This window comes from Photobacterium frigidiphilum, assembly GCF_003025615.1.
Lineage (GTDB): Bacteria > Pseudomonadota > Gammaproteobacteria > Enterobacterales > Vibrionaceae > Photobacterium > Photobacterium frigidiphilum.
Genome location: NZ_PYMJ01000017.1, coordinates 57,672 through 111,443, shown reverse-complemented (window position 1 = coordinate 111,443; position 53,772 = coordinate 57,672). Strand labels below are relative to the sequence as shown.

General features: G+C 43.6%; 51 protein-coding genes, 1 other RNA gene and 2 pseudogenes. 17 read left to right on the top strand and 37 right to left on the bottom strand.

What is annotated here, in order from left to right:
* Positions 1–2: 2 nt before the first annotated feature.
* A pseudogene (locus C9J12_RS31620) lies at positions 3–50 on the top strand (hypothetical protein); the annotation flags it as partial.
* Positions 51–96: 46 nt separating this feature from the next.
* Here C9J12_RS31620 and C9J12_RS16720 read toward each other — a convergent pair.
* The 4 genes and pseudogenes from C9J12_RS16720 to ampD all read right to left on the bottom strand — a co-directional run.
* A pseudogene (locus C9J12_RS16720) lies at positions 97–352 on the bottom strand (biotin/lipoyl-containing protein); the annotation flags it as partial.
* 13 nt (positions 353–365) lie between these two features.
* The gene (aceE, locus tag C9J12_RS16715) at positions 366–3,032 is read right to left on the bottom strand and encodes a pyruvate dehydrogenase (acetyl-transferring), homodimeric type (RefSeq protein WP_107243750.1); all 2,667 of its coding nucleotides are present in this window, start codon (positions 3,030–3,032) and stop codon (positions 366–368) included.
* Positions 3,033–3,112: 80 nt separating this feature from the next.
* Positions 3,113–3,886: a pyruvate dehydrogenase complex transcriptional repressor PdhR gene (gene pdhR / locus C9J12_RS16710; protein WP_107243749.1), complete on the bottom strand. Its 774-nt coding sequence runs from the start codon at positions 3,884–3,886 to the stop codon at positions 3,113–3,115.
* Between the two features lie 331 nt (positions 3,887–4,217).
* Complete coding sequence (gene ampD, locus C9J12_RS16705; protein ID WP_107243748.1) at positions 4,218–4,778, bottom strand: 1,6-anhydro-N-acetylmuramyl-L-alanine amidase AmpD; 561 nt, start codon at positions 4,776–4,778, stop codon at positions 4,218–4,220.
* Positions 4,779–4,986: 208 nt separating this feature from the next.
* On the opposite strand from ampD, the gene nadC reads away from it, so the two are divergent.
* The 8 genes from nadC to yacG all read left to right on the top strand — a co-directional run bounded on the left by nadC (position 4,987) and on the right by yacG (position 12,292).
* Positions 4,987–5,874 carry a carboxylating nicotinate-nucleotide diphosphorylase gene (gene nadC / locus C9J12_RS16700; protein WP_107243752.1) on the top strand — a complete coding sequence of 296 codons (888 nt, stop codon included), beginning with the start codon at positions 4,987–4,989 and terminating at the stop codon, positions 5,872–5,874.
* A gap of 357 nt (positions 5,875–6,231) precedes the next feature.
* Positions 6,232–6,678 (top strand): pilin, encoded by a 447-nt coding sequence (locus C9J12_RS16695; protein ID WP_107243747.1) that lies wholly within the window; start codon positions 6,232–6,234, stop codon positions 6,676–6,678.
* Entirely contained in the window at positions 6,678–8,363 is a 1,686-nt protein-coding gene (gene pilB, locus C9J12_RS16690; RefSeq protein WP_107243746.1) for a type IV-A pilus assembly ATPase PilB, read from the top strand. The genes C9J12_RS16695 and pilB overlap by 1 nt, the downstream gene beginning before the upstream one ends.
* Before the next feature lie 40 nt (positions 8,364–8,403).
* Positions 8,404–9,624, top strand: a complete 1,221-nt coding sequence (locus C9J12_RS16685) for a type II secretion system F family protein (RefSeq protein WP_107243745.1) — start codon at positions 8,404–8,406, stop codon at positions 9,622–9,624.
* Positions 9,625–9,771: 147 nt separating this feature from the next.
* Complete coding sequence (locus C9J12_RS16680; RefSeq protein ID WP_107243744.1) at positions 9,772–10,671, top strand: prepilin peptidase; 900 nt, start codon at positions 9,772–9,774, stop codon at positions 10,669–10,671.
* A gap of 2 nt (positions 10,672–10,673) precedes the next feature.
* The gene (gene coaE, locus C9J12_RS16675; RefSeq protein ID WP_107243743.1) at positions 10,674–11,276 is read left to right on the top strand and encodes a dephospho-CoA kinase; all 603 of its coding nucleotides are present in this window, start codon (positions 10,674–10,676) and stop codon (positions 11,274–11,276) included.
* A 54-nt stretch (positions 11,277–11,330) separates the two neighbouring features.
* Positions 11,331–12,068, top strand: a complete 738-nt coding sequence (gene zapD, locus C9J12_RS16670) for a cell division protein ZapD (RefSeq protein ID WP_011219765.1) — start codon at positions 11,331–11,333, stop codon at positions 12,066–12,068.
* An 8-nt stretch (positions 12,069–12,076) separates the two neighbouring features.
* Positions 12,077–12,292, top strand: coding sequence for a DNA gyrase inhibitor YacG (yacG, locus tag C9J12_RS16665; RefSeq protein WP_107243742.1), 216 nt, complete (start codon positions 12,077–12,079; stop codon positions 12,290–12,292).
* Positions 12,293–12,399: 107 nt separating this feature from the next.
* Here yacG and mutT read toward each other — a convergent pair whose 3' ends face one another.
* Together mutT and secA are read right to left on the bottom strand one after the other, a co-directional pair.
* Positions 12,400–12,798 (bottom strand): 8-oxo-dGTP diphosphatase MutT, encoded by a 399-nt coding sequence (gene mutT, locus C9J12_RS16660; RefSeq protein ID WP_107243741.1) that lies wholly within the window; start codon positions 12,796–12,798, stop codon positions 12,400–12,402.
* Positions 12,799–12,988: 190 nt separating this feature from the next.
* The gene (secA, locus tag C9J12_RS16655; protein WP_107243740.1) at positions 12,989–15,721 is read right to left on the bottom strand and encodes a preprotein translocase subunit SecA; all 2,733 of its coding nucleotides are present in this window, start codon (positions 15,719–15,721) and stop codon (positions 12,989–12,991) included.
* A gap of 355 nt (positions 15,722–16,076) precedes the next feature.
* Between secA and C9J12_RS16650 the strand changes: the two genes are divergently transcribed.
* On the top strand, positions 16,077–16,550 hold the full coding sequence (locus C9J12_RS16650; protein WP_107243739.1) for a DUF721 domain-containing protein: 474 nt from the start codon (positions 16,077–16,079) through the stop codon (positions 16,548–16,550).
* 84 nt (positions 16,551–16,634) lie between these two features.
* Here C9J12_RS16650 and lpxC read toward each other — a convergent pair whose 3' ends face one another.
* The 16 genes from lpxC to rsmI form a co-directional block, all read right to left on the bottom strand.
* Entirely contained in the window at positions 16,635–17,549 is a 915-nt protein-coding gene (gene lpxC, locus C9J12_RS16645) for a UDP-3-O-acyl-N-acetylglucosamine deacetylase (RefSeq protein ID WP_107243738.1), read from the bottom strand.
* Positions 17,550–17,735: 186 nt separating this feature from the next.
* Positions 17,736–18,920 (bottom strand): cell division protein FtsZ, encoded by a 1,185-nt coding sequence (ftsZ, locus tag C9J12_RS16640; RefSeq protein WP_107243737.1) that lies wholly within the window; start codon positions 18,918–18,920, stop codon positions 17,736–17,738.
* A 33-nt stretch (positions 18,921–18,953) separates the two neighbouring features.
* Entirely contained in the window at positions 18,954–20,210 is a 1,257-nt protein-coding gene (gene ftsA, locus C9J12_RS16635; RefSeq protein ID WP_011219772.1) for a cell division protein FtsA, read from the bottom strand.
* Between the two features lie 15 nt (positions 20,211–20,225).
* Entirely contained in the window at positions 20,226–20,987 is a 762-nt protein-coding gene (locus C9J12_RS16630; RefSeq protein ID WP_107243736.1) for a cell division protein FtsQ/DivIB, read from the bottom strand.
* A gap of 265 nt (positions 20,988–21,252) precedes the next feature.
* A complete protein-coding gene (gene murC, locus C9J12_RS16625) occupies positions 21,253–22,713 on the bottom strand; it encodes a UDP-N-acetylmuramate--L-alanine ligase (protein WP_107243735.1) in 1,461 nt (486 codons plus the stop codon).
* Positions 22,714–22,732: 19 nt separating this feature from the next.
* Positions 22,733–23,794 carry an undecaprenyldiphospho-muramoylpentapeptide beta-N-acetylglucosaminyltransferase gene (murG, locus tag C9J12_RS16620; protein WP_107243734.1) on the bottom strand — a complete coding sequence of 354 codons (1,062 nt, stop codon included), beginning with the start codon at positions 23,792–23,794 and terminating at the stop codon, positions 22,733–22,735.
* On the bottom strand, positions 23,781–25,010 hold the full coding sequence (gene ftsW / locus C9J12_RS16615) for a cell division protein FtsW (protein WP_107243733.1): 1,230 nt from the start codon (positions 25,008–25,010) through the stop codon (positions 23,781–23,783). Before ftsW ends, murG begins: the two co-directional genes overlap by 14 nt.
* Positions 25,004–26,347, bottom strand: coding sequence for a UDP-N-acetylmuramoyl-L-alanine--D-glutamate ligase (gene murD, locus C9J12_RS16610; RefSeq protein WP_107243732.1), 1,344 nt, complete (start codon positions 26,345–26,347; stop codon positions 25,004–25,006). The genes ftsW and murD overlap by 7 nt, the downstream gene beginning before the upstream one ends.
* Positions 26,348–27,430, bottom strand: a complete 1,083-nt coding sequence (mraY, locus tag C9J12_RS16605) for a phospho-N-acetylmuramoyl-pentapeptide-transferase (RefSeq protein WP_107243731.1) — start codon at positions 27,428–27,430, stop codon at positions 26,348–26,350. It lies immediately after the preceding gene.
* Complete coding sequence (gene murF, locus C9J12_RS16600) at positions 27,427–28,833, bottom strand: UDP-N-acetylmuramoyl-tripeptide--D-alanyl-D-alanine ligase (protein ID WP_107243730.1); 1,407 nt, start codon at positions 28,831–28,833, stop codon at positions 27,427–27,429. Before murF ends, mraY begins: the two co-directional genes overlap by 4 nt.
* Positions 28,830–30,350: a UDP-N-acetylmuramoyl-L-alanyl-D-glutamate--2,6-diaminopimelate ligase gene (gene murE / locus C9J12_RS16595; protein ID WP_107243729.1), complete on the bottom strand. Its 1,521-nt coding sequence runs from the start codon at positions 30,348–30,350 to the stop codon at positions 28,830–28,832. Before murE ends, murF begins: the two co-directional genes overlap by 4 nt.
* A 14-nt stretch (positions 30,351–30,364) precedes the next feature.
* Positions 30,365–32,119 carry a peptidoglycan glycosyltransferase FtsI gene (gene ftsI, locus C9J12_RS16590; protein WP_107243728.1) on the bottom strand — a complete coding sequence of 585 codons (1,755 nt, stop codon included), beginning with the start codon at positions 32,117–32,119 and terminating at the stop codon, positions 30,365–30,367.
* Positions 32,120–32,122: 3 nt separating this feature from the next.
* Positions 32,123–32,443, bottom strand: coding sequence for a cell division protein FtsL (ftsL, locus tag C9J12_RS16585; RefSeq protein WP_107243727.1), 321 nt, complete (start codon positions 32,441–32,443; stop codon positions 32,123–32,125).
* Positions 32,440–33,387 carry a 16S rRNA (cytosine(1402)-N(4))-methyltransferase RsmH gene (gene rsmH, locus C9J12_RS16580; RefSeq protein ID WP_107243726.1) on the bottom strand — a complete coding sequence of 316 codons (948 nt, stop codon included), beginning with the start codon at positions 33,385–33,387 and terminating at the stop codon, positions 32,440–32,442. Before rsmH ends, ftsL begins: the two co-directional genes overlap by 4 nt.
* 545 nt (positions 33,388–33,932) lie before the next feature.
* Positions 33,933–34,315, bottom strand: an RNA gene (gene rnpB, locus C9J12_RS16575) — RNase P RNA component class A.
* A gap of 139 nt (positions 34,316–34,454) precedes the next feature.
* On the bottom strand, positions 34,455–35,315 hold the full coding sequence (gene rsmI, locus C9J12_RS16570) for a 16S rRNA (cytidine(1402)-2'-O)-methyltransferase (protein ID WP_107243725.1): 861 nt from the start codon (positions 35,313–35,315) through the stop codon (positions 34,455–34,457).
* Between the two features lie 61 nt (positions 35,316–35,376).
* On the opposite strand from rsmI, the gene C9J12_RS16565 reads away from it, so the two are divergent.
* The 4 genes from C9J12_RS16565 to C9J12_RS16550 are packed head-to-tail and all read left to right on the top strand — an operon-like array spanning position 35,377 to position 38,697.
* Positions 35,377–37,209, top strand: a complete 1,833-nt coding sequence (locus C9J12_RS16565; protein ID WP_107243724.1) for a penicillin-binding protein activator — start codon at positions 35,377–35,379, stop codon at positions 37,207–37,209.
* Positions 37,184–37,561 carry a YraN family protein gene (locus C9J12_RS16560; RefSeq protein ID WP_107243723.1) on the top strand — a complete coding sequence of 126 codons (378 nt, stop codon included), beginning with the start codon at positions 37,184–37,186 and terminating at the stop codon, positions 37,559–37,561. The genes C9J12_RS16565 and C9J12_RS16560 overlap by 26 nt, the downstream gene beginning before the upstream one ends.
* Positions 37,562–37,563: 2 nt before the next feature.
* On the top strand, positions 37,564–38,154 hold the full coding sequence (locus C9J12_RS16555; protein ID WP_006232444.1) for a phosphoheptose isomerase: 591 nt from the start codon (positions 37,564–37,566) through the stop codon (positions 38,152–38,154).
* Between the two features lie 3 nt (positions 38,155–38,157).
* A complete protein-coding gene (locus C9J12_RS16550) occupies positions 38,158–38,697 on the top strand; it encodes a BON domain-containing protein (protein WP_107243722.1) in 540 nt (179 codons plus the stop codon).
* A gap of 74 nt (positions 38,698–38,771) precedes the next feature.
* Here C9J12_RS16550 and sspB read toward each other — a convergent pair whose 3' ends face one another.
* The 8 genes from sspB to zapE form a co-directional block, all read right to left on the bottom strand.
* The gene (gene sspB / locus C9J12_RS16545; protein WP_006232442.1) at positions 38,772–39,278 is read right to left on the bottom strand and encodes a ClpXP protease specificity-enhancing factor; all 507 of its coding nucleotides are present in this window, start codon (positions 39,276–39,278) and stop codon (positions 38,772–38,774) included.
* Entirely contained in the window at positions 39,279–39,917 is a 639-nt protein-coding gene (gene sspA / locus C9J12_RS16540) for a stringent starvation protein SspA (RefSeq protein WP_006232441.1), read from the bottom strand. It lies immediately after the preceding gene.
* An 87-nt stretch (positions 39,918–40,004) separates the two neighbouring features.
* On the bottom strand, positions 40,005–40,742 hold the full coding sequence (locus C9J12_RS16535) for a cytochrome c1 (RefSeq protein ID WP_107243721.1): 738 nt from the start codon (positions 40,740–40,742) through the stop codon (positions 40,005–40,007).
* Positions 40,739–42,004 (bottom strand): cytochrome b, encoded by a 1,266-nt coding sequence (locus C9J12_RS16530; RefSeq protein ID WP_107243720.1) that lies wholly within the window; start codon positions 42,002–42,004, stop codon positions 40,739–40,741. The genes C9J12_RS16535 and C9J12_RS16530 overlap by 4 nt, the downstream gene beginning before the upstream one ends.
* Positions 42,004–42,594: a ubiquinol-cytochrome c reductase iron-sulfur subunit gene (gene petA / locus C9J12_RS16525; protein WP_107243719.1), complete on the bottom strand. Its 591-nt coding sequence runs from the start codon at positions 42,592–42,594 to the stop codon at positions 42,004–42,006. Before petA ends, C9J12_RS16530 begins: the two co-directional genes overlap by 1 nt.
* Positions 42,595–42,923: 329 nt before the next feature.
* Entirely contained in the window at positions 42,924–43,316 is a 393-nt protein-coding gene (gene rpsI, locus C9J12_RS16520; RefSeq protein ID WP_041394537.1) for a 30S ribosomal protein S9, read from the bottom strand.
* A gap of 15 nt (positions 43,317–43,331) precedes the next feature.
* Entirely contained in the window at positions 43,332–43,760 is a 429-nt protein-coding gene (gene rplM / locus C9J12_RS16515) for a 50S ribosomal protein L13 (protein WP_011219795.1), read from the bottom strand.
* A 287-nt stretch (positions 43,761–44,047) separates the two neighbouring features.
* Positions 44,048–45,151 (bottom strand): cell division protein ZapE, encoded by a 1,104-nt coding sequence (zapE, locus tag C9J12_RS16505; RefSeq protein WP_107243718.1) that lies wholly within the window; start codon positions 45,149–45,151, stop codon positions 44,048–44,050.
* Positions 45,152–45,329: 178 nt separating this feature from the next.
* On the opposite strand from zapE, the gene zapG reads away from it, so the two are divergent.
* The 3 genes from zapG (at position 45,330) to degS (ending at position 48,635) form a co-directional block, all read left to right on the top strand.
* On the top strand, positions 45,330–45,767 hold the full coding sequence (zapG, locus tag C9J12_RS16500) for a Z-ring associated protein ZapG (protein ID WP_107243717.1): 438 nt from the start codon (positions 45,330–45,332) through the stop codon (positions 45,765–45,767).
* Between the two features lie 149 nt (positions 45,768–45,916).
* Positions 45,917–47,284 (top strand): Do family serine endopeptidase, encoded by a 1,368-nt coding sequence (locus C9J12_RS16495; protein WP_107243716.1) that lies wholly within the window; start codon positions 45,917–45,919, stop codon positions 47,282–47,284.
* 262 nt (positions 47,285–47,546) lie between these two features.
* Positions 47,547–48,635: an outer membrane-stress sensor serine endopeptidase DegS gene (gene degS / locus C9J12_RS16490; protein ID WP_107243715.1), complete on the top strand. Its 1,089-nt coding sequence runs from the start codon at positions 47,547–47,549 to the stop codon at positions 48,633–48,635.
* 112 nt (positions 48,636–48,747) lie between these two features.
* Here the strand turns inward: degS and murA are convergent, their stop codons facing one another.
* The 7 genes from murA to mlaF all read right to left on the bottom strand — a co-directional run bounded on the left by murA (position 48,748) and on the right by mlaF (position 53,629).
* Entirely contained in the window at positions 48,748–50,004 is a 1,257-nt protein-coding gene (murA, locus tag C9J12_RS16485) for a UDP-N-acetylglucosamine 1-carboxyvinyltransferase (protein WP_107243714.1), read from the bottom strand.
* Positions 50,005–50,014: 10 nt separating this feature from the next.
* Positions 50,015–50,269 carry a BolA family iron metabolism protein IbaG gene (gene ibaG / locus C9J12_RS16480; RefSeq protein ID WP_006232429.1) on the bottom strand — a complete coding sequence of 85 codons (255 nt, stop codon included), beginning with the start codon at positions 50,267–50,269 and terminating at the stop codon, positions 50,015–50,017.
* Between the two features lie 19 nt (positions 50,270–50,288).
* Positions 50,289–50,600 carry an STAS domain-containing protein gene (locus C9J12_RS16475; RefSeq protein ID WP_107243713.1) on the bottom strand — a complete coding sequence of 104 codons (312 nt, stop codon included), beginning with the start codon at positions 50,598–50,600 and terminating at the stop codon, positions 50,289–50,291.
* On the bottom strand, positions 50,593–51,237 hold the full coding sequence (gene mlaC / locus C9J12_RS16470; RefSeq protein ID WP_107243712.1) for a phospholipid-binding protein MlaC: 645 nt from the start codon (positions 51,235–51,237) through the stop codon (positions 50,593–50,595). The genes C9J12_RS16475 and mlaC overlap by 8 nt, the downstream gene beginning before the upstream one ends.
* A gap of 7 nt (positions 51,238–51,244) precedes the next feature.
* Positions 51,245–51,724 (bottom strand): outer membrane lipid asymmetry maintenance protein MlaD, encoded by a 480-nt coding sequence (gene mlaD, locus C9J12_RS16465; RefSeq protein WP_170111803.1) that lies wholly within the window; start codon positions 51,722–51,724, stop codon positions 51,245–51,247.
* Positions 51,725–51,812: 88 nt separating this feature from the next.
* Positions 51,813–52,595: a lipid asymmetry maintenance ABC transporter permease subunit MlaE gene (gene mlaE / locus C9J12_RS16460; RefSeq protein ID WP_107243710.1), complete on the bottom strand. Its 783-nt coding sequence runs from the start codon at positions 52,593–52,595 to the stop codon at positions 51,813–51,815.
* Positions 52,596–52,813: 218 nt separating this feature from the next.
* Positions 52,814–53,629, bottom strand: a complete 816-nt coding sequence (gene mlaF, locus C9J12_RS16455; protein WP_107243709.1) for a phospholipid ABC transporter ATP-binding protein MlaF — start codon at positions 53,627–53,629, stop codon at positions 52,814–52,816.
* Positions 53,630–53,772 lie beyond the last annotated feature (143 nt).

Sequence of the window (53,772 nt, the reverse complement as noted above, 5' to 3'; positions counted from 1 at the left end):
CTATGGAAGTACCAGCTTCTCAAGCGGGTATCGTTAAAGAAATCAAAATCGCTGAAGGCGATACGGTTTCTACTGGTTCTTTAATCATGATCTTTGAAGCAGAAGGCGCAGCTGCTGCGCCTTCTGCTTCAAAGATCATGATTAAAGAACCAGTAGAAACCGTATCGCCTTCAGCGATTTTGATTTCTTTAACGATACCCGCTTGAGAAGCTGGTACTTCCATAGAGGCTTTGTCACCTTCTACAGTGATCAGAGATTGCTCTTCTTCAACCTTGTCGCCAACGCTAACAAGAATCTCAGTTACTTCAACCTCGTCTGCACCAATGTCAGGTACATTAATTTCGATTGCCATGTTTAATTGCCTCTTACGCGTATAGCGGGTTCGTCTTGTCTGCATCGATGTCGAATTTAGCGATTGCTTGTGCAACAACAGATTTTTCGATATCACCTCGTTTTGCCAATTCTGCTAGTGCTGCAACTACAACGTAGCCCGCATTAACTTCGAAGTGACGACGTAGGTTCTCACGGCTATCAGAACGACCGAAACCATCAGTACCAAGTACTTTGTAAGACTCAGCAGGAACGAATGCACGTACTTGCTCAGCGTAGTTCTTCATGTAATCCGTCACTGCGATTGCAGGTTCGTTACCAAGAACTTGAGTGATGTACGGTACTTTCTCTTCAGCTTCTGGGTGAAGCATGTTGTCACGCTCGATAGCTTGGCCGTCACGTGTCAATTCGTTGAAAGACGTTACAGAGTAAACATCAGAGGCAACGCCGTAGTCATCGCTAAGGATCTGTGCTGCTTTACGCGCTTCGTTCATGATAGTACCAGAGCTCATTAACTGAACTTTAGCTTTCTCACCAGCGTAAGATTCTAGCTTGTAGATACCTTTACGAATGCCTTCTTCAGCGCCTTCTGGCATTGCTGGCATTGCGTAGTTTTCGTTCATTACCGTTAGGTAGTAGTAAATGTTCTCTTGGTTCTCACCGTACATGCGACGGATACCGTCTTGCATGATAACCGCAACTTCGTAAGCAAACGTTGGGTCGTAAGAGATACAGTTTGGAATTGTGTTCGCCAGAACATGAGAATGACCATCTTCATGTTGTAGACCTTCACCATTCAGTGTTGTACGACCAGCAGTAGCACCCAGTAGGAAACCACGTGCTTGTTGGTCACCTGCTAGCCATGCCATGTCACCAATACGTTGGAAACCGAACATTGAGTAGTAGATGTAGAATGGGATCATTGGCAGATCGTTGGTGCTGTAAGACGTTGCCGCAGCAACCCAAGATGCCATTGAGCCAAGCTCGTTGATACCTTCTTGCAGAACCTGACCAGACGTCGCTTCTTTGTAGTAAGAAACTACACCGCGGTCTTCAGGCGTGTATTCTTGGCCGTGTGGGTTGTAGATACCAACCTGACGGAACAGACCTTCCATACCGAACGTACGTGCTTCATCACAGATGATTGGTACGATATTCTTACCGATACTTTTATCTTTCAGTAAGATATTTAGCGTACGTACATAAGCCATAGTCGTAGAGATATCACGCTTCTGCTCACCCAGTAGAGGTGCGAATTCCTCTAATGCAGGCACCTTAAATTCTTGTGTGAACTTAGGCAGACGCTTAGGTGTGTAGCCGTGTAGAGCGTTACGGCGAGCGTGCAGGTAGTTATATTCTGCAGAACCATCTTCCAGTTTCAGGTATGGAAGAGCTTTCATTTCTTCATCAGAAACAAGATCTTGCAGACCTAAACGATCACGTAGGTGTTGAACATGTGTCATGTCCATTTTCTTAACACCGTGCGCAATGTTCTTACCTTCAGCCGCTTCACCCATGCCGTAACCTTTTACAGTTTTAGCAAGAATTACTGTAGGACGACCTTCAGTTTCTTTTGCATTGTTGAACGCAGCAAACAGCTTAGAAGACTCGTGACCACCACGCTTAAGTGCGAAGATTTGGTCATCAGTCATATCTGCAACGAGTGCAGCTGTTTCTGGGTACTTACCAAAGAAGTGTTCACGTACGTAAGCACCGTCTTTAGATTTGAATGTTTGGTAGTCACCATCGATAGTTTCGTTCATTAACTGAAGAAGCTTACCTGTGGTGTCTTTTGCTAATAGTGAATCCCAGTTGTTACCCCAGATCACTTTAACAACATTCCAGCCAGCGCCCTTAAATAGGCCTTCTAGTTCTTGAATGATGCTACCGTTACCCATAACAGGGCCATCTAGGCGCTGTAGGTTACAGTTGATTAGGAAACATAGGTTATCTAGCTTTTCACGTGCAGCGAATGAAATCGCACCACGTGATTCTGGCTCATCCATCTCGCCATCGCCCAAGAACGCGTAAACACGTTGAGCTGATGTATCTTTCAGACCACGACCAGCCAAGTACTTAAGGAAACGTGCTTGATAGATAGCTGAAATAGGACCAAGACCCATAGAAACTGTTGGGAACTGCCAGAATTCAGGCATCAGTTTAGGGTGTGGGTATGAAGGAATACCTTTACCATCAACTTCTTGACGGAAATTATCTAACTGTTCTTCAGTTAAACGGCCTTCAACAAACGCACGAGAATAGATACCCGGAGAGATGTGACCTTGGTAATACACCAAATCGCCGCCATCAACTTCGTTTGGTGCACGGAAGAAGTGGTTGAAACATACTTCGTAGAATGCAGAAGCAGACTGGTAAGAAGCCATGTGGCCACCTAGGTCTAAATCTTTTTTAGAAGCACGTAGTACGATCATGATTGCGTTCCAACGGATAATGGAACGAATACGGCGCTCAAGAGTAGTATCACCAGGATACGCAGGCTCTTGTGCTGATGGAATCGTATTAATGTAGTTGGTAGTCATGCCAGTTGGCATATCTACACCGTCTAAACGTGCTTTATCCAGAACTTGTTCAAGTAAGTACTGTGCGCGTTCTACACCTTCTTCACGGACTACTGATTCTAGAGCTTCTAGCCACTCTTGAGTCTCAAGTACGTCAACGTCATTTTTCATGACTTCAGACATGCAATCTTCCTTTCGTTGATAATCTACAAAACTTACAATGTCGCGACTGTTTAATACCTTACGTTATAGTTATGAAGGTATTAATCCAGCCCGTCCTTGCGCTGTTGAATTCGACGAAGAGAGCGTTCACGCCTGCTATCTTCACGCGATAATTCCAACAATGTTTCCTCAATGAAAGCCAAATGTGCATGGGACGCTTCACGGGCCTTTTCAGGTTGTCCGGAAACAATCGCTTGCACAATATCGGCTCGATGCTTTCTCACTTTCCCCACTACGCTTTCGCGGCGGTTCAATAGTTCAAAGTTTTGTAATACGTTTTGCTCAAGCAAAGGGGCAAGGCTACGAATGATATGAAGCAGTACGACGTTATGCGCGGATTCTGTTACCGCGATCAAATACTGCATTACAGCTGATGCTTCAGCTTTTAAATCACCTTGTTGCTGAGCTTCCTCTATTCGTGTATGACAATCACGAATACGAGTAAAATCTTCTTCTGTGCCGCGTAACGCTGCGTAATAGGCAGCTAAGCCTTCAAGGGCATGACGAGACTCAAGTAAATCTAATTGTGTTTCAGGGTGCGACGCTAATAATTCCAACAAAGGCTCAGAAAAACTCTCCCAGAGTTTATCTGTTACAAATGTTCCACCGCCCTGACGGCGTGTTAGCAAATTTTTAGCCTCAAGCCGTTGAATCGCTTCTCGTACCGAAGGGCGTGAAACATCGAATTGCTTAGCTAACTCACGCTCTGGAGGCAATTGTTGACCAGAAGACAAGATGCCTTCCAAGATCCAACGTTCCAGTTCTTGCTCGATGGCATCAGAGAGCTTAGGTTGGCGAATTCGTTTATAAGTCATTTATCGTTATGCTTCTTATACTTATATTGTTTCAGGCAAATCCACTCTTAAACTAAGCGTGGACAATTGGTCTTACCAATTTATTAACTGGGCGAAATTCTACAGAAATAATTATAGATGTCTAGCCGCGACTTGATGGAAATCATAGAAGCAGGGTGGATTTAACAAAAATGTCAAATTATGAAAACTTGTTAAAACAATACGAACCATAGGTGGCAACAGGAGCTAGCGCTAGTTTGAGCAAGAAAACAAGCGATGGTCTGACCAATCAACTTGATTGTTACAGCGTATTACTTAACGCCAAATTTTCTGACTCAATACTGATTATGATTTATCCATTAACACGCAATGTTGCTTTAAATGCATGCCAATCAAACGCTAAACCGGGATCTGTTTTACGTCCAGACGCAATAAATTCATGCCCAGTAATACGGGAAGAATCGATATATGGATAATGTGTCATGATAACCCGAGATAACTCAGTCAATGTTGCATACTGAGCTTGGGTGTAAGGGAGGGTGTCCGTTCCTTCCAGTTCTATACCAATAGAATAATCATTGCATTTGTCGCGCTTGGCAAATTGTGACACTCCAGCATGCCATGCCCGACAATCAAACGGTACAAATTGAATGATATCGCCATTCCGCCTAATTAAACAGTGAGCAGACACACGAAAGCCTGAAATTACCCCGAAATAGGGATGTTCGTTCGGATTCAGCTTCCCAGTAAACAATTGTTCGATATACGGCCCACCAAACTCCCCTGGTGGCAAACTAATATTATGTACCACCAGCAAAGACACATCTTGCGCATCGGGGCGCAGATCAAAAAATGGTGACGGTACATGTTTTACCCCATCAAGCCAATGATCACTGTTAACCGTTAATGTCATATTCTTCAGTTCAATATTGAGAGTGTATGTTTAGTCTCGCTGATCTTAGCGGTTAGATCTATCTTCCTTGTTATTTGATCATAAGAAACCCGACCCTCTGATCTCGCATCTTATTCACGCTCAAGGTATGATCCAGCTTATAAAGCTCTGAGAAGTCATTCTCCTGTTCATTAGCACTCAACCTATTTGCGGATACGTCATGACAACAATGGAAAGAAAGCACGACAGCGAATCGCGCTTACACTATTTAAAGCAGCAACTTCCCCTAGAAATCACGCGCGCAGTCGCTGATAGCCTACGCGAAGATCTGGGTGGCGAAATCGATGCGTCATTAGACATTACCGCAAGTTTGATCCCCGCTGACAGCCAAGGTGTTGCGACGATCATCACCCGCGAACATGGCGTATTTTGTGGGCAAATGTGGGCAGAAGAAGTCTTTAAGCAATTAGGTGGCGAAGTGGCTATCGAATGGCACGTACAAGATGGTGATACGGTAGAACCAAATCAAACGTTATGTACATTAACAGGACCATCACGCGCGCTACTGACAGGCGAACGTAATGCGATGAACTTTATTCAAACGTTGTCAGGTTGTGCTACAACTGTCGCAGAATACGCCAAGCAACTTGAAGGCACGAATACTCGCCTACTTGATACCCGTAAAACCATTCCAGGCTTACGCAGTGCCCTAAAATATGCCGTTACCTGTGGTGGCGGTTATAACCACCGCATTGGTGTATTCGATGCTTACCTGATCAAAGAAAATCACATTATTGCATGTGGTGGCATCAACCAAGCCATCAGCACAGCGAAGCGCTTAAACCCAGGTAAACCGGTGGAAATCGAAACCGAGAGCCTTGCAGAGCTGCAGTTGGCAATCGATGCGGGGGCCGATATTATCATGCTAGATAACTTCACTACTGACATGATGCGCGAAGCCGTTACCCTAAATGCAGGTCGTGCGGCATTAGAAAACTCTGGCAACGTCACGCTAGAAACCATCCGTGAATACGCAGAAACAGGGGTCGATTATATTTCTGTCGGCGCACTGACCAAGCACCTTAAAGCGATGGATTTATCAATGCGATTTGTCTAGGCGGTTTGTCAAGGCACTTTATCTAGCCGCTTTAAGTAACAACAGACCAAGCAGACATGCCGTAATGTAAGCATTGCTGCGAATAAAATAAAAAGCGAGCATCTAGGTTCATTACCTAAACAGCTCGCTTTTTAAACAAGCTTTTCCTTTCAATAACTGATACTTAGAACACTACCCTCCATTTCCCCTCTAAATTTAAATTTGCCTCTAACCATCATATGCAACAGATGTAACCAGCGTTGAATTAATTCAAACTGCACCGCGTAACCTTTTCATTACTATTCAGCCACTTGAAGTCTACTCGTATTCTGAACCCACTTAAATTTAATGCTTACGGGCAATATAAGGGAAAGAATAATGAAAAAGATGCAAAAAGGTTTTACGTTAATTGAATTGATGATTGTGGTGGCAGTAATTGGGGTGCTTACTGCTATTGCAGTTCCTCAATATCAAAACTATGTAAAAAAATCAACTTTAGGTGTCGGGCTAGCAAACATTGCAGCATTAAAAACTAATATCGAAGATTATGTAGCAACAGAAAGTAGCTTCCCTGTAACAACAGCCGCAGATGCTCCTTCCTTTGCCCGCCTAGGTACCGTTGAAGATTTAGGTGAGGGTAAAGTTTCTACCAAAGCAGGAACAACGGCAGGAGAAGGAGAAATTAGATTTACTTTTGACGCAGGTCCAGTATCAGGAGAAAAAATTCGTTTATCTCGAGATGTAAATGGTCTTTGGAAGTGTGATACATCGGCAGAAGCAGCGATCGCTCCAAGAGGCTGTACGCCTGATATAACAATAACCTAATGCAAACCAACCTTGCTTCTATCTTGCATCAGGCTGATTTAATCAGCTTGGTGCAAGAGCAAAACGTGGTCGATACCGTGCATGCAGAAGGCATTAACGTGCCTTCTGCTTTAACGTATTTGGGCATATTCAGCGACAGTGAACTTGCCCGCCATATCGAACACATTTTTGCTATCGCGCTGATTGATATTCACCAATACGATTACGCAGAGTGCTGCAAAAAAGTCTACCAACGTGAATTGGTATTACGCCATCGGGCGATTCCGCTGCAATTTAACGATACCAGCCTATTTCTGGGCATTAGCGACCCCACCAATCTCGATGCACAAGACGAATTCCGTTTTGCTACCGGCAAAAATGTTGAGCTGCTGCTGCTAGACAATAAGCAACTCGAAAGCGCCATTCGACGCATGTACGGCAGTGATGTCGGTGAAACCGAACACGCGCGCGATATCAGTAACCAAGATTTAAACAACTTGGTCGATATTAGCGAAGGGGAAATTGACGATACCACCGATTTAAGCCGAGACAGTGCCCCCGTTACCCGCTATATCAACCAAATATTATTAGAAGCAGTACGTAAAAAAGCCTCTGATATTCATTTTGAACCCTATGAAGAAAGCTACCGGATCCGTTTTCGCTGCGATGGTATTTTGCATCAACATGCTACCCCACCCACGACGTTATCGCGCCGCTTATCGACTCGTTTAAAGGTAATGTCAAAACTCAATATTGCCGAGCGCCGTAAACCCCAAGATGGGCGCATTAAACTAAAATTAACCCCAACGCTAGCGATTGATCTGCGGGTATCATCGCTGCCAACGTTATGGGGTGAAAAAGTGGTACTGCGGATCCTTGATAGCTCTGCCGCCAGTTTAGATATTGATATTCTGGGTTATAACGACAAACAAAAGCTCAACTACCTTGCCGCATTAGCACAACCGCAAGGCATGATCTTAATGACCGGGCCAACAGGCAGCGGTAAAACCGTTTCGCTATATACCGGGCTGAAAATTCTTAATACCGAAGAGCGTAATATTTCTACCGCTGAAGATCCGGTCGAGATCAACCTGCCGGGCATTAACCAAGTCCATATCAATACCCAAGTTGGGCTCAACTTTTCTGATGCGCTACGATCGTTTCTTCGCCAAGATCCAGATGTGGTAATGGTCGGTGAAATACGCGACATAGAAACCGCAGCGATTGCAGTAAAAGCCGCTCAAACTGGTCATTTGTTACTCTCGACCTTGCATACCAATTCTGCCGCCGAAACCATTACGCGTTTAACCAATATGGGCATTGAAGATTTTAATCTCGCGTCATCACTCAGCTTAATTATCGCCCAGCGTTTAGCACGCCGTTTATGCCCGTACTGCAAACAAATACACGATCTAGACGCCCTCACCAGAGACAAGTTTGAAATACCAGTCGGTAGCCCAATTTATAAAGCCAGCGAACGGGGCTGTGATGATTGCAACAAAGGCTATATCGGGCGAGTCGGCATCTATGAAGTCATGCCATTTAGCCCAGAGCTAGCTCAGGCACTCGTCGCGGGCGCATCGACCCTAGAGCTTGAACGTATTGCCTGCCAACAAGGTATGCAGCGATTACAACAATCTGGCATTGAAAAATTAATGGCGGGCACCACCAGCTTAATCGAACTACAGCGAATACTGCATTACTGATTATTGTTATTGCTCAATCATCCCTTAAGTAGGATAAATCATGAATCCAGCCACTAAATTGCGTTATTACCACTGGCGCGGATCTAACCAAGCAGGGCGTAAAGTTTCTGGCGTCATTATTGGCTATCAAGAACAAGAAGTTCGTAGCAAACTGACCGAACAAAAGATCCATATAAAAAAAATTAAACGCCGTAAGCCTTCCACCTTCAATAAACTCAGAAACCAAATGAAATCTGAAGACATCACAGAAACCACTCGTCAATTAGCCACCATGATCGAATCTGGCGTGCCTGTGGTTCAATCGTTAAAATTGATTTCTAATAGCCACCACAAAGCAGAAGTACGGGCAGCACTCACCCAAGTCACCATGCAAGTTGAAGCGGGAGCATCACTGTCTAAAGCCTTAAAAACCAGCTCACCACTGTTTGATGATTTCTATTGCGACCTTGTAGCAACTGGAGAGCAAACTGGTCACCTTGGTGAAATCTTTTCGCGCATAGCCACTTACCGTGAAAAGGGTGAAATCATGCGAAAAAAGGTCATCAAAGCCATGATTTACCCTACTATGGTTACCCTTGCCGCAGTCATCGTAACCGTGATGATGCTGGTATTTGTGATCCCTCAGTTTGCTAGCATATTCAGCAGTTTTGGTGCTGACTTGCCACTGTTTACCCAGCTAGTGATTAATGCCTCAGATTTTTTGATCGCTCATGGGCTTTACCTTATCATCGCGCTCGTCTCGGTAATTTGCCTGTATTATTACAGCCATAAAAAATCGTATAATTTTAGACTGAAAGTCGACAGGTTGAGTTTACGGTTACCGATTTTAGGCAATGTATTACTGAAAGCGACCATTGCACGGTTTGCGCGTACCCTTGCCACCACCTTTACTGCCGGTATTCCCTTGCTCTCGGGTTTACAATCAGCAGGTAAAACTGCCGGTAACTTGTATATTACGAATGCGGTGTATGAAGCTCACGCCAATACTGCGGCCGGTATGCCGTTATATCTCGCCCTACGCCAGTCTGGCGTTTTTCCTGAGCTTATGTTGCAGATGACAATGATCGGTGAAGAATCAGGCTCACTGGATGACATGCTCAATAAAATGGCATTGCTGTACGAGAATGATGTCGATAATACGGTTGATAATCTGGGTAAAATTCTCGAACCTTTAATCATCATTATTTTAGGTGGGTTAATCGGCGGCTTATTAGTCGCGATGTACATGCCAATATTCAGTTTAATGAGTGTAATGGGTTAACGTTAGCGCTCATACTCCCTCGAAATTAGCCAATCTTACGTATTTTCTGCAGGAGATAAGCGACTTTGCCTCCGATTGCTCACTCTGTGCTAAAAAACACGGTAAAATACATTTAGTCTCAATCCTTTATCAATATTCGGACCCGCAATGGAATTGTTTACATACTACCCTTGGTTATTTCCGGTTTTTGCCGCTATTTTTGGTTTGCTCATTGGTAGTTTTTTGAATGTGGTGATCCACCGCTTACCGATCATGATGGAACGACAATGGAAAGCTGATTGCATTGAATGCTTTCCTGAATTTGATAAAGAAGCCAAACAAGAGAAGGGTAATCCCCCTTCAGCAACTGCGGCTGTTTTTAATCTTAGTGTGCCACGTTCACGCTGTCCTCATTGCCAACACACCATCACCATGTGGGAAAACATCCCAGTTATAAGTTGGTTAGTGTTAAAAGGGAAATGCAGTGCCTGTGGCGTAAAAATCAGTGCTCGCTACCCTACCATTGAACTGTTAACTGCAGTAATGACCACCATTATTGCACTAATGTTACCGCCATCATTATGGGCTATTGCGGTTATCTTTTTCAGTTTCGCCCTGATTGCCCTGACTTTTATTGATATCGATACCATGTTACTGCCCGACCAAATTACTCTCCCTTTGATGTGGGCTGGTATTGCGGCTTCCCTCGTGGGCTTGAGCCCGGTATCACTGCAAGATGCCATTATTGGTGCGATGGTGGGCTATCTGTCACTTTGGAGCCTATTTTGGTGCTTTAAACTGATAACCGGTAAAGAAGGCATGGGGTACGGTGATTTTAAGCTGTTAGCCGCTCTGGGGGCTTGGCTTGGCTGGCAAAGTTTACCTTTTGTGGTATTACTTTCTTCCTTGGTTGGCGCAGTCTGTGGCATTATCTTATTAAGAGTGCAACGTTCTGATTCACAAACACCTTTTTCATTTGGTCCTTACCTCGCCATGGCAGGCTGGATTAGCATTCTATGGGGCGATCAAGTTATTGGTTGGTATCTCCATTCATATATAGGCATGTAATGATGACGATGGTTATTGGGCTGACAGGCGGTATTGGTAGCGGTAAAACAACAGTTGCCAACCTTTTTGGCGACTATGGCATTGATATTATTGATGCTGATATCATAGCCCGAGAAGTGGTTGAACCTAATACTACAGGGTTAAACGCAATTGTAGACAAATTGGGCGCTGACATCCTGTTGACAGACGGCACGCTTGATCGCAGTAAGCTAAGAAACGCTATCTTTAACCAGCAGCAACTTAAAGACTGGCTCAATGGTTTATTGCACCCATTGATTCGAGAAAAAATGCTCTCAAATATCAGTAAAGCAACATCGCCATATTGCTTATTGGTGGTTCCTTTAATGGTAGAGAATAACCTGCAAACGATGACTCATCGTTTATTAGTGGTTGATGTCGACGAGTCGGTACAAATTAAGCGCACTCAAACACGAGATAATGTGGCACCAGAACACGTAAAAAAAATCCTGATGGCACAAGCGTCTCGTCAAAATCGGAATGCAGCCGCTGATGACATTATTAGCAATAATGGCAATAGTGCAGAGCTTAAAAATAAAGTGGCCGAATTACATCAAGAATACATAAAAATGAGCCATCTTTATTAAAAGGCTGCTTATTTATCAATAATACAGCTGTCAAAATTAAGTAGATGACAACATATGCAAACTAACAGATTTGAACACCCACTAAATGAGAAAGTACGTATTTACTTACGTCTTGAATATTTAATTCGACAAATGACTCACGCGAGCCAGTTGAGCGATCAATGGCAGCATCAAATCTTTTTCCGTGCTTTGTTTGATCTATTAGAAATTTTAGATCAAGTGCAACTCAAAACAGAGCTCGCAAAAGATCTTGAAAAACAGCGGTGCAAACTAAAAAATTGGCTCAACATCGATGGGGTTGATCAAAATGCCTTATTAGAGCTACTTGATAGTATGGATATGGCACATCATAAATTGATTGCTGCCAACCGATTAGGTCAAGATTTACGAGATGATCGTTTCTTAAGTGGTATTAAACAGCGCTTTTCAATTCCAGGTGGTAGCTGTTGTTTTGATTTACCGACCTTGCATCATTGGCTACATTTGCCTCTGGCGCATAAGCAGAATGACTTAAGTACTTGGCTATCCCAGCTAACTGAAATGACTGATGCATTAAACTTATGGCTGCGCTTTACCCGAGAGTCGGGGCCGTTCCAGCCACAAATAGCGCGAGCAGGTTTCTTTCAACATACCGCAGAAGATGCCAGCCTATTACGATTACAAATTTGCCCTAGCTATGGTGTATACCCTATGATATCAGGACATCGTGGTCGTTTTGCTATTCGCTTCATTCCTTTTGAAGAAGGTGCAACGATTGCTGATACCATTGAATTTAAATTAGCTATTTGCTGAGGTTACCCGTGTCACAATCAAACACGTCAACAACACCCATTATTGTTAAATGCCCTACGTGCAAGAAAGAAGTGGAATGGGGAGAGCAAAGCCCTTACCGCCCTTTTTGTACCAAGCGTTGTCAGTTAATTGATCTGGGTGAATGGGCAGAAGAAGAGAAGTCAATTCCGGGCGCACCTGATTTATCTGATTCAGATGGCTGGTCGGAAGATATGGGATATTAAACGATAGCTTAAACGATGGCTTAAATGATGCCTCTTTGATGAGTCACTAAAGGCAGGTTAACAGCTATATACAGAGTCTGTGCCTGCCACTATCTATACGTTAGATGTTACTTGCTCATCAACTTATGCAAGACCGCTTCATTCGCTTCAGGAAAACAGTAGTTAGCTAAATCGCACAGATTAACCCACTCACTAGGTTGCCCTTCTTTCCCGTACGCTTCACCGCTAAACGCTTTCACCAAAAAGAAATCAAACTTTAAGGCTTTATCTGGATAGTCATGATCCAATGCCATGAAATGTTCGATCTCGGTAACGCGAATACCTACTTCTTCAAATAATTCACGTACCACCGCCTGCTCTGCGGTTTCATTGACTTCGACTTTGCCACCCGCGAATTCCCAAAACCCACCTTGATGCGCCTTATCAGCACGACGAGTAATAAAAACCTGATCCCCTTGAGGGTTTAGAATGATCCCTGCAGAAATCCAAATAACTTTTTTGTTCAACGCCTTTACCTTTTGTATGAATGGCGAGTAATGAAAGCATATTTGATCACTAGATAATCAGAGGACTTTCCTTGATCATCACAATCCACTGACTGCTTTCTCGCTTCTAGCTTCTAGCTTCTAATTTATGTTAATAAAAAGGCCGCATCAGCGGCCTTCTTTATTAACACAACAATGAACAGAAGATCGTTTAGTTGATCTTACCGTGACATTGCTTGTATTTCTTACCAGAACCACATGGGCAAGGTTCGTTACGACCAACCTTACGCGTTTCACGTTCAAACGTACCAGACTCTGCAGGCTGTTCAGCATCGCTTTCATCTGCAATTTGACTTGCAGCATTTTGATGCTGGTACTGCTGACGACGTGCAAGCTCTTCAGCCTGTTGGCGACGTTCTTCTTCCATGCGATCAACTTCTTCTTGTTGCTGCACACGTACTTTACTCAAAATCGATACAACATCAGATTTCAAGCTATCTAGCATTTCCTCAAACAGTTCAAACGATTCACGCTTGTATTCCTGCTTAGGGTTTTTCTGTGCGTAACCACGAAGGTGAATACCTTGACGAAGGTGATCCATTGCCGCTAGGTGCTCTTTCCACAACGTATCAAGATTCTGCAACATCACAGTTTTCTCAAAGTTACGCAGTACTTCAGCACCAACCACTTCTTCTTTTTGCTGGTAAACTTCAATCGCTTTCGCAACTATGCGTTCACGAAGTGCTTCTTCGTAAAGTTTTTCTTCTGTATCTAGCCACTCTTGAATAGGGAGTTCTAAATCAAAGTCTGCTTTTAAGCGTTCTTCTAGACCTTTAATATCCCACATTTCTTCAAGAGACTGTTGTGGAATATAAGTATCAACAACAGCAAGAATCACATCATCACGGTTTTGCGTAATCATGTCGCTGATATCGTCAGCATTCATCAACTCATCACGTAGTTCATAAACCACTTGTCGTTGATCGTTGGCAACATCATCGAATTCAAGCAATTGCTTACGGATATCGAAGTTACGACCTTCAACTTTACGCTGCGCGTTTTCAATCGCTTTCGTTACCCAAGGGTGCTCAATCGCTTCGCCTTCTTCCATACCCAGCTTCTTCATCATGTTTGATACACGATCTGAAGCAAAGATACGCATCAAGCCATCTTCCATTGAAAGATAGAAGCGCGATGAACCTGCATCACCTTGACGACCAGAACGACCACGAAGCTGGTTATCGATACGACGAGATTCGTGACGCTCAGTACCCGTGATATGTAAGCCACCAGCAGCTAATACTGTTTCATGACGTACTTTCCAATCCGTTTTAATCTGAGCAATTTGAGCATCAGTTGGATCTTGCAGATTCGAAATTTCTTCCTGCCAGCTACCGCCCAACACGATATCGGTACCACGACCAGCCATGTTAGTTGCGATGGTTACAGCGCCAGATTGACCAGCATTTGCAATGATATACGCTTCTTTTTCGTGGAATTTAGCATTCAGTACTTCATGCTTAATACCCTCTTTTTTCAGCGCATTAGAGAGCAATTCTGATTTTTCAATCGAAACCGTACCGACAAGAACAGGCTGACCTTTAGCAAAGCGTTCTTTAATATCTTCACAAATAGCCGCGAACTTTTCAGCTTCTGTCATATAAACCAAATCGCCCATATCGTCACGGACCATCGGCTTATTGGTTGGCATTACAACAGTTTCCAAACCATAAATAGACTGGAATTCAAATGCTTCTGTATCTGCCGTACCCGTCATACCGGATAGCTTGCTGTACAGACGGAAATAGTTCTGGAAAGTGATTGATGCCAGTGTTTGGTTTTCGTTCTGGATCTTAACGCCTTCTTTCGCTTCAACAGCTTGGTGAAGACCTTCAGACCAACGACGTCCAGGCATGGTACGACCCGTGTGCTCATCAACAATAATGACTTCATCATCTTTTACGATGTAATCAACATCACGTTCAAATAGTACATGGGCACGTAAAGCAGCAGTAATATGATGTAATAAGCTGATATTAGAAGGAGAATATAAAGTATCGTCCTCAGCCATCATTCCCTGTTGTGTCAATAACTCTTCAACAAACTCTTGACCATTTTCTGTCAGGTGAGTTTGCTTCGATTTTTCATCGACAGTGTAGTGGCCTTCGCCACGGAAATCTTCGCTATCTTCTTGATCTTGTTTTACTAACTGTGGGATCAATAGATTAATTTTAGTGTACAGATCTGAGCTATCTTCAGCAGGGCCAGAGATAATCAGCGGGGTACGAGCTTCATCGATTAAGATTGAATCCACTTCATCGACTACGGCAAAGAAACGTTCACGTTGTACGCGATCTTCAGGGCGGAAAGCCATGTTGTCACGTAAGTAATCGAAGCCAAATTCGTTATTCGTACCGTAAAGTACATCGGCACTGTATGCTTCTTTCTTTGCTTGAGGAGGCATATTAGGCACGTTGATACCAACGGTCATACCTAAGAATTCAAACAATGCACGGTTAGTTTCTGCATCTCGCGCGGCGAGGTAATCGTTCACGGTTACAATGTGAACACCTTTACCAGTCAAGGCATTTAAATACGCCGGTAAGGTTGCGGTTAGAGTTTTACCTTCACCAGTACGCATTTCTGCAATTTGGCAATTATTCAGTACCATGCCACCAAGCAGCTGCACGTCAAAGTGACGCATACCAAAGACACGCTTTGATGCTTCGCGTACTGTTGCAAATGCTTCAGGTAGAAGTAGATCTAATGATTCGCCTTGATCTAGACGCTCGCGGAATTCAACGGTTTTAGCCTTTAAATCTTCATCTTGTAGACTGTCAAACTGAGGCTCTAGTTTATTGATCTCATCGACAATTTTGCGCATACGACGCAGAGTGCGGTCGTTACGGCTACCGATAACTTTAGTCAGTAGTTTTGATAACATGGCTATGTCGTTTCTCTTTGTTATATCAGCTTATAATACGTGCTGAATAGCTTAATCAGGGTTTCATTCGGGGAGCATTAATCCCTGTCCCGCCGGTAATCTGTCATGCAATATGACAGTGAATCCAACAACTGAAACAATACGGTTGTAAGAGATATTGTGCCACTCTTTTATTAATTCAAGGGCTATACAGAAACAATCCTCAGTATGAGCGATGTGTTTCGAGTATCTTCACTTACAGAACTGATATAATAAGCCATATTAACGGCATAGCCTATGGCTAAAGCTGGTGTCTTTCTTTTCATATTCGAAAAATTAGGACTTAGACCTCAATTATTGATACGGAAGACGTGTTATGAGAGACCATCGCCCTCAAACCCCTGCAAGTTTGCTGGATGACAAAGGCTTAAACAACATCCAACAACGTGCTATTGCACTGAGTAAACTCAATGCAGCCGTTAGGCAGCACTTAAATTGTGCTCAACACTGCCGCGTCAGTAATTACCGCCAAGGCACATTAATCATTGAAACGTCTTCGGCATCATGGTCAATGCGTTTGAATTACGAACGTAATAGTTTGATGATGACGTTACGCGAGAAGCTATTACCTCAATTATCAAGCATTGAGGTTAAGGTGAATCCTGAACTGGCTTCAATACAAAGAGCCAAAGAAGATAAAATACCGGATATTATTCAAAAGCCAATCAGTGAAATAGCTGAACAACATCTACTGGCCACGGCGGCAAACGCACCAGAAAAGGTGAAACGTAGGTTAGAACGCTTAGCTCAAATTGCTCGAGACAAGCGCCATAATAAAGGTTCGGTTTGATCTATATCCGCTAAAACCCGTATTTCAGATACAAAAAAGCCGAACTGAGTTCGGCTTTTTTTAATTCTTATCGTGCTGCGAAAATTACGCTAACACCATACCTGGTTGAGCAAATGTCACTGGCACTTCTTCGTCTTGGAAAGTGGCCCATTCATACGCTTCTTGATCAGCTAACACTGCACGCAATAATTGGTTGTTAAGTGCATGGCCTGATTTGTAAGCACGCATTTCACCAATAATATTGTGTCCACACATGTAAAGATCGCCAATGGCATCCAATACTTTGTGCGTAACCAGTTCGTTATCGAAACGCAGACCGTCATCATTAAGAATACGGTAGTCATCCAATACGATAGCATTATCGAAACTACCACCCAGAGCTAAGTTCTGAGATTGTAAGTATTCAATATCACGCATGAAACCAAAGGTTCGTGCACGACTAATGTCTTTAATGAATGACTGACTCGAAAAATCGAGTACTAAGCGTTGCTGATCGGCATCAATTGCTGGGTGATTAAAATCGATAGCAAAATCTAACCGGAAGCCGTTAAATGGAACGAGTTCGGCCCATTTATCACCATCTTCAATACGTACAGGTTTTTTAATACGTAGAAAACGCTTAGGCGCATTCAATGTATCAATACCTGCAGATTGCAGCAGATAAATAAACGGACTAGCACTACCGTCCATAATCGGAATTTCAGGTGCATCAACTTCGATAATAACGTTATCAATGCCCATGCCAGCTAATGCGGCATTCAGGTGCTCAACGGTTGAGATACGCACGCCGTCCTCGTTAACGAGGGCAGTACATAACATGGTATCACGCACAGAATTCGCATCTGCAGGGAAATCTACAGGTGGATTTAAATCTGTACGGCGATAAATCACGCCAGTATTTGCTGCGGCAGGACGCAGAATAAGCGTCACTTTACGCCCAGAGTGGAGGCCCACACCGGTCGTTTGCACTATGCTTTTAAGTGTACGTTGTCTGATCATCTGCTTATATCTCAACTGTTTTCAAGCCAATCATTTACTCATCATCCTGCTATAAACAGGAAATGGTCAGAAATAATACCATGGATCTGGTCATTTCCCAAACAATTTACAGATTAGCTATCCAATCATGTGCTTACAAAATAAGACAATCATGGATAACTATATCACTGACCTTGTTATTGTTACTTAGTCAGCTTGCTTACGCAAAAATGCTGGAATATCCAAATAATCATGATCGGCCTGAGGCTTAGATTTCGGTGCAGCCGCTGCTGATGCAGGCTGTTGCACGTTACTTTCTGCTGCCACTGACGACTGCATCATTGATGAAGATTTAGTTTCTTCAACTGATACTGGCGCGGCTGGTGTTGCTTGTACTGGCTTAGAAGCTGTTACCAGAGTAATATCTGGCTTAGATTCTTTACCAATACCCGTTGCAACAACCGTTACACGTAGCTCGTCGCTCATATCTGGGTCAAGTGAAGTACCGATAACAACGGTTGCATTATCTGATGCAAACGCCTTTACGGTATTACCGACAGTCTCAAATTCGTCAAGACGCATATCTAGACCAGCAGTGATGTTAACAAGCACACCACGAGCACCAGCTAGATCGATATCTTCAAGTAACGGACTAGAAATAGCCATTTCAGCGGCTTCTTCAGCACGATCATCACCAGTAGCAACGCCACTGCCCATCATCGCATGACCCATTTCAGACATCACAGTACGAACATCGGCGAAATCGACGTTGATCATACCAGGACGGGTTATTAGCTCTGCAATACCCTGAACGGCATTTTTAAGAACATCATTCGCCTTAGCAAATGCATCCAATAACGTAATGCCACGACCAAGTACTTTAAGCAGCTTTTCATTCGGAATCGTGATTAAAGAATCAACATGCTTAGACAGCTCTTCGATACCTTGTTCAGCAAAAGCCATTCGCTTCTTACCTTCAAAGCTAAATGGTTTGGTTACCACCGCTACAGTAAGAATACCCAGCTCTTTTGCTATTTCAGCAATGATTGGTGCAGCACCAGTTCCAGTGCCCCCGCCCATGCCTGCCGCGATAAAGATCATGTCAGAACCTTCAAGTTCTGCCTTGATCGCATCGCGATCTTCCAGTGCCGAATCTCGGCCCACTTGTGGGTTTGCACCCGCACCCAGACCTTTAGTGATATCACCACCAATCTGAATAACAGTGCTTACACTGGTTTTACGAAGTGCCTGCGCATCAGTATTAACACTGATGAACTGAACGCCTTCAATCGATTCACGTACCATGTGATCGACAGCATTACCGCCGCCGCCGCCAACGCCAATGACCTTAATAACAGCGTCATCAGACATTTCCATCATCGGTTCAAACATGTGTTCTCTCCGTTCATCCTGTTCGCATCAGGGTTAAAATTCTTTTTTAAACCAGCCACTAATTCTAGCAAATAATCCCGAAACTGAACGTTTTGGTTCTATATCACTGTCATCAAATGCCTGACTGTCCTTTCCGTAATGCAGTAATCCTACTGCCGTTGCAAAATGCGGAGCCTGAACATAGTCAGTTAATCCATTGAGCTCTAAAGGTTTACCTATACGTACTTGATTACGGAAAACCCGTTCAGCACATTCAATCAAACCTTCCATCTGTGAAGCGCCGCCCGTAAGGACGATGCCTGCCGCCAAATGATGTTTAACACCCGCATCTCGCATTTGATCTTGTATATCTATGAGCTTCTGATTAACCAACCCTAATAACTCACTGTACCGAGGCTCTATCACTTCCGCTAAGGTTTGGCTTTGTAAGCTACGTGATGGTCGACCGCCCACACTGGGAACATCGACTTTTGCATCTTTACTCACCAACTCACTTAACGCACAACCGTATTTCACTTTAATTTCTTCAGCATCGCCCAGAGGAGTACCAAACGCATAAGCAATATCACTAGTAACAACATTGCCTGCATATGGAATCACTTCTGCGTGACGTAATGCCCCACCAGACCACACAGCTAAATCCATTGTGCCGCCGCCAATATCCACAACACAAACGCCGAGTTCACGCTCATCCGGGGTTAGCACAGCATGGCTTGCCGCAAGGCCAGAGAAAATTAAGTGATCCACTTTTAGCCCACAACGCTCTACCGCTTTAACGATATTACGCGCCATGTCATTGTGACAAGTGATCAAATGAACACTGGCTTCCATTCGAACTCCTGATAAACCAACTGGGTTTTTAATTCCCTCTTGATAATCAATAGCAAATTCCTGAGGAATTACATGTAAAGTTCGGTGTTCATCGCTAATTTTTACTGATTTCGCCGTATGAATGACATTATCAACGTCATCCTGAGTTACCTCTTTATCAGAAATAGGCACCATGCCTTTTTCTGTTTGGCAACTAATATGCTTACCTGATAACGACAAGTATACGGAAGATATCTGACAATCTGCCATTAATTCGGCTTGATCCACCGCGCGTTGAACAGATTTTACGACAGATTCAAGATCATTGACTCCACCCTTATCCATTCCCCGTGACGGGCTACTACCCACACCGATAACGTTCACATTGCCATCTGGAAGCACTTCCCCTACCAAAGCACATACTTTGGAGGTACCGATATCAAGACCAACTATGAGTTTTTTATCTGCCGCCTTCGTCATTAGCGCACGCTCTTATTATTGTTCAGGAACAATTTTCCAACCCACAGCTGCGCCAATATCATAGCGCAAATCTACGTAATCTATTTCTTTGCCTTGTTTTTCTAATTCAGGGTAAAGCCATATAAAACGTTCAAGTCGTTCGATTCGAGCTTCTCGACCAAGTTCTAGTCGAATGCCATTTGTTAACCAAATACGCCAAGCTCGACGTTCATTAAGTGCAAGAGTATCAATTTCAAATCCCGCACGTTGTAATCTGGGTTGCATTTCACGCAACACTCCAAGCTCTTCTTTACTACTGCCTTCTGGACCTGCCAAATGAACCAGTTGTAAATCAGTAACTTGTTTCGAATCTGCTTTAAATACACTTCCCTGTTGATTCACCAAATACTTACTATTCCACACAGCAATTGGTTGGTGCTCAACAAGGTATACTTTTAATGTATCTGGCCACTGCTTTCGTACAGAGGCTTGTGCTACCCAAGGTAATGCCTCAAGTGCAGCTTGAATATCATCGACATCTTGTGTCATGAAACTGCTTAGATGATCAAGATGCCATATCGCCTGGCGTACATCGTCAGTCGTCAAATAATCCAAATCACCCTGAATAACCAGTTGTGACAAGGGTAAACGGTTTGCATCTGTCATCCAGTTCATCGTGGCACTAATCAACCACACAGTGAAACCAATGACAAAAAGAAAAAACGCCAATCCCCCCCAACGTTTCATTACAACTGAAGGTGAAAGGAAATTTATTCTTTTTACGACTGCTTCAGTCATTTTTTAATTCGCTTTACCTATCGCAAAGGAGAGTATCCCTCCAAAGCTTGAGCATAATGCTTTTTAGCCCTAACAAGCAAAGTTGGACGATTATACCGACCAACTCGTTGCTCTCCAACTGTTGTTACTACTTTTAGCCACAACAAGTGAAATCAATTCCATTATGATGATAATAACTATCTTACTATTTTTGGCAGAATAAACAAAATAATGCCAATTATCACAAAAAAGTTCTGAAAATTACCATCACGAATAGGCCAGACGACTATTCTGCTCGCATTGCTGCGATATCTAACTGCAAGTCTGCCAATTGACGGGCTATTTTGCCAACATCACCAGCACCTTGTGTCAGAAGTAGATCATCATTCTGAAGAATATTAGCTAATACTGATGGCAAATCTTCATGCGTTGGCACAAAAATAGGGTCAATCTTGCCACGACCACGAATAGTTCTACACAAAGATCGTCCATCGGCACCAGGAATTGCTACTTCTCCTGCAGAATAAACATCTAGCATCAACAAAACGTCAACCTGCTCCAGTACATGCGCAAAATCTTCATAAAGATCGCGAGTACGGCTATATCGATGAGGTTGAAAAATCATGACCAGACGTTTCTTTTCCCAGCCCGCACGAGCAGCTTGAATCGTAACATCAACTTCACTTGGGTGATGACCATAATCATCAACCAGCATCACACTGCCGTTACCCGTTTCAAACTCACCAAGATGATCGAATCGACGCCCTGTGCCTTCAAATTCCAACAGTGCACGAATGATGGCATCATCATCAACGCCTTCTTCGGTAGCAACAGCAACCGCAGCGGTAGCATTCAGTGCATTATGCTTACCTGGAATATTTAACTTCACATTTAAGTCAGGCTTTCCTGCACGTAAAATGGTGAAGTGCCCTTGATGAGCATATTGCTTATATTCAACTATACGCACATCGGCATCATCAGAGAAACCATAAGTTATAATCTGACGTCCAATCCGAGGTAATAACTCTCGTACCACAGGATCATCGACACACATAACGGCCAAACCGTAGAACGGTAAATTATGTAGAAAGTCGATAAAGGTTTGTTTTAAGACTTCAAAATCGCCGCCATACGTATCCATATGATCAGCTTCAATGTTAGTAACAACGCTAACCATAGGTTGAAGGTGCAAGAAAGATGCATCACTTTCATCGGCTTCAGCAATCAGATAACGACTACAACCTAAGCGCGCATTCGTACCAGCACTTTTCACTAAGCCACCGTTAACAAACGTTGGATCTAAGCCTGCTTCAAAATAGATTTGAGTCATTAATGCCGTGGTTGTCGTTTTACCGTGTGTTCCCGCAATCGCAATACCATGACGGTAGCGCATTAATTCAGCAAGCATCTCAGCACGGCGAACCACGGGAATGCGAAGTTCACGAGCAGCAACAAGCTCTGGGTTATCTTGAGCAATAGCGGTTGATACGACAACAACACTCGCACCATTCACATTTTCAGCGGCATGCCCAAAAAATATTTCAGCGCCTTTTCGGGTTAAACTCTCTGTTACCGCATTCGGCGCAAGATCAGAACCACTAATGCGATAGCCTTCATTCAGTAAAACTTCAGCAATGCCGCTCATGCCTGCACCACCAATTCCAACAAAGTGAATACGCTCTACACGACGCATCTCTGGTACCATTGTTCTAATTTTTGCTAATTGCTGGTTGTCCAGTTTACTCATCACTCTGTTCTCTTCTTAATTATCGTGCCAACGATTTAATGACATCTGCGACGCGTACATCTGCATCAACAATCGCGGCTTCTCGTGCAGCAACAGCCATTTGCTTTAATACTTCACGATCTAATTGGTTCAATTCTTCAGCTAGCCCTGCAGCTGTTAAATCCATTTGTTCTATCATTTTTGCTGCACCACACTGCACTAAATGGTCTGCATTCAGTGCTTGCTGGCGATCTTTGTGCATAAACGGTACAAAAATAGCGCCAACACCGGCAGCCGATAACTCTGACACGGTTAATGCGCCCGAGCGGCAAACAACGACGTCAGCCCATGCATACGCAGCAGCAACATCATCGATAAATTCAGTCACTTTATGCGGCACATTGGTACTCTTTGCATAAGCCTGCTCTGTAACTTGCTGGCTACCTTTTCCTGCTTGATGCCAAATCGTCACTTTATCACCGAGCAAAGCTGCGACTTCAGGTAACGTTTGGTTAAGAATTCGCGCCCCTTGGCTTCCCCCCATAACCAAAATTCGCACAGGACCTTGTCGCTCTGCAAATCGTTCTTGAGGGCTTGCTAGTGCCGTCACATCTTGACGGACAGGGTTACCAACAACGTCTTTATTAGCAAAAGCCCCCGGAAAAGCTTGTAATACTTTCGCTGCAATACGTGATAGCCATTGATTGGTTAATCCAGCAACTGCATTCTGCTCATGTAAAACAACAGGAACACCAGATAACCAAGCAGCGACACCACCGGGACCGCTTACATAGCCTCCCATGCCTAATACCACATCAGGTTGCCAAGCTTTTATGTATTTCCGAGCTTGTAAAATAGCACCTACAATCTTGAATGGTGCCGCAAGCAAACGAGTGATTCCTTGCCCACGCAGCCCTTTTACTTTAATGAAATCAATTTCGATGCCATGTTTAGGCACTAAATCAGCTTCCATACGATCAGCGGTTCCTAACCAGCGGATCTCCCAACCTTCTTGTTGCAATTTTTTTGCCACCGCAAGACCAGGGAAAACATGACCACCAGTACCACCAGCCATCACGAGTAAGCGTTTATTCTTGTTCATCGTTACTGTCATTTAAACCACTGTCATCCAATTCTTCAGATTCTGCTGGACCATACTTGGCAAACAGCCTCTGTTCGTGATCAATACGGAGTAAAATACCCACCGCGGTAGCCATTATAAATAAGCTCGAACCACCGTAACTGATCAAGGGTAAGGTTAATCCTTTGGTTGGTACCATGCCTATCGCAGCACCAACATTCACCAGCGTTTGGAAGGCGAACCAAAAGCTAAACCCACATGCTAAGAAGCCACCAAATAACTGCCCAGACTGCAAACACTTGCGCCCAATAAATAGCGCTTTAAATACCAAGGAAAAAATTAATAGCAATACAACTGTAACGCCAATCAGACCTAATTCTTCACCCAATACAGCAAACACAAAATCCGTGTGCGCTTCCGGTAAATATTCTAATTTTTGAATGGAGTTACCTAGCCCTTGCCCCATCAGTTCGCCACGTCCAAACGCCATTAATGACTGGGTAAGTTGATATCCACTACCAAAGGGATCTTCCCATGGGTCAAGAAAAGACGTCACTCGACGTAATCGATAAGGTTCGAAAACAATCAAAAGGCCAATGCCTAATAGGGCACCAGAAATCATCACTAAAAATTGCCAAAGCTTTGCCCCTGCAATAAACAACATACCCACAGTGGTAACGAACATTACAACAAATGAGCCTAAATCAGGCTGCATTAACAATAAAAAAGCGAGGATACCCAGCACGGCAAGGGGCTTTATAAAGCCAATAAAACTAGCACGAACCTGACTATATTGGCGGACTAAATAGCCCGCCAAAAAAATAAATAGTGAGAGCTTAGCAACTTCAGCAGGTTGAAGATTAAAAATTCCTAACGGGATCCAGCGGGCTGCACCATTCACTGATCGCCCGATAAGTAGAACGATAATAAGCAATACAATCGACAGAAATAACATTGGCACGCTGAATTGCTTCCAACGTGATAGTGGAACCTGCACAACCACAGACATGAGCACTAAAGAACAAACAAGAAAGAAGGCATGTCGCAGTGCAAAATAAAAAGGGATGCCCGTTAAACGTGTAGCAACAGGTACTGAAGCCGATGTCACGATCACAAGGCCCGTGATCATTAGAGATAACGCAATCCAAACTAATTGGCGATCATACAAACACGGTGCTGGGGGTTTCGTTAACCACTCACCGACGGTTGAAGCGCCATGTTTAGCTTGGCTTAACATGCCTTTGCTCCTGCAACACGGTGTTGTAAGGCTTTGGCTTGTTCAACAAAGGCATCACCTCGTGCCATAAAATTGGGGAATTGATCAAAGCTAGCACACGCCGGTGACAATAAGATCATGTCGCCTTTTTGCGCGGTATCTGCAGCTATTGCCATTGCTTGAGCCATTGTCTCAATACAAATAGGTGCATCAACCAACGGCATAAACTGATTACCATCACGGCCAAAACAGTAAAGTTGTACATTTAAGTCAGCTAAAACAGGCTTTAGTTCCGAAAAATCAGCCCCTTTCCCATCACCACCTATCAGCAAATGCAACTTGCCCGGTAAGTTTAATCCTTTAAGCGCGGCTAACGTACTGGCTAAATTCGTTGCTTTTGAGTCATTCACCCATTTAACATCATGTTGATTTACGACTAACTGACAGCGATGTGCTAAACCGTTATAACGCTGCAAAGCTCGGCATGCCGCTTGACGATCGATGTTAACTGCATCAGCCAAGGCTAATGCAGCCAAACTATTCGCTATATTGTGTCGACCAACCAACGCAATATCACTTGTCTTCATGATCGGTTGTTCGTCTACGGCTAAAAACTCTTCACCGTCTAACGTTACCAAGCCATAATCTTGATTATCAAAGCCAAAGCTGGTGATCTGATGGCGGAAGCTAGTAGGTAAAGTAGCCAGATCATCGCGGTTGTATACCGCTAATGCTGCATGTTCAAAAATTCGCATTTTTGCCAAGCTATAATCTTCTAGCCCGTCATAGCGATCCATATGATCTTCAGAAAGATTAAGGTATACAGCAGCTTTTAACTCTAACGATGAGGTTGTTTCAAGTTGGAAACTAGATAGCTCAAGCACATACAAGTCATGCTCGTTCGCTAGCATATCTAACGCAGCAAAGCCGATGTTGCCACCGACCCCCACATTGATACTGGCTTCTTTTGCCATTTCACCAATCAGGCTTGTCACCGTACTCTTGCCATTAGACCCTGTGATAGCCACAACAGGCTTTGTCACAGCACGGGCAAATAGCTCAATATCACCGACGATTTCAATACCTGCGGCTTTAGCAGCAACTAGCTCAGGCGTTGCCAGCGCAATGCCTGGACTCGCAACAATCAAATCAGCCTCTAACAGCCAATTCATATTCCATTGCCCTGCACATAGCTCAACGCTAGAAGGAAGTTTATCTTGCCCAGGCGGTGTTGCGCGGGTATCAATCACTTTGATATCACGATCGCCAGTTTGACGTAGCCAGAAATTAACAACCGACAGGCCTGTCATCCCTAAACCAATGACAACAACCTTTGTTACACCGCCTAAGCCATTCATTTATCGAACCTTCAATGTTGCCAAAGCAATCAATACTAGCATTAACGTAATGATCCAAAAGCGCACAATAACACGTGGTTCAGGCCAACCTTTTAGCTCGTAATGATGGTGGATCGGTGCCATGCGGAAAATACGCTGTCCACGAAGTTTGTAAGAACCCACCTGTAAAATGACAGAAACGGTTTCCATTACAAACACACCGCCCATGATCACTAATAGCAACTCTTGACGCACTAATACCGCAATAGTCCCCAATGCACCGCCTAATGCTAATGAACCTACATCGCCCATAAACACTTGTGCAGGATAAGTGTTAAACCACAAGAACCCTAAACCAGCACCCACAATTGCGGTACATAAGACCACCAGCTCACTGGCATCTTTGAGATAAGGAATGTGTAGGTATTCTGCAAAATTAACGTTACCTGTCGCCCAAGCAATAAATGCCATACCACCAGCAACCATCACTGTAGGCATAATAGCTAAACCATCTAGGCCATCAGTCAAGTTGACGGCATTACTGGTGCCAACAATAACAAAGTAGGTTAATACGATATAAAGCAAGCCGAGTTGTGGCATGACGTCTTTAAAGAAAGGCACAACCAATTGAGTGGCTGCGGTATCTTTACCATGCATATACAAGGCAAAAGCAACAACCAGTGCAATAACGGATTGCCAGAAGTATTTCCAACGGGCAATAAGGCCATCAGAGTTCTTGTGCACCACTTTACGGTAATCATCAACAAACCCGACAGCGCCATAACCGAGCATTACGGCAAGCACAGCCCAAATGTAAGGGTTTGATAAATCAGTCCACAATAACGTTGTTATCGTAATCGCAGCCAGAATCATGATGCCGCCCATCGTTGGCGTACCACGCTTGCTGAAATGAGATTCTGGTCCATCATTACGGACAATCTGACCAATTTGCAGCATTTGCAAACGCGCAATAAGGCGTGGCCCCATCCATAGCGAGAGTATCAATGCTGTCAATACGCTCATAATGGCGCGGAAAGTCAGGTATTCAAACAATCTGAAAAATGGATATGATGGTTCTAGTAAATCGGCTAACCAATAAATCATTGTGTATCTTCCTGCAGCGCTGCAATCACGTGTTCCATTCGAGAACTACGTGCACCTTTTGCTAACACTGTTACCTCTTGGTAATGTTGTTGATTAATATTAAGCGGATGAAGTTGCGCTTGTAATTGTTCAATTAATATTGATTTATCTGCAAAGTGCTGCCCTTGATTTAAGTCACTAACCACTGCACTTGCACAACCGAATGTGAATACCTTATCTAAGCCTTTCGTCATGGCATACTCTGCCACTTCACGGTGTAAGCTTGCACTGTCTTCACCCAGCTCAGCCATATCACCGAGTACAAACCAACGTTGACCAGTAAAAGAAGCTAATAGATCAATCGCAGCTTTAACCGAAGCAACACTCGCATTATAGGTATCATCGATTAAACGCAAACCTTCTCGAGGGTGGCTCACATCTACTCGACCTTTTACGTTAGCTACTTTCTCAAGACCCGCTTTAACCTGCTCTAACGTTGCTCCAACCGCCATTGCTAACGCAGCTGCAGCAAGCGCATTGGACACATTGTGAGTACCCGCTAACGTTAATGTAATATCAGTCGAGCCTTCAGGGGTACACATTGTAAAACAAGCTAGCCCTTCAGAGTTAATAAAAATATCAGTTGCAGAGAAATCTGCATCAATATCCGTTAAAGAGAAGGTTTTTACAGTGTGCTGAGCCAAAAGTGACTGCCACATCGCGACATCATTGGAGTCTAAATTAATAATGGCAGTACTTAAACCTGAATCATTTAAGGGGGCGGTTAACCCTTCAAAGATTTCACCTTTCGCTTTTGCAACGCCAGCGAGCGAGCCAAACCCTTCAAGGTGCGCAGCAGCAAGGTTATTGATCAAGGCGACTTGAGGCTTAACTAAATTGGTGGTGTAGGCAATTTCTTTTTGGTGGTTAGCACCCAATTCGATAACGGCAAATTCATGCTCTGGGGTTAAACGTAATAATGTCAGTGGTACACCGATATCATTGTTGAAGTTGCCCGCCGTGGCTAACACATTACCTTTTTGGCTTAAAATTTCAGCCGCCATCTCTTTAACTGTCGTTTTACCACAACTACCTGTTAGTGCTATCGTCTTCAGACCATGATTTTTCTCCATGGTCTGCTTTAACCAAGCACCTAATAACCCAAGCGCTTGATGAGTGTCTTTAACGACTAACTGGGGCAGTTCAACAGGTAAGTGACGACTCACCAATAATGCTGCAGCGCCGTTATCCATTGCATTTTGGCAAAAGTCATGGGCATCGAAACGCTCACCTTTTAATGCAATAAACAAGGTATGAGCAGAGACAGTTCGCGTATCTGTCGAAACATTGGCAATAGTGATATCGTTGCCGATTAACTCTGCACCTAAGACATCAGCCAATTGCGCTAACTGAACCTCTATCATGCTGTTTCCCCAAATAAAGCTTGTACCGTTTCACGGTCAGAATAATGAATGGTTCGATCTGCGAGAACTTGGTAATCCTCATGACCTTTTCCAGCTAATAAAATAATATCATTCGCTTGTGCGTGTTCTATTGCATAAGTGCACGCTAACTTACGATCGTGGATCACTTGTGCTTGCTGTGGCAATACTAACCCTTGCAACATATCACTGACGATAGCGGCTGGCGCTTCTGTGCGCGGATTGTCATCCGTAATAATAATCTGATCTGCTAAGCGCTCTGATATTTCAGCCATCATAGGACGCTTACCAGTATCTCGGTCGCCACCGCAGCCAAAGATACACCACAATTTACCCTGACAATGCACGCGTAACGCTTGCAGTGCTTTTTCTAAAGCATCTGGCGTATGAGCATAATCAACTACAACCATCGGTTTGTCAGAACGTTGAAAAACTTCCATTCGACCAATCACTGCAGTCAAGCGTGGTGCTGCCGCAATCAACTTATCAATAGAGTGCCCTAAGGCTAATAACGTCGCTAATGCCAGCAATAGATTCGACACATTAAATGAGCCAACAAGCGGTGCTGTAAACTGACCAGCCCCCCAGCTAGAATCAAAGCTTATATTAACGCCTTGAGTGCTGTACGCGACATCCGTTAACCATAAGGCTTGTCCCTGATAATCTTCGCCTAAACGAGCTTTATCCGTTACGACTGCAACCGCATTAGGTAAGTCGGCTAACCAAGATAATCCAATAACATCATCGGCATTAATGATAGGGATGCCAGCTTGATGCTCGGTAAACAAACATTTTTTTGCATCCGCGTAATTTGCCATATCACCATGATAATCAAGATGATCGCGACTTAAATTGGTAAAGATACTGGCAACAAACTGCAAAGCTTTAACGCGTCCTTGTACTAACCCGTGTGATGAAATTTCCATAGCGGCAAAATCAGCACCTTGATCGACAAGATCATGTAATACATGAGGGATTTCAATCGCATTACCCGTAGTGTTAACCGCAGGTATAAGGCTATTTAACAAACCATTACCTGTCGTTCCCATAACTCCTGCGTTATAACCAATGAGGTTTGCCCATTGTGCTAACAGTTGACTAATAGTGGTTTTCCCATTCGTACCTGTCACAGCCAATAATTTAAGACGTGTATCGGGTTGGGCATAAAAGCGGTTGGCAATTGCTGAAAGGTACTGATTCAATTGCTGAAAATAAATAATCACGATACCGTCTTGCTCAACAATATCACCATGCTTAGCGATATTGTCGGCTTCAGCGAGAACAGCGGTTGCCCCAGCGTGAATTGCCGCCGGAATAAAGCCACGACCATCAACGGCATGACCATTAACAGCAACGAATAAGTCATCGGCTTCAATTTGACGACTATCAATCGTCATATTCGCCACACTGTGTTCACGCCACTTTTCTTGCCAATCAGATGTGGCTATCCACGGTGAAAGCAATGATCCAAGAGTGATCGATTGACTAGAACTTAACATTTACATCGCCTCAATTATTTATTTACGATATTCATTTTATCAATGGTGTCGGCATCAGGCGGCACATTCAAAATTTGTAATGCGCTTTGCATGACTTCAGCGAAAATCGGAGCGGCTATTGCGCCACCATAGTATTGCTCGCCTTTCGGTTCATTCACCATCACGACCATTGCTAAACGCGGCTTACTGATCGGGGCAACACCTGCTGTGTAGGCGATATAGTCATCACCATAACCACCCGCGATCGCTTTTTTAGCGGTACCCGTTTTTACCCCAACACGATAGCCAGGAACTCTTGCGCGCCAACCGCCGCCACCGCCCGCTTTATCGGTTACAGATTCAATCATCGTCAGTACTTCCTCGACTAACTTAGGGTCTATAACCTGTTTACCAGGAACGACTTTCTCTGTTTTTAAAATCGATAATGGACGTTTCAGCCCTTTGGCGCCTAAGGTCGCGTAAACATGCACTAACTGAATGGGTGTAACAGACAAACCATAACCGTATGCAAATGTTGCTCGTTCAATATCAGACCAACGGCGTCGATTAGGGAACAAGCCCACAGCTTCTCCCACTAAATTAATACCCGATGGCTCATCAAACCCAACACGCTGGTACATCTCAATAAGATCTTCAATGGGCATAGCAAGCGACAGCTTCGTCATGCCGATGTTACTGGATTTTTGCAAAATGCGACCAACCGTCGCTTCTTTTTCAATCCGAGAGACATCAGAAACATAATTACTACCAACACGTAAACGACGCCCCGGTATTTTAATCAATGTACTTTCATCAACAATGCCACTTTCCATGGCTTCTAATACACCAAACGGCTTTACCGTCGAGCCAGGCTCAAAAGAATCGGTAATTACGCGATTACGCATTTTATACGATTGACGATCATTGCGATTATTCGGGTTAAATGACGGCGCATTAACCATTGCTAATATTTCGCCAGTATTAACATCAGCAAGCACAAGACTCGCCGATGTTGCTGGTAAATTAACGATGGCTTCTTTCATCGTACGGTACGCTACCGCTTGAATACGTTGATCAATACTTAATTCTAGTGGTTTGCCGGGTTCACGTTTTTGCAAAGAGATATTTTCAACCACACGCCCATAACGATCTTTCCGTACCGTGCGTCGGCCGGGCTCTCCGGTTAACCAACCATCATAGGTGCGCTCTACACCCTCTAAACCATGGCCATCAATACCTGTCACACCAATCAGATGGGCACTGACTTCACCTGAAGGATAGAAACGACGAGATTCATCTTTTAACCCAATACCCGGTAATTTCAATTTACTGACATAATCTGCCATTGCAGGGCTAACTTGGCGGGCTAAATAAACAAAACGGCGCTTTTGGTATTTTTCCAGACGGGCTAATAATTCTTGTCGATTTAAACCCAATACATCCGCGAGGGCATGCCATCGCTCAACTTGCTGCATCCCGCCATTCTTATAAATTTGAACAGGATCTGCCCAAACGGCTTGAACGGGAACGCTAACGGCTAATTGCTCGCCATTACGATCAGAAATAATCCCTCGAGCTGAAGGCATGGCTTTTACACGTAGTGAGCGTAAATCGCCTTCTTGAATTAATCTTCCTGGCTCGAGTACTTGAATATATGCGGCACGGCCGATGAGACCGACCAAGGCAAGAAATATACAACCGCATATAACACCAAAGCGCCACGGAATAAATGCCGATGGCGCTTTCTGGCGTCGCTGATTTTTCGTCTTTGAGCTTTTAAATAATGCCATAAATTATTGCACAACGATTTCATTCTTAGCAGAAGGTCGTTTCATGTCGATTTCCTCTTCTGCAAAGCGCTCTACTCGGCTATGCTCCGCTAGTGAATTCTCTTCTAGAATTTGATTTCGCCATTCTATATCTAGCTGATCCCGCTCTATGAACAACTGCTCCTGCTGAGCGATCATTTGTCGTGATTGATGGGTAACATACACCACAGCCAAGGCAGACATTAATATCAGGATCAACAAGATCGCAGGAACGCGTCCGACCGACACGATATCTCGTGCGATCAGACGGGCTAAATTAGAAGGCGGTTGTGGATCTAGACTCATAGGCGTTCAGCAAGGCGTAGTACGGAACTACGTGCTCGCTTGTTATCACCTAACTCATCTTTCGAAGGCTTAATGGCTTTACTCGCCATTTTTAAATCAGCAGACCCCAATGCTTTGATTTGATCTTCTGTTAACGGGAAACCCGCAGGTACTTCAGGCCCTTTACTATTCTTGCGAATAAAGCGCTTTACCATGCGATCTTCTAGTGAATGGAAGCTAATTACAGATAAACGACCTTGTGGCGCTAACACTTTAACCGCACCATTTAATGCCGTTTCAATTTCATCAAGTTCGCTATTAATATAAATACGAATCGCTTGAAAACTGCGCGTTGCAGGGTGCTTATGCTTGTCTCTAAACGGAGATACATTTGAGATTAAAGCCGCTAATTCTGTTGTACGTGTTAATGGCGCTTTGTCAGGATTTTCGCGATGCTCAACAATGCCACGTGCAATGCGTTTAGCAAAACGCTCTTCACCAAACTCTTTTAATACCCATGCAATGTCATCAGCTTCTGCTTCTGCTAACCACTCCGCCGCTGAAATGCCTGATGTAGGATCCATGCGCATGTCTAACGGGCCGTCACGCATAAAACTAAAGCCGCGTTCAGCATCATCTAGCTGCGGTGATGACACACCTAAATCAAGTAATACGCCGTCGACACGACCGATTAAATCACGCTCTTCCATGTACTTTTCCATACCGGAAAACGGACCGTGGATAATACTGAAACGCGGATCATCAATAGTTTGTGCTTCAGCAATCGCTTGAGGATCACGGTCGATACCATAGAGGCGACCATTTTCACCTAAATGAGATAGGATCAGGCGGCTATGTCCACCACGTCCAAAAGTACCATCGATATAAATACCGTCAGGTTTAATCGCTAGGCCGTCAACCGATTCATGAAGTAAGACGGAGATGTGTGCTAATTGTTCAGACATATAATTAATTGGTTTCAGCTAAAGTGAAAGCTTACTGAGGCGGTTTATTTAAATGTCACCCCAGCCTGAAGTTGTATCTTGTATCTAACAATTTACTGTTAAAGCGGTTTATACCCAATTTTAACGTAATAAAACGAGCAATAAACAGGCTTAATACAGCAAACCTAAAAATGGCTAAATTACCGTATCAACAAAGAGACTATCACAGGTATCACAATAGCGCTTTGTCATCGCTAACAGCCTTTTCATTTTTACATTACCATCACAGCTTCAAGCATAAACCGCTATCGTTTATATACCTAAATTCATCAAGAGCTTATAACAATATAATGAGTATTCATCGTTACGAAGGCAGTGCTGCACTTATTTTCCCATAAAGTGTACGTATGAGACAAAAAAGTTGTCAAGCAAGTAAGAACATTTAACGTCAGAGATACGTCATAAGTTAACGATTTTAGGTTTGATGGATAATTTCATACGATAGAAACGACAAAAGGTGATGTTAACTTCTAATAAGAGAAGTCAACATCACCTTTTATTCGAATAGGTGGAGTTGGTCTATAAGCCGGGTTTTGTAGCTGCTTTCGCAGTGGCAACCATTCCTCTAGGCCTGCAATCACTCACAGGCTCAAGCAACCTACCCGTCCCCAACGCGGGCCGCGCCATTAGGGACCTATTTGGTCTTGCTCCGGGTGGAGTTTACCATGCCACGAACTATTACTAGCCGCGCGGTGCGCTCTTACCGCACCCTTTCACCCTTACCTGTTCTCGCAAGCGAGTCATCGGCGGTATACTCTCTGCTGCACTTGTCGTGGGCTCGCGCCCCCCAGACGTTATCTGGCACCCTGCCCTTTGGAGCCCGGACTTTCCTCCCCTCCGTCAGTCTCCCTAAGGACATCAACGAAGCAGCGATCGCCTGACCAACTCCGGTGGCGGATTCTATAAGAGTCCAGCACCAGTTACCAGTAAAAGATCATACACGAGCACAAAGTGTCTAAATATTGAACAATAATCAGTATTATTACGCCATTGTAAACAAACACTCTCTGTACATCGTACTTAAGATCTTAATCGAGGTTTTCTAATCCCCACTTATAAAGTGCATTTTTCTTTACACCATGGATCTCAGCCGCAAGTGCTGCCGCTTTCTTAAGAGGTAACTCTTTGACTAATAAACCCACTGTACGTAGCGCTTCAGAAGGTAAATCATCTTTTGCTTTACGGTGTCCGGCAACTAAAACCACCATTTCACCACGAACACGATTGCTGTCTTCACTTAACCAATCAATCAACTCGCCTAATGGTGCCCCATGGATTGTTTCATACGTTTTTGTTAACTCTCTCGCTAACACAACTTGGCGTTCTGGGCCTAACACCGCTAACATATCAGCTAAGGAATCTGTAATTCGGTGCGGTGATTCATAAAAAATTAATGTGCGCCCGTCGTCAGCAAGTGATTGAAACGTATCACGCCGTCCTTTACTCTTTGGTGGAAGGAATCCTTCAAAACTAAAGCGATCAGACGGTAAACCGGCAGCACTTAGTGCAGTAATAACCGCACAAGGGCCAGGTAAAGGCACAACTTTTACACCCGCCTGACGACAGCGGTTAACTAAATGATATCCTGGATCACTAATCAGAGGTGTGCCAGCATCGGATACAAGAGCGATACTGGTACCCGCCTGAAGCTTTTCGATTAAATAATCAGCTTTTTGCTGTTCATTATGATCATGAAGCGCAAAGGTGCGGGTAGAGATAGAGAAATGCGACAGCAAGCGCGACGTGTGACGAGTGTCTTCAGCAGCGATTAAATCAACATTTGCTAAAACATCCAATGCACGGTGTGTAATGTCTGCTAAGTTACCGATTGGTGTGGGTACGATGTACAAAGTTGCAACATCTACCATGCATGAATTGGTCTCTCTCATTTGTTTAAGATCTCATCTGCAATTAATATAGTAAGTAATTTTTCACAGTTGAATGAATTCAATGCTCAATTTTACCCATAAGCGTAAAAGTGTATCACGACTCTTGGCACCTGTAGCCCTTGCCGTGATTTTGGCGGGCTGTAGTTCGTCAAACCAACAACAAGCTTCTGCCTCTAATATCACTGCTATAGCAACTGATACTTCGGCAAATTACCTCATAAAAGCAGAATCCAGTGATGGTATTGAAAGCATCGACTGGAATATTCTTGCTTTAAAGGCCTTAATTAAAGAAGGCCAATGGACTCAAGCAGATAACCAAGCAAAACGCTTAAGCCGCATGTCTCTTAGCCCAATACAAATGGCTGAGTGGCAGCTTGCACGCGCAACATTGCGCTATCAGCAAGGACAACCACAAGAGGCATTGGATACATTAAATTTCCAACCTTGGTGGCCGCTTCCTGATAACCAATATAAACGTTATTTCATGCTACGCGCAGAGCTACTTGGTCAATTAGGCCAACACTCCAAAGCCGCTCGTGAACGCACTATGCTTGATCAGTACTTACCATCAGACCAAAAGAACGCCAACTGGCAAAACCTATGGCAAGATCTATCAGGCTATAATAACAGCCAACTTCAATCTGTTAGTTTGAAGGAAGATGAAACAGTATTGCGAGGCTGGATTCAATTAAGCATCTTGAAAAACACCTATTCACAACGACCTGTTCGTCTTAAAAGCGCCGTTGATGAATGGTTAAGTATGAATCCTTATCACCCTGCGCATCAATATTTGCCGACTGAACTTGAAGCCATCATGTCAATGGAAGTGGCAGAACTCGATAATGTCGCGTTATTACTTCCTCTAACAGGCCGATTTGAATCGCAAGGTAAAGCCGTGCGTGATGGTTTTATCAATGCAATGCTTGATGATACCAGTAGAGATACAGACACTGAGTTGACAGTTTTTGACACTGAAGCGGAGTCAATAACTGCGATCATGGCAAAATTACAAGCCAATGGTACGCAGTTTGTTATCGGGCCTTTACGCAAAGAGAAAGTGACCGCATTTCAACAAAGCAATACCAGCCAAATCAACCTGCTGGCACTTAATCAACCAGAACAGCTAGATGTAAGCCAAACTCAGTCTTGTTACTTTTCGCTATCACCAGAGCAAGAAGCAGAACAAGCCGCGCAACATTTATTTGCTAAAGGGCACCAATATCCACTCGTGCTCGCACCAAAAAATAAATTTGGCCAACGTGTAACAGACGCTTTTAACGAACAGTGGCAGCAATTAACAGGCCGTAATGCCGATATTGATACCTTCGGTTCACGCAAACAAATTCAGCAACAGATATCACGTATTTTTGGCTTAAACGACAGCCAAGCACGTATTAGCCAAATGAATCAATTAACGGGTGTTAAGCTGGAATCACAGCAGCGTAGCCGTCGTGATACAGATGCCGTCTATCTGATTGCGAATAAAAGTGAGCTAACACTGCTTAAGCCATTTATCGAAGTGGCAATTAACCCAGAAGTTAAACCACCGAAACTTTACGCAAGCTCACGTGGCAACCCTAACGCTAATAGCGACAATAGCGAATTACGTGGGATTGAATTTAGCGATATTCCTTTAATCATAAATCCTGAATTAGGCTTTATGGAACGTTTTGATAGCCTATGGCCAAATGAAAGCAATACCAGCATTCGTTTACACGCTTTTGGTATGGATGCCTATAAGATGGTAAATGAATTACCGCAGATGCGTGTTGTTGATAATTACACCGTTCAAGGTATGACTGGCCAGTTAGGTATTGATAACCAATGTGTCGTTCAACGCGAAATGGACTGGGCTGTATTTACGTCTGATGGTATCACCCCTGCAGCTGAATAAGCGTCAACAAGGACAGGTTTATGAGGTAATGGCAGAGCAGTATTTGCAGCGCCATCACCTCAAACCTGTTGAAAGAAATTTCACTTGTCGATCAGGTGAAATAGACTTGATCATGCGTGATAAAAGCTGTGTCGTATTTGTCGAAGTGAAATTTCGTAAGCAGAATCATTTTGGTTCTGCCGCTGAAGCGGTAAACTGGCGCAAGCAACAGAAACTGAAACGTGCGGCACTGTTGTGGCTTAAAAAAAATGGCCTATCGACAGAGCATACCGAGTTTCGTTTTGATGTGGTCGCAATTCAAGGCCCCGATCAGCAGATTGAGTGGTTTACCAATACCCTAGTTGAAGGTTAGTCATGCAAGAAACCATCCGTGAGAGTTTTAAAGAAAGTATCCAAACCCAAATCGCTGCTGCAGAAGCATTACCTGATGCGATATCTAAAGCCGCACAAGTTATGGTTCAAAGTCTTCTTAACGGTAACAAGATCCTTTGTTGTGGTAATGGCGGCTCCGCTGCAAATTCGCAGCACTTTGCTTCTTGTTTGATCAACCGCTTTGAAACAGAGCGCCCTAGCCTACCGGCATTATCATTAACCGCAGACACGACCACACTCACTGCAGTAGCGAATGACTACCACCATGACGAAGTCTTCTCTAAGCAGGTACGAGCGTTAGGTCAAGCGGGTGATATCTTATTTGTACTTTCTACCAGCGGTAACAGTAAAAACATTATTAAAGCCATGGAAGCAGCACTTACTCGTGACATGACAATAATCGCACTCACCGGTAAAGATGGCGGTGAAATGGCGGGCTTATTTGGTGTGCAAGACGTTGAAATTCGCATTCCTTCACAACGCACAGCCCGCATTCAAGAAGGTCACCTGCTAACGTTACACTGCTTATGTGATTTAATTGATCAAGTATTATTTCCACAGCACGAAGGATAAACAATGATACTACGCCAAGTATTGGTGCTTGCTTTGTTGATGCTATTACAGGGTTGTTCGGGGTTATCATCGAATGATCCTCGAAACACGACACAACAGTGGCATGACCAAGAAATTGAAATGGAAGTCGGCGGGCTCGTCAATAAACCCCCTTTTCGCCAACTGGCAAGAATAAATGCCATTGCGACAGAGGGAAATGTTTTACTGATTGGTCAAGCTGTCGATCAGGAAACCCAATCTTTACTCGGCGAAAAAGTACGAGAACTGAGTAATGTGCAGCATGTTTACAATCAGGTGAAGGTTCGTGCTCTACCTACGCTTGGTGAGATCAGTAGTGATAGCTGGATCACCACAAAAGTGAAATCTCAGATGGTGGCAAGTAAGCAGCTAAAAGATGCCTCTATTAAAGTCATTACTGAAGGGCAGGAAGTATACCTATTAGGTTACGTTACTCGCACACAGGGCGATACAGCGTCAGAAATTGCCCGTAATGTGTCAGGCGTTAAGAATGTCATCAAAGTATTTCAATACCCTGAAGGTTAAACCTCGCTAGCAACAGCACTCACTAGAAAATATAAAGCTAGAAAATAAAAACGCAGCTCAAAGGCTGCGTTTTTTTATTTTACGACACGAAGACTTGGACGACCTCTAGGGCGAGGTGGTTCATCATCAGGTTCATTGTCATCACTTATTTCAGCAGTCACTGCCACAGGTGCTAACGTTTCTGCCTGAACTTCTACGATACCGTCAATTTCAGCTTCTTCATTTTCGTCAAAAGCATCAAGGTCAGTCGCATAAGCTGGCTCTGGATCGAACATTGTACCCGCACCATTTTCTCGCGCATAAATCGCAACAACAGCATACATAGGTACAATAACAGCATGTGGACGGCCACTAAAACGCGCATTAAAGCTAACAGCTTCATTACCCAATTCTAAGTTGCCTACCGCACGCGGCGCAATGTTCAGAACAATCTGACCATCACTTACGAACTCCATTGGCACTTGTGCACCAGGTAACGTGGCATCCACGACCAAGTGCGGTGTCAAATCGTTATCCACCAGCCAATCATAAAACGCACGCACCAAATAAGGACGACGCGGCGTCATTTTTTCCATGTCCATTTACTGTCCAGTCAAGCGCATTTCACGCTCAGCTTCAGTAAGAGATGCAAGGAAAGAATCTCGTTCAAACACACGAGTCATGTATGCTTTAACTTCTTTCGAACCAACGCCACTTAGCTCAATACCCATTTCAGGTAAACGCCATAGTAGCGGAGCAAGGTAACAGTCTACCAAGCTAAATTCATCACTCATGAAGTAAGAATATTCAGCAAAAACAGGTGCAAGTGCTAAAAGCTCTTCACGCAATTGCTTACGTGCTTTGTCTGCTTCGTCCGCAGTACCTTTGTTCACTTTTTCAGCTAACGTGTACCAGTTACGTTCAATGCGGTACATCATCAGACGACTATTACCACGAGCAACAGGGTACACAGGCATTAGAGGTGGATGAGGGAAACGCTCATCCAAGTACTCCATAATGATGCCTGCTTGATATAAAGCGAGTTCACGGTCAACAAGAGTTGGCACTGAATTGTATGGATTTAGGTCAAGCAGATCTTCAGGCAGGTTATTTGGATCAACCAGCTCAATTTCAACACTAACACCTTTTTCGGCTAGTACGATACGCACCTGATGGCTGTAAATATCCGACGCATCAGAATACAGAGTCATCACAGAGCGTTTATTGGCAGCAACAGCCATTGACCCCTCCAGTATAATTAAATTACACAAAAAGCAATGGGGGCTGGAGCCCCCATTGCGAGATTCTTAACCGTCTAGATTACCCGATCAGTGGACATCACGCCAATATTCTTTCTTCAACAACACTGTTAATACAAAGAATATAACGATAAAGCCCATTACCCATAAGCCTAAACGCTGACGTTCAAGCTTCATCGGTTCAGCTGAATACTCAAGAAAGTTAACAAGATCACGTACGACTTCGTCATATTCGTCGGCGTTTAATTCACCGGCACCATTAGACTTTATTCCTACATATTCTTGAACTTCTTCACCATCAACTAGACGCGTTTCATATACTTTTGTTGGTACACCTTGCAGTTCTTCCAACACATGTGGCATACCCACGCTTGGGAATATGACATTATTCACGCCAAATGGACGTGATGGGTCTGCATAAAAAGAACGTAAGTAAGTATACAACCAATCGGTACCACGCACTCGAGCAACCAGCGTCAAATCTGGAGCAGGCGCACCAAACGATACCGCTGCGTATTCCTTAGAGATGGAATTCGTCATCAGATCACCCACTTTCGCATTTTCATCGAAAATCAGGTTATCTCTCATCAGATCCAATGGAATATCCAAATCTGTCGCAACACGCTCATAACGCTGATATTGCGTTGCGTGACAACCAAAACAATAGTTTACAAACGTTTTTGCACCACGTTGTAACGATGCTTTGTCCGATATGTCATTGTTCGCTGCATCTAAATGTACGTTACCACCCGCCGCCATAACCACAGACGGCAACAGAGCTAGCAGCATTACAATCAATTTTTTCATTTGAATGTCACCCTCTCTGGTAGTGGTTTCGTCGCTTCATTTTTACTGTATACAAACAATAAAATGAAGAACATAAAGTACCCAAAGCTGAAAATCTGAGCCATTAAGGTATACAGCGCCGTCGCAGGTAGCGAACCAAGAATACCAAGAGCAATAAAGCTAATTGTAAACTGAATAATATTCGCTAAATGCAACTTGCTACGGTAGCGGTAAGAACGCACTTTACAACGATCAAACCATGGCAGTAAGAATAAGAAGACAATCGATGCCCCCATCGCAACCACACCTAACAACTTATCAGGTACCGCACGTAAAATGGCGTAGAACGGAGTGAAATACCAAACAGGTGCAATATGTTCAGGTGTTTTTAGCGGGTTTGCTGCTTCAAAGTTCGGTGGCTCAAGGAAGTAACCGCCCATTTCTGGATTGAAAAACAACACATAGCTGAACAAAAATGCAAAAACAGCAACACCAACTAGATCTTTCACCGTACCGTAAGGATGGAATGGGATTGAATCAATAACGTCGTATTTACCGCTGTATTGCTTATGGAATGGGAATTGCGTCTTGTAGCCTTCCCCTTTACTGCCTTTCGGAAGCTTAGTCTCGATACCATCTGGGTTGTTTGAACCCACTTCATGCAGTGCAAGTACATGCAATACAATCAATAATAACAATACGATAGGAAGAGCAATCACGTGAAGTGCAAAGAAACGGTTTAACGTCGCACCAGAGATAACATAATCACCACGAATCCATAGTGTTAAGTCATCACCGATAACAGGAATAGCACCAAACAGTGAAATAATGACCTGCGCGCCCCAGTAAGACATTTGTCCCCAAGGTAGCAAGTAACCCATGAAAGCTTCAGCCATTAACACGAGGAAAATCAGCATACCAAATAGCCACAATAATTCGCGAGGCTTTTGATAAGAACCGTAAATTAACCCACGAAACATGTGCAAATATACAACAATAAAGAACGCAGATGCGCCCGTTGAATGCATATAACGCAGTAGCCAACCGTAGTCCACATCACGCATGATGTATTCCACAGAAGCAAATGCACCATCACCAGATGGAACATAATTCATGGTAAGCCAAACACCCGTTACTAGCTGATTAACGAGTACCAACATGGCTAATGAACCAAAAATATACCAAAAGTTAAAGTTCTTCGGCATAGGGTATTCAGATAAATGCTTTTTATAAGCATCCATCACGGGTAAACGTTTTTCAATCCAACCGAGTAAAGCGTCCATTAGGCAGCCCCCTCATCAATACCGATAATAATCGAATGATCGTTAACGAACATATGCGGCGGTACCACCAAGTTTAACGGTGCAGGTACGCCAGCAAATACACGACCAGCCATATCGAACTTTGAACCATGACAAGGACAGAAGAAACCTGAACTGACACCACTCACTTGCTCACTAAAACTGTCTGGTAAATAGGTAGGGGAACAACCGAGGTGGGTACAGATACCTACGGCTAAAAAGATTTCAGGTTTAACTGAACGGAACTTATTGTGGGCATAAGTAGGTTGCTGCGGTTCATCCGAATTTGGATCACGAAGCTGAGCATCATGCTCACCTAACTCTTTCAAAATAGCATCACCACGACGCACAACCCAAACTGGTTTTCCACGCCATTCGACGCGAACCATTTGGCCATCTTCCAATTTACTAATATCAACTTCAACTGGAGCCCCGGCAGCTTTCGCTCTAGCACTTGGGTTCCACGATTTGATAAAAGGTACGGCTACAGCTACTGCACCCAGACCTCCAACAACCGAAGTCGTCGCAGTTAGGAAGCGGCGTCTGCCGTTACTTACTGGCGCATTGCTCATCCAAACATTCTCCAATGTGCTCCCGCGCTGGATTATTATTATTTCCTTATGCGTCCCTGGAGCTTACAGCTAACTTTAAAACAAAAAGATACAACAGATATTTTGTTACAATTTATAGCAATGATTAACAAGCCAAATGATAAAGAAAACCCCACTTTTTGACAAGTTAAAGCTACTTTTTTGCAACAAATGTGAGAGGTATGTTCTTTTTGTTTCAAAACCTCGTTAGATGCATTAAAAAATGACATATTAAAGGCAAAAAAAAGCCCAACCCGAGGGCTGAGCTTTTCTGGTACACAGTAACCAGATATAAAATCTGGCGCGTAATATTAACGCTTTGAGAACTGTGGTTTACGACGTGCTTTACGTAGACCAACTTTCTTACGCTCAACTTTACGTGCATCACGAGTAACATAACCCGCTGAACGTAGAGTAGGACGTAGAGTCTCATCGTATTCCATAAGTGCACGGGTAATACCGTGACGAATAGCGCCAGATTGACCAGTAATACCACCACCTTTAACAGTGATGTTTAGGTCAAACTTATCTACCATGTCTAGAAGAACTAGCGGCTGGTTAACAACCATGCGAGCTGTTTCACGACCAAAGTAAACTTCAAGGCTACGCTTGTTGATTACAATTTTGCCAGTACCCGGTTTGATGAAAACGCGAGCAGCTGAGCTTTTGCGACGGCCAGTGCCGTAGTATTGATTCTCTGCCATTGTCATAATTCCCAATTAGATGTCTAGTACTTTAGGCTGCTGTGCAGCATGGTTGTGCTCAGTACCCGCATAAACTTTAAGTTTACGGTACATTGCACGGCCTAGAGGACCCTTAGGAAGCATGCCTTTAACAGCAGTTTCGATAACCATTTCTGGCTTCTTATCGATAAGCTTTTCAAAGCTGATTGACTTAAGACCACCGATGAAACCTGTGTGGTGGTGGTACATCTTGTCAGTTCTCTTAGCGCCAGTTACAGCAACTTTTTCAGCGTTGATAACTACAATGTAGTCACCAGTGTCAACGTGCGGAGTGTACTCCGGCTTATGCTTACCACGTAGACGAGATGCGATTTGAGTTGCTAGACGGCCAAGAGTTTTACCTTCAGCGTCAACAACATACCAGTCACGTTTTACAGTTTCTGGTTTAGCAACGAAAGTTTTCATGCTAATAATTACCCGATAATAAAATTAATTCACTTAAAAGGAATACCCAAAAGGATATTCCCTCACTGTACAGAGCCCCAGTCATCACCCCTTCGAGCGGTTGGCACTCCCGACTTTCGTCGATACAGGTACGGTGGGTCGCAAGATTATAGGGAAGGGTGGAGAAAAAATCACCTTTTTTTCAAAAAAAAATGCTTTTTTTTCTTTTTAATCAAAATATCGCTTAAAAGTCAGATATATTGATGCCTTCATTGGCAGTATTAACCCCATTCTGTCTGAATGATTGATTAAGCTAAATGCGGTTTCGCTAGATAATCGTGGCTTTGCATCTCAATTAGACGTGAACAACAGCGTTTAAACTCAAACTCTAAGCGACCGTCACAATAAAGGGTATCTAGCCCAGCGGCGGCTGAAATAATCAATTTCACATTACGCTCATAAAATTCATCCACCATGGCAATAAATCGACGGGCAGCGTCATCTTCATTCCCCCCCATAACAATAACGTCAGATAATAATACCGTGTGGTAAATACGCGCTATTTCCATATAGTCGGTTTGGCTGCGCGCTGTCTGGCATAACGTATTGAAGGTGAAATGGACAATCCCATCAGCTTCTCGCACTGTCGATAGCATGCGGTTATTAATTTCAATGTCGTGCTGTTGAGTTCTTGGTTCTACCGACAGTTGCATAAAGTACTGTTCAATATTGATCTGGGCTTGTTCATCTAACGGGGAATGATAAATTTCAGCTTGCTCTAAAGTACGAAGTCGATAATCAATGCCGGAATCAACATTAACAACAAAACAATGCTCTTGAATCAGTGCGATTGCAGGTAAAAAACGCGCACGTTGCAAGCCATTATGATAAAGATCTTCTGGGGGAATATTTGACGTTGCGACGAGTGTAACACCGCGCTTAAACAGTGCTTCAAATAGCGTACCTAGAATCATCGCATCAGTAATGTCAGAAACAAAAAATTCATCGAAGCAGATAATGTCGGTTTCAGATTTAAAGATATCCGCAACCAGTTCGAGAGGATCTGATTGAGCACCGAGCTGCTGCATCTCATGATGGACGCGGTGCATGAAACGATGGAAGTGCATCCGCATTTTGCGTTCTGTTGGCAAGCATTCGAAGAAGGTATCAACCAGATACGTTTTACCTCGCCCTACTCCTCCCCAGAAATACACCCCTTTAACGGGCGTTAACGCCACAGGCTTATGTTGACGCTTAAAAAAACGGCCAACTAAAGACGGTTTCACTTCCGGTTGCGGAAGTAGCATGCGATGGTAGAGATCATCGAGGTGTGCAACTGCATTTGCTTGTGCCTCATCAGCAAAAAAGTCTTCTTGCTTAAGGTCTTGTTGATATTGCTGTTTTGGCGTCATCCTGAATCCACTACTTTGTTAACATCCGTACAAATGCTCTTAAGACTGTCAATAACAATCTGCGTTAACGTGAGACCATCGTTAATCTCAATAAATAGAGTACCATGCCTGATTCTCTGCATGTATAGTAAATAGACAGGCTTAAACCTAATTTCAATTCAGTCAAAAGGAGTTTTTTATGGCTTGGATTTATGCGCTTATTATTTTCGTAGCTGGTGCTGTTGTTGGTGCGTTTGCCGCACGTTTAGGTAACAAAAGCCTAAAACAACAAAAAGAACTAAAGAAAGATCTCGATAAATCAAAATACGAACTTGAGCAATACCGCCAAGAGCTCGTTGACCATTTTGCTCGCAGTGCAGAACTGCTTGATAATGTAGCTAAAGACTACAGTAAACTCTATGAGCATATGGCAAAAACATCAACCGAGCTAATGCCTAATTTACCAGAGCAAGATAATCCCTTTGCTCGCCGTATTAGTACACTAGAAGCAGTTAAGCAGCCAGCAGAGCCATTGCATGATCAACCTCGCGATTATGCGAGTGGTGCAACGGGTCTTTTCAACGACAAACCTGTTGAAGAAGTACCTGAAAAAGTTGAAGAGTCAAAAGCTAGCTAATTAAATATATACCCATACTTGCTGACTTTGTATCATGGGTATACCAGCATTAATTTCAATCAGTTCGATGAATAGTTGCCTTTAATGCTGGGAACTTAGCTCTGGTTTACAGGTCGAAATAATCACTTGTTAAATCGGAGTTAACTAAAATGAAGAAACCTTTACTTGTTTTAAGTGCTCTTGCACTAGGTATCAGCTCTGTTATAGCCCCTGTAACAGCAACCGCGGCCTTACCTGTATCTGTCAATAACCAACAACTCCCTAGCCTAGCACCTATGCTAGAAAAAGTGACACCCGCTGTTGTCAGTATTGCGGTCGAAGGGAAGCACACATCCACACAACGACTACCTGATTCATTCCGATTCTTTTTTGGCCCTGATTTCCCCGAAGAACAAATTAGAGAGCAGCCATTTCGAGGCTTAGGCTCTGGCGTTATTGTCGATGCTGGTAAAGGCTACATCGTTACCAACCATCATGTCATTGATGGTGCAGACAAAATTATCGTTCAATTTCATGATGGCAGAGAACTAACAGCCGAGCTGATTGGCAGTGATAAAATGTCGGATATTGCTTTATTGCAAGTTAAAGCCCCCAAAGACCTTGCTGAAATAAAACTAGCCGATTCTGACCAGCTGCGTGTAGGTGATTATACGGTTGCGATTGGTAATCCATTTGGTTTAGGTCAAACGGTGACATCAGGCATTGTTTCTGCGCTTGGGCGAAGCGGCTTAAATATTGAAAATTTTGAAAACTTCATTCAAACCGATGCTGCAATTAATAGCGGTAACTCTGGTGGTGCTTTAGTTAACCTTAATGGCGAGCTCATTGGCATCAATACCGCCATTCTTGGCCCCAATGGTGGCAACGTCGGGATTGGTTTTGCCATTCCATCCAATATGGTCAGAAATCTTACTGAGCAAATATTAGAATTTGGCGAAGTGAAACGTGGCGTTCTTGGCGTACAAGGTGGTGAATTAACCGCTGAGTTAGCAGAAGCATTTGGCTATGAAACTAACCAAGGTGCCTTTGTTAACCAAGTAATGCCTGATTCTTCGGCAGAAAAAGCGGGGCTAAAAGCGGGAGATATCATCGTTTCGATTAACGGTAAAAATATCCGCACCTTTGGAGAATTACGTGCCAAAATTGCCACTCTTGGTGCGGGTAAAAAAGTCACTCTGGGAATCATACGCGATAGTAAGGCACAGGATTTCACGGTAACGTTACAAGAAATGGTTCAAAACACCGTGAAAGCTGATAATTTACACCCCGGATTAGTCGGTGCTGAATTTGCCAACACAAGCTCTAGCGATAACACCAAAGGGGTTAAAGTCACTAATGTTGCCGAAAAATCTCTCGCCGCTCGCTATGGGTTACTGAAGGATGACATCATCATCGGGCTCAATCGTAGCCCAATTAGAAACTTAGGTGAATTGCGTAAAGCACTTGATAAAAATCCAGCAGTATTAGCGTTAGAAGTGCAACGCAAAGACGCTGTACTTTATTTGATCATTCGCTGATCGGTCACTCACGATTTACCTCGCCCCGAGCTTATGGCTCGGGCCAATATCAGCCGAAAAGCTCTTCCCCATCCAGCTTCACAGTTGCTTTCATCATAGTGAAATTTATTTGGTACTTCCGTCTCTATCTCCGATACTTATCAAGAACTGTACGAAACGTATGAATTACACCAAATAAGCTGAATGAATCCGTTTGGTATCGAAGTCTTGGGATGCTATCCTGCGCAGTCACTTTTCGTATTTTAATATTCAGGGAGCATTGATGCTGGCTTTCTTAAGTCGTTCTGTCTTACTAGGCATCGCTACAGCCGCGATATTACTCGTGGCTATTCCTGAATTACGTAGCCAAATGTTTACCTCTTCAGTTTCATTATCTGAACCGGATACCAAGCTAGCACAAATATCATTTAATAATGCCGTACGCCGAGCATCACCTGCTGTCGTTAATATTTATAACCGACGATATGATGCGAATGATCGCTTAACGCTGAGTACTCAAGGGTTGGGTTCAGGTGTCATCATGAGTGATAAGGGCTATATCATTACGAACTATCATGTCGTAGCACAAGCCGATCAAGTTATTATCGCGTTACAGGATGGTCGTTTTTTCACGGGTCAACTTATCGGTAAAGATCAGCGCACTGATATTGCGGTGCTAAAAATTCAAGCTGAAAACTTACCTGTGATTCCGCTAAATCCTCACTATAACCCGGTCGTTGGCGATGTCGTGTTAGCAATAGGCAACCCCTACAACCTGGGTCAAACGACAACTTACGGCATTATTTCTGCGACTGGGCGTTCTGGGATGAGTTTTTATGGTCGCCAAGATTTCTTGCAAACAGATGCAGCGATCAATGAAGGAAACTCTGGCGGTGCTTTAGTCAATACACGTGGTGAACTTGTCGGTATCAATACGGCCTCTTTCCAGCAAGCAACCGATATTGAAACATACGGTATTTCTTTTGCTATTCCCTATGAGTTAACTCATAAGATAATGAAAAAACTCATTGCTGATGGACGTGTCATTCGTGGCTATATCGGTATTGATGGTCGTGAAATTAATCCTGTAATGGCGCGCTTATACGATGCCGATCAAGTTAGCGGGATTATTGTGATGGGCATGGATCCGAATGGACCCGCGACAAAAGCAGGGTTTAAGGCACAAGACATCTTGGTTGAAATAGATGGTAAGCCAGTCACTGATATGCGTAATGTACTCGATATTGTGACAGAATTACGCCCAGGCAGTACGGTTGCAATGAAAGTACTTCGAAATGGCAAGCCGTTAGTATTATCAGTACTCATTGCTGATGAACCAGAAGTGCCAGAACCTGTAGCCAATAGCCAATAGCCAATAGCCAATAGCCAATAGCCAATAGCCAATAGCCAATAATTACAGATGACCATATAAAAAAACCTCGCAATGCGAGGTTTTTTTATTATACGTCAAGCAACGTTAGTAATTACTCACTAATACGCTCAATCTTCATACCTAACGCACTAAACTTGCCTTCAATGTGCTCGTAACCGCGGTCTATGTGGTAAATACGGTCAACAATGGTTTCGCCTTCAGCAATGCTACCAGCAATCACCAAGCTTGCTGATGCACGCAAATCTGTTGCCATCACTTGCGCACCACTAAAACCGTCTGTATCACCGCAAATAACCGTGTTACCTTCGATTTCAGCACGTGCACCCATACGAATAAGTTCAGGAATATGCATGAAACGATTTTCAAAAATCGTTTCAGTAATAATACCCGTTCCTTTCGCCACTAAGTTAAGCAATGAGAACTGAGCCTGCATATCAGTAGGGAAACCAGGATGCGGCGCTGTACGAATGTTGACGGCTTTTAATTCTCGATCAGTCATATCGATACTGATCCAGTCATCGCCAGTTTCAATTACAGCACCCGCTTCCTCAAGTTTTGCTAATACCGCTTCTAGCAATGCTGGTCGAGTATTACGACACAGTATTCTACCGCCAGAAACCGCAGCAGCCACTAAGAAGGTACCTGTTTCGATGCGGTCAGCAACCACTTCGTGATAACCACCGCCCAAACGCTCAACGCCTTCAATCGTAATGGTATCAGTACCTGCACCTGTGACCTTTGCACCAATCGCATTTAAGAAATCGGCAGTATCAACAATTTCAGGTTCACGCGCAGCATTTTCAATAACCGTTGTGCCTTCCGCTAATGTCGCAGCAGACATAATCGTTACTGTCGCGCCAACACTCACTTTATCCATGACGATATGAGCACCTTTAAGGCGACCATCGACAGAAGCTTTAACGTAGCCTTCTTCTAATGTAATTGTCGCACCAAGCTGCTCTAAACCATGAATATGAAGATCAACAGGACGGGCACCAATTGCACAACCACCCGGTAGAGAGACTTGCCCCTGACCAAAACGTGCAACCAATGGTCCAAGCGCCCAAATAGAAGCTCGCATGGTTTTGACTAGATCGTAAGGAGCACAGAACTCATTAACACCACTAGCATCAATAAAAACTGACCCATTGCGGGTAATATTTACCCCCAAGCGACCCAGCAGTTCCATTGTTGTATCGATATCACGCAACTTTGGTACGTTCGCAATTTCTACTGGCTTTTCAGCTAATAAAGAGGCAAACAAAATCGGTAATGCTGCATTCTTAGCTCCAGAAATGGAGACTTCGCCGCTTAATGGACCACCGCCTTGGATTCGAAACTTCTGCATCATAAACCTCTTACAGCGACATTAGCTTTTTATCACGCGCCCACTCAGCAGGCGTGTATGTCTTAATACTCAACGCATGAATCGCGTTAGTAGCAATATGCTCCATCAATGGTGCATAGACGGTTTGTTGTTTTTTAACACGGCTCATACCGTCAAACATAGCACCCACTGCGATCACTTCGTAATGGCTACCTTCACCTTTAACAATGACTTCGTCTAATGTTAAGGCTGTTTCAAGAATTTGTTTAATTTCAGCGATTTCCACAAGCTATCCTCTTTGCTGCTCACTTTATATAGGCAGCTAACATTGATTCTACATGACTTAGGCGTAGCAAAGTTTTGAGCTGCTCTGGTACATTTAATAATGTGAAGTCACACCCCGCATTGATTAACTGCTGAGATAAATGAAGCAACATCACCATTCCGGCAGAGTCTACCCGAGATAAGCCCGAAAGATCGAGTGTTACCTTTGAACCCTGTGGCATCCATTCACATCTTTGCTGCCAAAAAGCTGGAACTGTGTCACGTTCCAATACCCCTGACAAGCAATAATCACCATTATCCAAGCTCTGTAACCTAATCTTTGCTTTATTCATTCGCACTCGCCTCACGGCGAATTGGTTTAGCTGCAAGGGTTATCAAATTTTGTGTTACAACATCAACACCTTCGGTACGAAGTTGACCACTCCACTCACTTTTCTTGGTTGATATCATACTGACGCCTTCAGCCACCATGTCAAAACCCTGCCATTCTTTGGTTTTTTTATTTTTACGTAATTTAAAATCTAAACGAATAGGTGGGCGTTTCGTATCAACAATATCAATACGCACAGAAACGATAGTACGATCCGCTGGAATGGCTTTCGGTGGCTCTATTTTTATATCTTGATTGGTATATTGCGTTAACACTTGTGCATAAGAAGCCACCAGATAATCAGTAAACGCATCAACAAAGTCATTACGCTGCTCTTTCGTGGTCTTCTTAAGTTGAGGGCCTAAGACTTTATACGCGGCATAACGCGTATTAATGTAAGGCAATAGCTCTTCTTTAACGACAGTTCGTAAATAGTCTGGGTTGGCTTGGATTTTTCCCTGCTCTGCCTTCAGACGATCAAACGTTGTCTGAGAAACTATCGCCATCATCGTATAGGGGTTCGTGGCATCAACCGTTGCAGCGCTAGCAAACAATGGCAATGATGCTAAACAAAATAAAAAATATCGAATCAATTTCATTATCTACCTACTTATCACTATCGCCGCCAATGCTATACAGCACTTGACCAATCATATCTTCTAAAACTAAGGCTGATTTCGTATCTTCCAATAAATCGCCGTCATGTAGCATCTCAATATCATCATCGATAAAACCAGGGCTTATACCTAAGTATTGCTCACCCAATAAGCCTGCCGTCAAAATAGCCGCAGAACTGGTTTCAGGAAAATACCCGTATTTTTTCTCAATCGCCATTGTCACAACAGGCGTAAAACTTTCGGTATCGAGGCTAATATCGATAATACGCCCAACCGAAACACCACCGACTTTTATAGGGGAACGAACTTTTAACCCGCCAATATTATCGAAATGCGCCTTCAAGGTGTACGTATCATTCGTACCGATGTTCTGTACATCTGCCACTTTAAAAACCAGCACAAGTAACGCGGCAATACCTGCCATGAGAAATGTGCCTACCCATAATTCTAATTTTTTATTTTGATGCATCCGTTTATTCCCAACATCCATTAATAACAGCACACCTTAAACGCGTTAATATTTTGCGGTGTATGCAGTAAGAATATTTCTATTTATGTTAATTACCAAACATTAAGGCTGTCAGAACAAAATCTAGCCCTAGTACTGCTAATGATGCATTAACCACGGTTCGTGTGGTCGCTCGACTAATCCCTTCAGAGGTAGGAACAGCATCATAACCATTGAATACTGCAATCCATGTAATGGTAATAGCAAAGACCACAGACTTAATGAGGCTATTGCCAATATCTTCCCCTAGCTCTACAGAAGCTTGCATAACAGACCAAAAACTTCCGTAGTCAATGCCTTTCCAATCAACGCCAACAAGCTGTCCCCCCCAAATACCAACGGCGCTAAACATCATCGCCAGTAAGGGCATGGAAATAACTCCCGCCCAAAAACGTGGTGCAATCACTCGCCGCAGGGGATCAACCGCCATCATTTCCATGCTGGACAATTGTTCCGTTGCTTTCATTAAGCCAATTTCGGCGGTTAATGCAGAACCTGCTCTACCCGCGAAAAGTAATGCCGTCACAACAGGACCGAGTTCCCGTAACAATGACAATGCGACCATTTGGCCTAAACTTGTTTCGGCCCCAAAATCCACTAAAACAATATAGCCCTGCAGGCTAAGTACCATGCCAATAAATAAGCCTGATACCATAATAATGGCGATAGATAAAACACCCACTGAATACAATTGCTTCATCAACAGTGGAAACATTTTTTTCGGTTGCGGTTTACTAACTAGCGCGCCGTACAGTAATAATGTTGCGCGACCGATAGTCTGAAACTTTTCAATCCCTTGACGTCCGACGCTCGCAATAAAGTCAATGAGCATAATTAAAACTGCCTTTCCCTATTATACCAATCTAGACAAGTATCTGACTCAGCCTTGTCGGTTAACATAACCAAAATAACGTTAGAAATTTAACAATGAGATCCACTCGTTAATTCAATGACTATCTCGTTATTGACTATTTTCCGATGAAAAAACCAGACCATTTACTTATCTAGAATAGTCTTGTGATTATTGTTATATATCTTTATTCTTAATCGCTATTTTGATGGTCTTTTTGCAAACAAATCTTGTTCTAGTGCTCGAGCTGGATACTGAAAAGGAACTGGTCCATCAGCATCACCATCTAAAAACTGACGCACACGTTCATCAGTATTTGCTCGTAATTCATCAGGCGTACCACTACCGATAACTTTACCGCCAGATAATAAATAAACTTTATCGGCAATACTCATTACTTCAGGTACATCGTGCGATACGATCACAGAGGTAATACCTAATGCTTGATTTAAACTGCTAATCAATTTAACCAATACTCCCATAGTTATAGGATCTTGGCCCACAAACGGTTCGTCGTACATCATTAAATCGGGATCAAGTGCAATTGCCCGCGCTAATGCCGCTCTGCGTGCCATACCACCTGATAACTCATTTGGCATAAGATTTGCGGCACCACGCAGCCCTACCGCTTCCAGCTTAAGTAATACTAACGTATCTAATAGGTCTTCCGGTAAATCAGTATGTTCTCTTAATGGGAAGGCTACGTTATCAAATACGGTCATGTCAGTGAATAGCGCACCCGATTGAAACAACATGCTCATACGCTTTCTTACTTGATAAAGCTGTGCACGTTTTAACTGAGGAACGTTAACTTGATCAAACCATATCTCACCGTGGTCGGGATCAATCTGGCCACCGATCAAGCGTAATAATGTCGTTTTACCGATCCCTGAAGGTCCCATGATCGCCGTCACTTTACCTTTAGGTACGTCTAAGCTGACATCATCAAAAATTTTTCGGCCTCCACGAGAAAACGATACATTTTTAATTGATACTAATGTTTCACTCGATTCCATACCCGCCCTGTTTAGTTATTCCGTCTCTGCACTTACATGTTTAGACGCATCACTTTGAAAAATTGTGTTTTTTACAATCGACTATAAATGATAGGTACTTTATGCAACCAACTCAAGGTGATAGAGGTTAGTTTATTGTCATT

What these genes read in the sequence shown, in the direction of transcription:
- ampD (WP_107243748.1), bottom strand. Translation starts at nt 4,778, where the DNA reads ATGACATTAACGGTTAACAGTGATCATTGGCTTGATGGGGTAAAACAT.
- C9J12_RS16530 (WP_107243720.1), bottom strand. Translation starts at nt 42,004, where the DNA reads ATGGACGCTTTACTCGGTTGGATTGAAAAACGTTTACCCGTGATGGAT.
- zapD (WP_011219765.1), top strand. Translation starts at nt 11,331, where the DNA reads ATGCAAACTAACAGATTTGAACACCCACTAAATGAGAAAGTACGTATT.
- C9J12_RS16685 (WP_107243745.1), top strand. Translation starts at nt 8,404, where the DNA reads ATGAATCCAGCCACTAAATTGCGTTATTACCACTGGCGCGGATCTAAC.
- C9J12_RS16565 (WP_107243724.1), top strand. Translation starts at nt 35,377, where the DNA reads ATGCTCAATTTTACCCATAAGCGTAAAAGTGTATCACGACTCTTGGCA.
- mlaC (WP_107243712.1), bottom strand. Translation starts at nt 51,237, where the DNA reads ATGAAATTGATTCGATATTTTTTATTTTGTTTAGCATCATTGCCATTG.
- murF (WP_107243730.1), bottom strand. Translation starts at nt 28,833, where the DNA reads ATGATAGAGGTTCAGTTAGCGCAATTGGCTGATGTCTTAGGTGCAGAG.
- petA (WP_107243719.1), bottom strand. Translation starts at nt 42,594, where the DNA reads ATGAGCAATGCGCCAGTAAGTAACGGCAGACGCCGCTTCCTAACTGCG.
- murC (WP_107243735.1), bottom strand. Translation starts at nt 22,713, where the DNA reads ATGAGTAAACTGGACAACCAGCAATTAGCAAAAATTAGAACAATGGTA.
- rpsI (WP_041394537.1), bottom strand. Translation starts at nt 43,316, where the DNA reads ATGGCAGAGAATCAATACTACGGCACTGGCCGTCGCAAAAGCTCAGCT.
- sspA (WP_006232441.1), bottom strand. Translation starts at nt 39,917, where the DNA reads ATGGCTGTTGCTGCCAATAAACGCTCTGTGATGACTCTGTATTCTGAT.
- mlaD (WP_170111803.1), bottom strand. Translation starts at nt 51,724, where the DNA reads ATGCATCAAAATAAAAAATTAGAATTATGGGTAGGCACATTTCTCATG.
- murD (WP_107243732.1), bottom strand. Translation starts at nt 26,347, where the DNA reads ATGAATGGCTTAGGCGGTGTAACAAAGGTTGTTGTCATTGGTTTAGGG.
- rplM (WP_011219795.1), bottom strand. Translation starts at nt 43,760, where the DNA reads ATGAAAACTTTCGTTGCTAAACCAGAAACTGTAAAACGTGACTGGTAT.
- sspB (WP_006232442.1), bottom strand. Translation starts at nt 39,278, where the DNA reads ATGGACATGGAAAAAATGACGCCGCGTCGTCCTTATTTGGTGCGTGCG.
- C9J12_RS16560 (WP_107243723.1), top strand. Translation starts at nt 37,184, where the DNA reads ATGGTATCACCCCTGCAGCTGAATAAGCGTCAACAAGGACAGGTTTAT.
- mlaE (WP_107243710.1), bottom strand. Translation starts at nt 52,595, where the DNA reads ATGCTCATTGACTTTATTGCGAGCGTCGGACGTCAAGGGATTGAAAAG.
- lpxC (WP_107243738.1), bottom strand. Translation starts at nt 17,549, where the DNA reads ATGATCAGACAACGTACACTTAAAAGCATAGTGCAAACGACCGGTGTG.
- secA (WP_107243740.1), bottom strand. Translation starts at nt 15,721, where the DNA reads ATGTTATCAAAACTACTGACTAAAGTTATCGGTAGCCGTAACGACCGC.
- nadC (WP_107243752.1), top strand. Translation starts at nt 4,987, where the DNA reads ATGGAAAGAAAGCACGACAGCGAATCGCGCTTACACTATTTAAAGCAG.
- rsmH (WP_107243726.1), bottom strand. Translation starts at nt 33,387, where the DNA reads ATGTCTGAACAATTAGCACACATCTCCGTCTTACTTCATGAATCGGTT.
- mlaF (WP_107243709.1), bottom strand. Translation starts at nt 53,629, where the DNA reads ATGGAATCGAGTGAAACATTAGTATCAATTAAAAATGTATCGTTTTCT.
- zapE (WP_107243718.1), bottom strand. Translation starts at nt 45,151, where the DNA reads ATGACGCCAAAACAGCAATATCAACAAGACCTTAAGCAAGAAGACTTT.
- ftsI (WP_107243728.1), bottom strand. Translation starts at nt 32,119, where the DNA reads ATGGCATTATTTAAAAGCTCAAAGACGAAAAATCAGCGACGCCAGAAA.
- murG (WP_107243734.1), bottom strand. Translation starts at nt 23,794, where the DNA reads ATGAACAAGAATAAACGCTTACTCGTGATGGCTGGTGGTACTGGTGGT.
- coaE (WP_107243743.1), top strand. Translation starts at nt 10,674, where the DNA reads ATGACGATGGTTATTGGGCTGACAGGCGGTATTGGTAGCGGTAAAACA.
- ftsL (WP_107243727.1), bottom strand. Translation starts at nt 32,443, where the DNA reads ATGAGTCTAGATCCACAACCGCCTTCTAATTTAGCCCGTCTGATCGCA.
- degS (WP_107243715.1), top strand. Translation starts at nt 47,547, where the DNA reads ATGCTGGCTTTCTTAAGTCGTTCTGTCTTACTAGGCATCGCTACAGCC.
- ftsZ (WP_107243737.1), bottom strand. Translation starts at nt 18,920, where the DNA reads ATGTTTGAACCGATGATGGAAATGTCTGATGACGCTGTTATTAAGGTC.
- pilB (WP_107243746.1), top strand. Translation starts at nt 6,678, where the DNA reads ATGCAAACCAACCTTGCTTCTATCTTGCATCAGGCTGATTTAATCAGC.
- pdhR (WP_107243749.1), bottom strand. Translation starts at nt 3,886, where the DNA reads ATGACTTATAAACGAATTCGCCAACCTAAGCTCTCTGATGCCATCGAG.
- rsmI (WP_107243725.1), bottom strand. Translation starts at nt 35,315, where the DNA reads ATGAGAGAGACCAATTCATGCATGGTAGATGTTGCAACTTTGTACATC.
- C9J12_RS16550 (WP_107243722.1), top strand. Translation starts at nt 38,158, where the DNA reads ATGATACTACGCCAAGTATTGGTGCTTGCTTTGTTGATGCTATTACAG.
- C9J12_RS16695 (WP_107243747.1), top strand. Translation starts at nt 6,232, where the DNA reads ATGAAAAAGATGCAAAAAGGTTTTACGTTAATTGAATTGATGATTGTG.
- mraY (WP_107243731.1), bottom strand. Translation starts at nt 27,430, where the DNA reads ATGATTTATTGGTTAGCCGATTTACTAGAACCATCATATCCATTTTTC.
- zapG (WP_107243717.1), top strand. Translation starts at nt 45,330, where the DNA reads ATGGCTTGGATTTATGCGCTTATTATTTTCGTAGCTGGTGCTGTTGTT.
- aceE (WP_107243750.1), bottom strand. Translation starts at nt 3,032, where the DNA reads ATGTCTGAAGTCATGAAAAATGACGTTGACGTACTTGAGACTCAAGAG.
- C9J12_RS16650 (WP_107243739.1), top strand. Translation starts at nt 16,077, where the DNA reads ATGAGAGACCATCGCCCTCAAACCCCTGCAAGTTTGCTGGATGACAAA.
- C9J12_RS16535 (WP_107243721.1), bottom strand. Translation starts at nt 40,742, where the DNA reads ATGAAAAAATTGATTGTAATGCTGCTAGCTCTGTTGCCGTCTGTGGTT.
- C9J12_RS16495 (WP_107243716.1), top strand. Translation starts at nt 45,917, where the DNA reads ATGAAGAAACCTTTACTTGTTTTAAGTGCTCTTGCACTAGGTATCAGC.
- ftsW (WP_107243733.1), bottom strand. Translation starts at nt 25,010, where the DNA reads ATGTTAAGCCAAGCTAAACATGGCGCTTCAACCGTCGGTGAGTGGTTA.
- C9J12_RS16630 (WP_107243736.1), bottom strand. Translation starts at nt 20,987, where the DNA reads ATGACTGAAGCAGTCGTAAAAAGAATAAATTTCCTTTCACCTTCAGTT.
- murE (WP_107243729.1), bottom strand. Translation starts at nt 30,350, where the DNA reads ATGTTAAGTTCTAGTCAATCGATCACTCTTGGATCATTGCTTTCACCG.
- ftsA (WP_011219772.1), bottom strand. Translation starts at nt 20,210, where the DNA reads ATGACGAAGGCGGCAGATAAAAAACTCATAGTTGGTCTTGATATCGGT.
- C9J12_RS16680 (WP_107243744.1), top strand. Translation starts at nt 9,772, where the DNA reads ATGGAATTGTTTACATACTACCCTTGGTTATTTCCGGTTTTTGCCGCT.
- C9J12_RS16475 (WP_107243713.1), bottom strand. Translation starts at nt 50,600, where the DNA reads ATGAATAAAGCAAAGATTAGGTTACAGAGCTTGGATAATGGTGATTAT.
- murA (WP_107243714.1), bottom strand. Translation starts at nt 50,004, where the DNA reads ATGCAGAAGTTTCGAATCCAAGGCGGTGGTCCATTAAGCGGCGAAGTC.
- C9J12_RS16555 (WP_006232444.1), top strand. Translation starts at nt 37,564, where the DNA reads ATGCAAGAAACCATCCGTGAGAGTTTTAAAGAAAGTATCCAAACCCAA.